This window comes from Verrucosispora sp. WMMA2044 (genome assembly GCF_027497155.1).
GTDB classification, from domain to species: Bacteria; Actinomycetota; Actinomycetes; order Mycobacteriales; family Micromonosporaceae; genus Micromonospora; species Micromonospora palythoicola.
On the sequence record NZ_CP114913.1, the window covers coordinates 3,729,666 to 3,785,730 of the forward strand.

Consider the following 56,065-nt stretch of genomic DNA (forward strand, 5'->3'; position numbering starts at 1 on the left):
CCGAGGTGTTGCCGGAGCAGCCCGCGCAGACCACCGTGCCGGGGCGGGACTTCGGTCGCGCCGGCACGCTGCCGGTCGGGCCGGGACACGACCGGGCGGCGTCCTACGCGGTGCTCTACGGCGACCAGGACGAGCCGGTCGACTGGCTGCGGGCCGGCGAGGCGCTGTCGGCCGCCTGGCTGGCCGCCACCCGACTGGGTGTTTCGATGGTCCCGCTCAGCGGGGTGGTCGAGGTGCCGGCCACCCGGCAGACCCTGCGCCAGTTGCTCGCCGGGCTCGGCCACCCGTACCTCGGCCTGCGCCTGGGGGTGGCCGACCCGGCGCACGCCGGCCCACCGCACACCCCGCGACTGCCGCGCGAGCAGGTGGTGGACACCTCGGCGGTGTCCGGCGACGCCGCCTGACCGCGCGGTCCCGGACACCGCGCCGGCCGCATCGGGCGTTTCCGCGCGGTCGGTCGCCGGTTAGCATCGCCGGGTGACCGTCGGCGCACCCAACCCCCGCAACGAGCCACCATCGCTCGGCCTGAGCCCACTGTCCCGAGTACGCCTGGACGAGCTGCTCCAGGAGATGCTGGATCGCGTCGGCGAGGTCATGACCAGCCGGGAACGCCTACGGGCGCTGCTCGACGCGGTCGTCGGCATCGGCACCGACCTGGATCTGCGCAGCACCCTGCGGCGCATCGTGCAGGCGGCCTGCGACCTGGCCGGGGCCCGCTACGGCGCGCTCGGGGTGATCGGTCCCGACCGGATGCTGCACGACTTCATCACCCACGGCATCTCCCCGGAGCTGCACGCGAAGATCGGTGACCTGCCGCACGGCCGAGGGGTGCTCGGCCTGCTCATCGACGAGCCGAAACCGGTGCGGATGCCGGACATCACCCAGCATCCGAACTCGTACGGCTTTCCGGCGCACCATCCGCCGATGCACACCTTCCTCGGCGTGCCGGTACGCATCCGCGACCAGGTCTTCGGCAACCTCTACCTGGCCGAGAAGCAGGGCGGCGTCGAGTTCACCGACGACGACGAGGAGATCGTCGTCGCGCTCGCCGGTGCCGCCGGCGTGGCGATCGAGAACGCCCGGCTGTACGCGCTGGCCCACCGGCGGGAACGCTGGCTCGCCGCCACCGCCGAGATCACCTCACTGCTGCTCGGCGAGGTACGCCGTACCGACGCACTGACCCTGGTGGCACGGCGCGCCCGCGAGGTCGCCGAGGCCGAACTGGCCCTGGTGCTGCTCTACGACGAGGATGCGGAGCACTTCACCGTCGAGGTCGTCGACGGCGTCGGTGCCCAGGCCGGCGCGCTGGTCGGCACGGTGCTGCCGGCCGCCGACACCAGCTTCGCCGGTCCGGTCGTCGCGGGTCGGCATGATTCGGTGGAGGATCTGGCCCACGCCGCGCCGTGGCCGGCGGTGCTGCACACCGGACCGGCGGTGATCTCTCCGCTGGCCACCGCCGACACCCTGCACGGGGTGCTGGTGATCGCGCACCGCGTCGACCACGGCGGCGCCACCGACGACGACGTGGCCCTGCTGGGCAGCTTCGCCGGTCAGGCGGCGCTGGCCATGGAACGCGCCCGTGGCCAGGAGGAACGCGAGCAACTGGTGGTGCTGGAGGACCGCGAGCGGATCGCCCGGGACCTGCACGACGTGGTGATCCAACGGCTGTTCGCCACCGGCCTGCAACTGCAGAGCGCGGTGCCGTTGACCGCGCGGCCGGAGGTCGCCAAGCGGATCAACGCCGCCGTCGACGACCTGGACACCACCATCAAGGACATCCGCCGCACCATCTTCGAGCTGCGTACCCCGATGAGCGCGGCGCTGCGCACCGAGATCCGCGAGGCGGTGGAGGCCGCCGCCGAGTCACTTGGTTTCCGACCGAGGCTGGAGCTGACCGGGCCGATCGACAGCGCCGTGCCGGACGAGGTCCGCCCCGAACTCGCCGCCGTGCTCCGCGAGGCGCTGTCCAACGCCGTACGCCACGCCGAGGCCACGGCGGTGTCGGTGGTGGTACGCGTCGACGCCGCCCGGGTCGCCGTCACCGTCACCGACAACGGCGTGGGTTGCGACCCGGCCGCCGCCCGGGGCGGACTGGTGAACCTGCGCGAACGCGCCGAACGGCACGGCGGCACCTTCGAGGTACGCGGTGCCGAGCCGCACGGCACCGAGCTGCACTGGTCGGTGCCGTTGGGGGGGTGAGCCGCACTGGTCAGTGCGTCTTGCCCAGCAGGCGGGTGGCCAGCACCGCGGCCTGGGTGCGTCGCTCCAGACCGAGCTTGGCCAGCACGCTGGAGACGTAGTTCTTCACCGTCTTCTCGGCCAGGAACATCTTGCTGGCGATCTCCCGGTTGGTCAGCCCCTCGGCGACGTACTCCAGGATGCGCCGCTCCTGCTCGGTGAGGGACTGCAACTCGCGGGGCTGCTCCACGCCGCTGCGGATGCGATCCAGCACCCGGGTGGTGATCGCCGGGTCGAGCAGCGACTGACCGGCCGCCACCCGGCGTACCGCGTCGACGAGGTCGGTGCCCCGGATCTGCTTGAGCACGTACCCGGAGGCACCAGCCATGATCGCCGCGAACAGCGCCTCGTCGTCCTCGTACGACGTCAGGATCAGCCCCTTGATCGAGGAGTCCACGGCCCGTACGTCCCGGCACACGTCGATGCCGTTGCCGTCGGGCAGCCGGGCGTCGAGGATCGCCACGTCGGGCCGCAGCGCCGGAATCCGGCGGGCCGCCTCCGGTGCGGAACCGGACTCACCGACCACCTCGATGTCCCCACTGGCATGCAGCAGGTCGGCCAGACCACGACGGACGACCTCGTGGTCGTCAAGCAGAAACACCCGGATCATCCCCCCTTTCTACCCCCTCCCGCCCACCCCCACCCGGGCCAAAAGTCCCAACCTCCCCCACCACCTCCACCCGGTTCATCAAGAAGTTTGCGTCTCCGGCGGGCCGGATCCCGACCACAACCTCTTGGTCAACAGGCTCAGGGGAGGCGGGGGGTCCTGGGGGTTCGGGACGTGTGGCCCTGCTGGGTGGGGGTGGGCGGGGCGCACCGTGGGGAGGTACCAGGCGGATGCGAGGGGGCACGACCATGGAGACCGGCTACACCGTCGAACAACTGCGGGCCGCCGCGACCGACGCGGTCCGTGCACCGTCCCTGCACAACGTCCAGCCGTGGCGGTTCCGGTTGCGTGACGGCGGGATCGAGGTGCTCCTCGACCCGACCCGACGGCTGCCCGCCACCGACCCGAGCGGCTGGGGTGCCCGCGTCGCCGGTGGAGCGGCGTTGTTCAACCTGCGCCTGGCCCTGGCGGTGGCCGGCGCACCGGCGACGGTACGACTGCGCCCGTACCCGTCGGAGCCGGACGTGCTGGCCCGGCTGGTGCCGGACCTGCCGCGCCGACCCAGCCCCGCCGAGCAGGGCCTCTACGCGGCCATCCCGCGCCGGTTTAGCAACCGTGCCCCGTTCTGGCCCGACCCGGTCCCGGCCGACTCCCGCTGGCGACTGGGTGAGGCGGCCCGGGCCGAGCACTGCTGGCTGGAACTGCTGATCGGGGTGAGCGCGGTCAACGCCTTCGCCGAGATCGCCCGCAGCGCACACCGGGTCCTCGAACGCGACCCCGCCTACCGGGCGGAGCGCGAGGCGTGGGTACGCGCCGGCACCGAGCCGGACGGCGTCCCGGTGACCGCCAGCGGCCCCCGGGCCGAGCCGCAGGACCTGCTTCCGTCGCGTGGCTTCGGTGGCACCCAGCGGGCACCCGGGCGAGACTTCGAGCCGGAGCCGCTCGTGGCGGTGCTCGGCTCCGCCGGCAACACCGCCGTCGACCAGGTGGTCGCGGGCCAGGCGTTGCAGCGGGTGCTGCTGACCGCCACCGACGCCGGGCTGTCGGTGTCGATGCTGTCCCAACCGATCGAGGTGCCGTCGGCCCGGGAGCAGCTCCGGCTGTCGCTGGGACGGTTCGGTACGCCGCAGATGGTGATGCGGATCGGGTACGGCCAGCCGGGTTGGCCCACCCCCCGCCGCTCGGTGGACGAGGTGCTGGACCTGCCGGTGTCCCTCGCCTAGCGACGTCAGCGGGGTGGCACCGCGGACGGAGGATCGGTGGCCAGGGCCGCGAGCAGGCCGGCCTCCCGGGCCGGGTCCAGACCGACCGGCGGCCGGGCCGGTCGACCGGCGCGGGCCGGCACCGAACCCACCCGGCGCAACCAGGCCCAGGTGTCGACGACGGTCTCGGTCACCGGGCGGCAGCCGAGCCCGCCGGCGTACGCGCGGGTGACGTCCATCTGCTGCATCCACCGGTACTCGTGCCCCGGCGGGATCCAGATCGGCATATCGTTCCACGGTTCCACCCCGGCGGCGAGCAGGCGCCCCGGATCGACCCAGTTCAGCCGGGCGGCAGCGCCGGTGGCCGCCATGCCGGCGGTGAGCAGTTCACCCATGGTGGTGTGGCCGGGCCGGCTCACCACGTTCACCGCTCCAGCCTGGCCGGCGGCCCCGGCATCCAGCAGGAAGGCCGCCAGGTCGCGAACGTCGACGTACTGCACGGGCAGGTCCACCGGGCCGGGCGCGAGCACCTCACCGCCCTGGGCGAGACGGTTCAACCACCACGGCAGCCGGCCGATGTCCTCACCCGGACCGAGGATGAGACCGGCCCGGGCGAGCAGTACCCGGTCGCCGAGCACCGCGCGCAGCGCCCGCTCGGCACCGGCCTTGAGCATCGGGTAGTCACCGTCGACGTCGTCCGGGGCGGCCTCGACGAGCGGAGCCTGCTCGGTCACGCCGGCCGGCACCGGCTGGGCGTACACCGAACCGCTGGAGACGTAGACGTAGTGTCCGACCCGTCCGAGCAGCATCCGCGCCGTCGCCTGGGCGACGCGGGGCGCACCGTCCCAGGTGTCGACGACGAGATCCCACTCCCCCTCGGTCAGCGCGGCCAGCCCGTCGGCGGCGGTGCGGTCACCCACCAGGTGCCGTACGCCAGCCGGAGGCGCCCCGTGCCGCCCCCGGTTGAACGCCGTCACCGCCCAGCCCCGGTGCGTCGCCTCGGCGACCACCGCCCCGCCCACGAATCCCGACCCGCCCAGCATGAGGAGTTTCATGTGAGCCACCCTGCCCCTCGTCGGCGCTGTCCGGGTGGCTCGTTCACCGTCAGCGGATCTGCCAACGGCAGAAGCCGGCGACGGCCCACGTCGGATCGGATGGGAGGTGGGTGCCGTGTCCGGCGGACGGCGTGGGCGTCCGCCGGACACGGCCGGGCGGTGCCGCGGGCACGGCGGGCACCACCAGCCAGTTCCTTGGTGAAAGGACGGCGAGTCCCATCGTCGGCCCCACCGGATGCGGCGTCAACAACTTCCGGAAAAATATCGGTAGCCGGTTAGGCGGGGGCGGCGCTGTCCCGGATGACGAGTTCGGTGGCGAGTTCGACCCGGGGGCTCTCCACCTGCTCGCCCCGGGCCAGCCGCAGCACCGTCCGCGCCGCCAGCATGCCCATCTCGGCCAGCGGCTGCCGCACCGTGGTCAGCGGCGGCGAGCACCACCGCACCTCCGGCAGGTCGTCGAAGCCGACCACGCTGACGTCGTCCGGTACCCGCAGACCCCGCTGCCGGACCGCCTCGTACACACCCAGCGCCATCTGGTCGCTCGACGCGAAGATCGCCGTCGGCGGCTCGGTCAGCCCCAGCAACCGCACCCCGCCGTTGAAGCCGGCCTCGTGGTAGAAGTCGCCCGGGCAGACCAGGTCCTCGTCGAAGGAGAGCCCGGCGGCCTCCAGGGCGGCCCGGTAGCCGTCCATCCGGGCCCGGCTGCACATCAACTGCGGCGGCCCGGCGATAAACCCGATCCGCCGGTGCCCCAGCCCGATCAGATACTCCGTCGCCCGCAGGCCCCCCGCCCAGTTCGTGGCACCGATGGTCGGCGCCTCCCGGGCCGGCAGGCCGTCGGCGTCGACGATCACCACCGGAATGCTCAGCCGACGCAGCTCGGCCTGCAGGGGCGGCTCGACCATCGAGGTCACGAAGATCACGCCTTCGGTGCCCCGGCGGCGCATGCCGTCGAGCCACTGCTCCGCCGAGGAGGTCTGCCGGTGGATGGCCGACACGACCGTGCCCACCCCGACGGCGTGCGCCACATCCTCCACACCCCGGATGATCTCCACCGCCCATGGACTGTCCAGATCGTTGAAGACCAGGTCCACCAACCCCGAACTGGCCCGCATACTCGGCGGCCGACGCCGGTAACCATGCCGCGTCAGCAACTCCTCCACCCGCTCACGGGTCTGCGGAGCCACATCCGAACGACCATTGATCACCCGGGACACCGTCGGCACCGACACGCCCGCCAGGTCCGCTATCGCGGATATTGTGATCTTCCGGGTGTCTCTGGCAACCACGGCACTCCCCACCCAACCGGTACGGCGACAGCCCGCACCATGCCCCGGGGCGGCCAGGACGGGCAACCAGCCGCCCGCCCACACCCTAGTGCCGGAAATTTCACTCGACTATCGGTAGTTGGCGCAGTTCACTCCGCGGGCCCCCGGTCGGCCCGTGGCGCGCACGAACTGTCCCGGATGACGAGTTCGGTGGCCAGTTCGACCCGGGGGCTCTCCACCTTCTCGCCCCGGGCCAGCCGCAGCACCGTCCGCGCCGCCAGCATGCCCATCTCGGCCAGCGGCTGCCGCACGGTGGTCAGCGGCGGCGAGCACCACCGCACCTCCGGCAGGTCGTCGAAGCCGACCACGCTGACGTCGTCCGGCATCCGCAGACCCCGCTGCCGGACCGCCTCGTACACACCCAGCGCCATCTGGTCGCTCGACGCGAAGATCGCCGTCGGCGGCTCGGTCAGCCCCAGCAACCGCGCCCCACCGGAGAACCCGGCCTCGTGGTAGAAGTTGCCCGCCTGGATCAACCGGTCGTCGATCGGGATCCCGGCGGCCTCCAGGGCTGCCCGGTAGCCGTCCATCCGGGCCCGGCTGCACATCAACTGCGGCGGCCCGGCGATGAACCCGATCCGCCGGTGCCCCAGCCCGATCAGATACTCCGTCGCCCGCAGGCTCCCCGCCCAGTTCGTGGCGCCGATGGTCGGCGCGTCCTGGGCGGGGACACCCGCCGGGTCGACGATCACGGCCGGGATGTTCAGCCGGCGCAACTCCGCCTGCTGCGGCGGTTCGAGGGTGGAGGTCACGAAGATGACCCCCTCGGTGGACCGGGTCCGGATGTTGTCCAGCCACTGCTTGGCCGAGGACGAGCGCCGGTGGATGGCCGACACGACGGTGCCCACCCCGACAGCGTGCGCCACATCCTCCACACCCCGGATGATCTCCACCGCCCATGGACTGTCCAGATCGTTGAAGACCAGGTCCACCAACCCCGAACTGGCCCGCATACTCGGCGGCCGACGCCGGTAACCATGCCGCGTCAGCAACTCCTCCACCCGCTCACGGGTCTGCGGAGCCACATCCGAACGACCATTGATCACCCGGGACACCGTCGGCACCGACACCCCCGCCAGGCGGGCGATGGCCGCGATGGTCACTGTCCGGTTGTCGTTGGCAGCCATGCGCCCTTCCCTACTTCGCTCATCCCTCGACGCTGCCGGCGGGAGCGCCGACGAGCTGACGTACGGCGGCGGCGCGGTGCCCGAGCGCCGACGACGCCCGTTACTGCTTCTTCGCCACCCTGGTGATGTCCTTGACGATCTGGTCCGGCCGCTTGGTGCCCGCGATCAGCTGCGCCACGCTCTCGTTGACCTGGGCGCCCACCGCCGGTGGGTACGCCTGGTCGAGGTAGAGCTGGAAGCCGGTCGCGATGCCGAGGTTCGCCGCCACGACCTGGTTGTTCAGATCCTTGATCCCGCCGGCCGCGGCCTGGTTGGTGGGCAGCACCGCACCGGTCTGCGCGGCCCGGCGCTGGTTCCTCGCCTGCAGCAGCGTCCGCAGGAAGTCCACGGTGGCGGGCGGCGCGTCGCGGCCGACCACGAAGCCGTTGCCGCCGCCGAACGCGTCGGTGGCCGAGCCCTTGCCGTCCTCGACGGCCGGGAAGGGGAAGAAGGCGAGCCGGTCACCGAGGCCACGCTTGCTGGTCGAGGAGGACGCCTGCACCGACGGCGCCCACTGGCCCATCAGCTCCATGGCGGCCTCCTCGTTGCCCATCGTCGCGGCCTGCCCGGTCTCGGACCCGTACTCGGCGCGTAGGTAGCCCTTCTGGAACGGCTGCATGTCGACAAGTTCGCGGAGGCGCTCACCGGCGGCGACGAAGACCGGGGTGTCGAAGTTGCGGTCCTCGGCCGCCTGTTGCAGCGCCTCGAGACCGCCGATCCGCATCGCCAGGTACGCCCAGTAGTAGTGCCCGGGCCACTTGTCCTTGCCGCCGAGCGCGATCGGAGCGATGTTGACGGCCTTGAGCTTGGTGACGACCTGCAGCAGTTCGCCCCAGGTCTTCGGCGGCGTCTCGATGCCGGCCTTGGCGAAATGGTCCCGGTTGTACCAGAAGCCGACCATGCCGATGTCGAACGGAATGCCGTAGATCTTGTCGTTCACCGTGTACGGCTGCAACGAGGCGGGCAGCAGTTGCCCGATCCAGCCCTGGACCTCGCTGGTGATGTCCTTGACCAGGCCGGCCTCGACCTGCTGCTGCAGTGCGCCGCCGCCCCACGACTGGAACAGGTCCGGAGGCAGCGCGGCCTCGACGGCTCCGTTCAGCTTGGTCTTGAACGCCTCGACCTCCAGCGGCTGCACGTCGACCGTGACGTGGGTGTGCGTGCTCTCGTACTGCCGGGCCAGATCAGCCCAGACGCTCAGCATCGGCTCGGCGTCCTGGACGTGCCACCATCTGATCTTCTGCGGGCTCGCGGAAGCGCCGCTGTCCCCATCCCCGCAGGCGCCGAGCAGGAGCGCGCCGGCGCCCGCGCCGGCCAGCCCCAGCAGCGACCGGCGGGTGAGGTGCGATGTCATGGTTCATCCCTTCGGGAGGCGTAGTAACGCGGAGGGAACACCACCGCGATCAGCGGCGGCCATGAAAGCGGGATCGCAAGTTTCGCTTCGATACCGATATTTTCGACGTGATGGCCGGCACGTTACGACGGGCTTGCGTCGCCGGTCAAGGGGGTGTCGCGAGCGGACGTCAGCCGATACCGTGAGCGCCATCCTGGCATTTCCGGAGTATTTCCGGTAAGAAACCGGGATCGTGACCTGAAGGAGTCGAACATGTCGACCGAGATCGCGGACGTGGCCATCGCCCGGTCGATCCGCAACCCCGTTCTGACCGGCTTTCATCCGGATCCGTCCATCCTGCGGGTCGACGACGACTACTATCTGGCGACCTCGACCTTCGAGTGGTATCCCGGTGTCCGGGTGCACCATTCGAAAGACCTCGTCCACTGGCGGGAACTCGGCGGCATCATCACCGAACGCCGACTGCTCGACCTTCGCGGCTGCGGCGACTCCAACGGGATCTGGGCGCCCGACCTCACGTACCACGACGGACTGTTCCACCTGGTCTACAGCGACGTCGCCAGCTTCGCCAGCGGCTACTGGGACGCACAGAACTTCCTCACCACCGCGCCGACCATCACGGGACCGTGGTCGGACCCGGTACGGCTGCACTCGCACGGCTTCGACGCCGCGCTGTTCCACGACGACGACGGCACCTCCTGGCTGCTGGCGATGAGTGCTGACTGGCGGCCGGGGCGCGACCGCTTCGGTGGCATCGAGATTCAGCAGTATGACCCGGCCCGACGGCAACTGGTCGGCCGACCCCGGATCATCTTCACCGGCACCGAGGTCGGTCTGACCGAGGGACCGCACCTCTACCGGCACGACGGCTGGTACTGGCTGGTCACCGCCGAGGGCGGCACCAGCTGGGAGCACCAGGTCACGGTGGCCCGGTCGCGGGAGTTGTTCGGACCGTACGAGGTGGACCCGGCCGGGCCGCTGCTCACCTCGGTCGGGCGCCCGGACCTGACGCTGCAGAAGGCCGGCCACGGCAGCCTGGTGCGCACCCAGCGTGGCGAGTGGTACCTGGCCCACCTGGTCGCCCGTCCCTACACGCCACTCGGCAATTGCGTCCTCGGTCGGGAGACCGCGATACAGAAGGTCGACTGGTCGCCGGGCGGCTGGCCGTGCGTGTCCGGCCGGGTGCCGGCCGACGAGATCCCCGCCCCGGACCTGCCGGCCCATCCGTGGCCCGACGAGCCGGCCACCGACCACTTCGACGCCCCGCGCCTGGGTGCCGGCTGGTCGACCCTGCGTCGCCCGGCGACCGACGACTGGATCGACCTGCGCTCCCGCCCGTCGTACCTGCGGGTGCACGGCGGCCAGTCCCCCGTCGGCAAGCAGACGCCGAGCCTGGTGGCGCGGCCGGTGGGCGCGGTGCGTTGTTCACTGGAGACCGTCGTCGAGTTCGACCCCGGCGACCACCGGCATCTGGCGGGCATCACCGGTTACTACAACACCGAGAACTGGCACCACCTCTACCTCACCCGGGCCGACGACGGACGGTCCGTGCTGGAGCTGCTCAGCTGCGACGGTGGCCACCGCACCGCGTATCCGCAGCTGACCGTCGACACCGGCGGCCGGCTGCGGGTGGGCCTGCGGGTCACCTTCGACGGGCCGGTGCTGCGCTTCGCGTACGAGCTGGGCGACGGTTGGCGGCGGCTGCCGGTGGAGTTGGACGCGACCATCCTCTCGGACGAGCACGCGGCCCGGATCGTCGACGGCGAACCGGCGGCCTGGGGCTTCACCGGTGCCCTGCTCGGCCTCTGGGTGCAGGACATCGGCGGCGACGGCCGCTACGCCGACTTCGATCACGCCACCTATCTCGAACACTGATCCGCGTCGACCTACCCGCCCGCCCCGATCGATCCACCGCCGGCGGGCCCCCGGCACCGGGCCGGCTCGCTCCCGTCCACGGAACCCGCGGGAGCGAGCCGGCCCGGCTACTTCCGGGGGCGGCGGGGGCTCAGCCGAGTCGGTAGCCGGAGTTGGATCCGGAAGTTTCCGGTTGTAAACCGGACGTTCCAGCAGTGCACACGGCCGACTTCCGGAAGTCTTCGTGGTTGACTGCGCGCATCGATGGCCCTAACGTTTCGGCCAAGTTACCGATCGAAATTCGGAAAAGTATCGGCGCCCTTTCCGGCACCTGCATGTCCGGCCAGAGCGCCGCCCAGCGCTGCCAACCTGCTCAGCACCGGTCCGACCCGGCACTTCATGATCGACACACGTCGATCGAAGATCGAGAGGAATGCAGATGAAGTTGAGACGGTGGATGGCCGTCGGTGCGGTCGCCGTCGCGACCGCAGCGACATTGAACATGGTGCCGGCCACGGCCGGCCGGCCGTACGACCCGACCGCACAGACCCTGGGTGCCCTCGGCCTACGCCACGGCCTGCAGATCGGCACCGCGGTCAGCGCGGACGCCCTCAACGACACCGCCGACCCGGAATATCGCAAGATCGCCGCGTCCGAGTTCGTCTCGGTCACCGCGGAGAACGCCATGAAGTGGGAGAGCCTCGAACCCACCCGGGGCAGCTACGACTGGGAGGCGGCCGACCAGCTCGTCAACTTCGCCAAGCGCAACCGCCAGAGCGTACGGGGTCACGTGCTCGTCTGGCACAACCAGTTGCCGCAGTGGCTGACCGAAGGCGTCGCCGACGGCTCCATCAGCAAGCAGGAGCTACGCGAGCTGCTGCGCAAGCACATCACCACGGTGGTCAAGCGCTACAAGGGCAAGATCTGGCAGTGGGACGTCGTCAACGAGGCGGTCAGCGACCCCTGGGACACTCCGCCGACCCTGCACTACAAGGGTTTCTGGGCCGAGAACCTCGGGCCCGGCTACATCGCTGACGCGTTCCGGTGGGCCCGCGCCGCCGACCCCAGGGCGCTGTTGTTCTACAACGACTACAACATCGAGGCGTTCGGCTCCGGCAACCCGGCCGACGACAAGACCCAGTTCGTCTACGACATGGTCAAGCGGCTGCGCGCCCAGGGCGTACCGATCGACGGCGTCGGCGCGCAGGGCCACCTCGGCACCCAGTACGGCAACTTCAACACCTTCCAGGTGACCGAGGCGCTGAAGAAGTTCACCTCGCTCGGCGTGGCGACCGCGTTCACCGAGGTCGACGTCCGCAGCCAGATGACCGAGGCGGTCCAGGCCGGCAACTCCGAGGAGATCAACCCCAGGTTGCAGGCGTCGGCGGCCAACCACAGCGTGCTGATGAAGGCCTGCCTGCTCGTCCGCAGCTGCCTCTCGTACACCGTCTGGGGCTTCAGCGACAAGCACTCCTGGGTGCCCGGCTGGTTCGACGACCCGCCGGAGGGCCTGGCCACCATCATGGACGAGAACTACCAGCCCAAGCTGGCCTACCACGAGATCAAGTCTGACCTGATCCTCGCCGGCCCGCCGTTCGTCCTGCCCCGCATCGCACCCAAGCCCCGCCGCTGATCCTCGTCGCGGCGGGCGGACCAGCCATCCACCACCAGCGGGCCGTGTGGGGCGCCGAGCGCCCCACACGGCCCACCAGCGGAAGGTCCGACCGATGTCGTCCACCATGCAGCCCCTGCGTACCCCGCGTGCCGCGCCCGGGTTGGGCGTCGGACCGCCGCCGGTACGGCCCACCGAGGTGATCGGCACCGACCGGGTCATGTGCCTCACCTTCGACGACGGACCGCACCCGGAGCACACCCCGCACCTGCTCGACGTCCTGGCCGCCCACCACGTGCGGGCGGTCTTCTTCCTTCAGGGCGACCGGGTCATCGAGCACCCCGAGCTGGTCCGCCGGATCGTCACGGCCGGGCACGCGCTGGGCAACCACAGCATGCACCACGACGACATGGGGTCCTGGGCCGCCGGCCGGATCGCCTCGGACCTGCTGGAGACCAACGCGGTCATCCGGCACGCGGTCCCCCACGTCCGAGTCCCCTACTTCCGGGCACCGTACGGTGCCTGGGGCCAGACGCCCGGGGTGGCCACGGCACTCGGGATGCGACCGATGGGCTGGCGGCTCGCCGTCACGGACTGGGAACCACCCGGCACGGACGAACTGCTGCGGCGTCTCGTCGAGGGCGTCGCACCGGGCGCCGTGGTGCTGTTGCACGACGGCGGCGGCGACCGCAGCCAGACCGTCGACGCCGTCGACCGCGCCATTCCCGCCCTGCACGCGGATGGTTGGCGCTTCGCCCTGCCCACCAGCGCCGACGGCCGCTGAGGATCGCCGACCCGGCCATCGCCCCGGCCGGCGTGCACCGGAGGCGCTGCGCGAAACGTCGGTCCGGATGACCGTCCGCACCCGACGGCACCCGACCGCCCGGCCTGCGATCAGCGTAGGTGGGACAATTCCGACGCGAGCCCGGCGTCGAGCGGCACGTGCAGCGACAGGTCCGGGGACAGGGCGGAGAGAAAATCCGGCGCGTCGAACATCGCGCCCGCCGAGGCTACGCCGACGGCTCTGGTCCGGCCGGTGAGGATGCGGTCGACGGCCTCCACCGCGAGCGGCGCGCTTATCGCGTAGATGTCCTGACCCGTCGCCGCCAGGCGCCGGTGCGTACCACCGGCCCGGACGAGGACGTCGACCAGGAAGGTCTGCGCGGATCGGCCGCGCTCGTCGACGGCGGTCGGCGCCGGGGCGTCCGGAGCGGACAGGTCCGCCGCCGCCGCGGCGGCCATGTAGGTACACACCCGAGGGACGGCCAGGTGGCTGGGCACGGTGACGACATCGGCCATGGTGAACTCTCCGATGACGGGTCGCGGGCCGAGCGGAGCCGGGAAGGGCCACTCCAGGGTCGGTAGCGCGTCGTCGTGGTACTCCAGTTGCCCGCCTGTGTAGCGGACCCGGCGGTGGCCGCGGCGCCGTGCCGACACCGCGCCAGCGGCGCGCGTTCCGGGGGTGGGCTGCCAACTGCTCAGGCCGTAGGCGATGTGCACCTCGTCCGCCGCCGTCGCGCCGTCCAGGATGGTGGTGACCAGCAGGTCGCCGAGACCGCCGAAGAAGGCCATCGCCGGGACCACCGCGACGCCCGCGGCGTGGGCCGGCGCCGCGAAGTGCCGGAACGTGTCGAGGTTGGCCTCGATCTCCGCCGCCACGTCGACGTACGGGATGCCGGCGCGCAGCGCCGCCGTCACCAGCGCGGCCGCGGTCGAGGCGAACGGCCCGGCACAGTTGATCACAGCGGTCGCGCCGCGCAGCGCGCGGTCGAGGGAGGTCGGATCGTCGATCGACGCCTGCCGCGTCACCAGCCCCGGTCGGGTCCGCGCCAACGCCAGCAGCTTGTCCTGGTCGCGGCCGAGCAGCAGCGGCACGTACCCGCGCTCGCCCAACTCCGCCACCACGAACCGGCCGGTGTGCCCGTACGCGCCGAACACCGCCACCTCTCGCCCCGCTGCCATGCCTGCCTCCTCCTCGACGCAATCTTCTGGGCAGACTCTGGCGGGGTCGACGCGACAGTGCGAGTGTCTGGAACGACACGACCCATACAATTCCCGACATGAGCGTCGCCCCACGCTCCGTCGCGATCGCCGCCACCGACGGGATGCTGCACTTCGAACTGGCGCTGGCCTACGAGGTCTTCGGCGCCGCCCCGGACGCCGTGCCCGTTCCCTGGTACGACGTCCGGGTGTGCGGCACGCATCCCGTCCGCGTCGGCCGGTTCCGGCTGGAGCCGGACCACGGGCTCGACCGGTTGGCAGCCGCCGACACCGTGATCGTGCCCGCCCTGGCCGACGTCGCCGAGGAACCACCCGCCGTCCTGGTCGAGGCGGTGCGTACGGCGTACGAATCGGGTGCGCGGGTGGTCTCCCTCTGCACGGGCGTGTTCGTGCTGGCCGCCGCCGGCCTGCTGGACGGGCGGCGGGCGACCACGCACTGGGCCCACACCCGGGATCTCGCCGCGCGCTATCCGAGGGTGACGGTCGACCCGGACGTGCTCTACGTCGACAACGGCCGGGTGCTCACCTCCGCCGGCAAGGCCGCGGCCATGGACCTGTGCCTGCATCTGGTCCGCCGCGATCACGGCCCGGCGATCGCCAACGTGGTCGCCCGCCGCCTGGTCGTGCCGCCGCACCGGGCCGGTGGTCAGGCCCAGTTCGTCAGCACGCCGGTGCCCGCCCGGGACGGCCACCCCCTGACCGAACTGCTCCCCTGGGTCATGCACCGGCTGGACCAGCCGCTCACCGTCGAGGACCTGGCCCGCCGGGCGAACCTCAGCTCCCGCCAGCTGACCCGCCAGTTCCGCTCGGTGACCGGTACGACCCCGCTGCAGTGGCTGCTGACGCAGCGGATCCGTCGCGCACAGGAACTGCTGGAAAGCACCGACGACAGCATCGACACCATCGCGTCGGCGGCCGGGATGGGCACGGCGACCACGCTGCGCCGGCATTTCCACCGCACCATCGGCGTGCCACCGGACACCTATCGGCGGACCTTCCGAGCCTGAACCGGCTGCCCGCCCAGGACTTCGCCGTCGCGGCTCTGCGGCGCTACGCGAAGGATGGTGGGCGATACTGGGTTTGAACCAGTGACCTCTTCCGTGTCAAGGAAGCGCGCTCCCACTGCGCCAATCGCCCGTGGAGACCGGCGACACCCGCAGGTGTGGCCGGACCGCGAGCGGACGACGGGATTCGAACCCGCGACCCTCACCTTGGCAAGGTGATGCGCTACCAGCTGCGCTACGTCCGCACTGCCTCCGGCTGCGCCGGCGACGGGGCAACTCTACCCGATGACAAGATCGCCGGGGACGCCGCCCCCGACGGCGGGTGATTGCGCCGCTCCTGACCCGGGTACAGACCTCTCCCGACAGCACACCGCACCCCCGGACAAAGGAGGCTGTCATGGGTATCGGCACCAGCATCTTTCTGTTGGCGCTCGGCGCCATCCTCACCTTCGCGGTCAACGCCAGCATCGGCGGGCTCGACATTGACGTGGTCGGCTGGATCCTGATGGCCGCCGGCGTGCTCGGTCTGATCCTGACCACGCTCGTCTGGGGCCGCCGTCGTCAGCCGGCCGCCACTGACGAGCCGGTGGAGTACCGCCGGGTCGAGGAGCGGCGGGACGTCGCGCCGCCGATGTGACCGGCAGGCGGTGGCGGTCACCGTCCGGTGGCCGCCACCGCCACGCGTCGGCGCGGCCCGGCCCTAGGCGCGGCTCGTCGACTCAGGAGCGGCCGGCGGCCAGTTCCGTGGTGACCGGCGCGTCCCAGTCGATCCGGTAGCGCTGCTCCGGGCCGAGCGTCCGCTCCTGGTTGAGGAAGGTACGCAACGCCAGCGGCATCATGATCCGCATCATCCGTTTCGCGACCGGGCCGACCGTCTTCGTGGAGGTCGTCTGCCGGCCCCGCCGGAGCACCTTCTCCACCCGCACCCGGCGCAGCCGCTCGTACGCGTCGAACGCGTCGGGTACCTCGGTATGGTCGCGCAGACAGCGGGCCAGTTGCACGGCGCTCTCCACGGCCAGTGACGCCCCCTGGCCGGAACTGGGCGACGGCGCGTGCACCGCGTCACCCACCAGCACCAGCCGACCGCCGTGCCAACGCGGCACCGACGGCATGCTCTCGATCGATCCGATGGCCACCAGGTCGTCCGGCTCGGTGTGGGCGAGCACCTGCCGGGCCGGCACGTCGTCGGCGAACACCTCGCGGAGCCGGTGCAACCACTGCGGTCGGGGGATCCGGCTCGCCTCGGCGTAGCTGGTCGGTCGGCGGTCCGGCACGTTCGCGAACCAGGCGGTGCGGCCGTCGGGCTGCACCCAGTAGCCGAAGAAGGCCCGAGATCCGAAGACGAAGTACATCGCCTCCGGGTCGGCGTCGGGCACCGCGTACCGGGCCGCGCCGCCGAGGTTCAGCAGTGGCAGCACCTGCGGCCCGGGCGCCTGCGGGTCGATGAGCGTACGCACCCGGGACCGGACGCCATCCGCGCCGACCAGCACGTCGGCGCTGGCCGTGGAGCCGTCGGCGAACCGGGCGAGGACGCCGTCACCGTGCTGCTCGGCGTCGACCAACCGTTTGCCGTACACGATCCGCACGCCCTGCGCCTCGGCGCATTCGCGCAGCACCCGGGCCAGGTCGTCGCGCCACAGCCCGAGCGTGACCGGTTCCACCGCCACGTGCGGGAAGGCACCGATGCGGCCCCCGCGACCGTCGGTGACCACGGTGCGTCGCATGGCCAGGCCGACACGCTGGACGGGTCGCTCGGCATCGACCAGGCGCAGCGCGGCCAGTCCGTTCGGCGCGAGGGTCAGGGTGACCCCGCTCCCCTCGGTCGTCGACGGGTACGCCTCGTGGACGGTGGCCTCGATGCCGGCGCGACGTAGCGCCATCGCGGTCACCGGACCGGCGATCCCGCCGCCGATCACCAGCGCGGTTCGAGCGGCTGTCATGCGCGACCTCCCATGGTCTCCTGCCAGGACTTCGCGTAGTCCGGTTGCTTGAGGGACTCGATCAGATCGGTGACGAACCGGCGCTCCGCCTCCAGCAGCGCGAGCGCGTACTGCTCCTCGACCAGGAAGATCCATCCGACACCGTCGGCGCGCGCCTCGTCGATGGTCGTGCGGGTCTCCTCGATCCGACCGGCGAGCGCCGCCGACCGGCGGCGCAGCACCTCGACCGCCTCGTCGGGCGGAAGCAGGCTGAGCAGCGACAGCGCGACGGCGAAGTGCGGATGCTCCTGGCGGGGCTGGGCCAGCAGGGAACGCAGCCAGTCGTGCACCTCGTGCCGGCCCTCGTCGGTGATCGCGTACACCGTCCGTTCGGGCCGGGCGCTGTCCCGGACCGTCTCCTGCGCGGCGACGAAACCGGCCCGGGCGAGTTGCTCGATGACCATGTAGAGGGAGCTGCGGGTGTACCGGATGAGCTTGTCCTGACCGGTCTGCTTGAGCCGTCGACCCAGCTCGTAGGGGTGCATCGGCTCCCACATCAGCCAGGCCAGCACGGCCAGGGCCAGCGGGTTGGGCACTCTCCGACGTCGCTCCACCAGCACTCCTTAGTCAGGACTGACTATCCAGCACTGACTATTGAACCGTCAAGCCGCCGCCGAGGCGGCATGCCGGAGAGAATGCGAAAAGCCCGCTACCGGATCTCCGGTAGCGGGCTTTCATCTGCTGGTGGGCGATACTGGGTTTGAACCAGTGACCTCTTCCGTGTCAAGGAAGCGCGCTCCCACTGCGCCAATCGCCCTTGCTGTTCACCGAGGTGGGGACGGGATTTGAACCCGCGTACACGGCTTTGCAGGCCGTTGCCTCGCCTCTCGGCCACCCCACCGAGGTTGCCCCCGTCACGCGTGGCGGCAGCTCCGAGCGGACGACGGGATTCGAACCCGCGACCCTCACCTTGGCAAGGTGATGCGCTACCAGCTGCGCTACGTCCGCACGCCCCGGGCGTACCCGGTGACGGATGAGAACTCTAGCCGAGCGGCGGATCGGATGCCAAATCGGGCTCCCGTCCCGGCGAGTCCGGAACTGTCCGGCTTCCGACTGTCGCAAGCCGGATCAACAGGGGTTTGGTGACCGGCCGTATCCGTTTCGATCGGATACGGTGACGGACGTGACGAGACGTGCGGCGGAAATCCGCCTGGATGCCCTGCTCCGCACCGCATGTGACGTGATCGGGCAGCGCGGGTTGGCCAACACCCGCACGGCTGATGTGGCGCAGGCCGCCGGGGTGAGCCAGGCACTTGTCTTCTACCACTTTGCCACCAAGGAGCGGCTGCTCGCCCAGGCCTTCGCGTACGCGGTCGAGCAGGATCTGGCCCGGCTCGACGTGGTCACCCGCTCGAGCGCCCCGCCGCTGACCAAGCTCCGTCGCATCCTGCGCCTCTACACCCCGGCCGGGCGTGCCACCTCCTGGTCCATGTGGATCGACGGCTGGGCGGAGTCGCTGCGTACCCCCGAGTTGGAGAAGGTCTCCCGCAAGCTGGACCTACGGTGGCGGCAGGACCTCGCCACGGTGATCGCCGACGGGGTCCGGGAGGGCAGCTTCGTCTGCGCCGACCCGGCCGGGGCCGCCTGGCGGATCAGCGCCGTGATGGACGGCCTGGCGGTGCAGCTCGCGGTGCACGACCGGGTGATCTCCCGCCGACAGTTCGCCGAATGGGTACGCCTGGTGACCGCCCGCGAACTCGGGCTCGATCCCGAGCAGCTGGAATAGGCAGGCGCGGTCGGCGGCCGGGCAGCCGACGGTTACTCGCGCCACCGAATCCGGCGGGTTACCCGCGCCGCCGACGGGAACAAGGGCGAGATGGAGCTGCTGAAGACATACCGGCGCAGCCTGGCCGAGTTCACCGACCGGGTGGAACAGGTGCACCCCGGCCAATGGTCGGCCGCCACTCCCTGCCCCGGCTGGGACGTCCGCACACTTGTCAACCACGTGGTCAGCGAGGAACGCTGGAGCGTGCCGCTGCTCGCCGGGCGCACCATCGACGAGGTCGGTGACCGCTACGACGGCGACCAGCTCGGCACCGACCCGATCGAGGCCGCCCGCGAGGCCGCGGCGCAGGCCGAGGTCGCCGCCACCAGCCCGGGCGCGCTGGACCGGACCGTGCACCTGTCGGCCGGCGACACCTCCGCCGAGGAGTACCTGCACCAGCTGCTGGCCGAACATCTGGTGCACGGCTGGGACCTCGCGGTGGCGATCGGCGCGGACCCCACGATGGACGCCGACGCGGTGGCCGAGGCGGCCCGCTGGTACTCCCGCCACGTCGCCGACTACCGGCGCGACGGGCTCGTCGAACCCGAGGTCGAGCTGCCCGCCGGAGCCGGCGAACAGGACCGCCTCCTCGCCGCCTTCGGGCGGAACCCGGACTGGGCCCCGTGACGTGACGCCACGGTGGGCCGGTTCGCGACCGTGCCCACCGTGGCCCGGATCAACTCAGGTAACCGTCGTCTCGGGGTACCGTCCGCCACCGGCTCCGCGGGTCCGGCCGTCGTTCCCAGTGCCCGGGCGTCGGACCGCCGACATCGACCGCCGGCTCCGGCTCCCGGGTCAGCTGCCGCAACCGCAGCAGCAGGCCCACCCCGAGGAAGAGCAGCAGACCACCGAGGAGGAAGGCCACCTCGGTCAGACCCAGCCCGCTGCCGGCCTGGTTTCCGGCGGCGTCGGCGTCCGGCGGCTCGGCCGCCCCACCCGCGTACCCCGCGTCGTCGGCGGGAACGCTCTCCTCCTCGGTCGGATCCACCGTCGGCACCTCGGTCGGGTCCTCCGTCGGCACCTGCGACGGGGTGGGTGGCGCGGTCGTGGGACGGGCCTGGCCGCCCCGACCCACCACCTCGCGGGTCGCGGTCTGGCGGGACAGCAACCGCAGATTACGGTCGTACGCCTCGGCGGCGAGGCTCACCTGCCCCCGGTCGACCTCCCGGTCGAACGCGATCCGGTACTGCGCGGTGACCGTACGCCCCGGGCAGAGCGTGCCCGGGTCGAGCTGACGGTCGGTCAGCCGGGCCGCGTCGCCCTCGGCGCGCACCTCCACCGGGAACGAACCGGTCTCCTCGATCCGGTCCACCCGCACCTGGTCCAGTCGCAACCCCTGCACACCCAGCACCAACGACCAGCGCACCTTGATGCAGTCGCCCTGGTCGTCGCGGGACACCACAGCGGAGACCGTCGCCACCCGCCCACCGGCGGTGAACTGGTCCGGCAGGCCGCCGAGTTCGGTGGCGAACGCCGCGTGCGCCGGCGCGGCCATGGCGAAGTCCACCCCGGTGAGACATGCCAGTGCCACCCCGATCCGTAGCGTGTGACGCCACAGCCTCTTCACGATCCGTCCTCCCGTTGGTCGCCTCCATTGGCAACGCTAGGAGCGCGGGAAGCCACCCGGTAGACGGGCGTGTTCGCACGTACCGTGAAGCAAGATGCCCGATTTCACGTACGGTATTGAACCGCCTACGGATCACCCGCGACACGCCGAACACGGCGACGGTGGACAATCACCGGATGTCCGCGCTCTCCGCCGCCTTCGTCCGGCTGCACGCCCGGCTCACGCCCGTCGCCTTCGTACCCGAGGTGCGGTTGCACCAGGCGGACGAGCCGATCGGGTTGTGGGAGCTGACCGAGGGTGAGTTCCGCAGCGACCGGCCGCCGCCGTTCTGGGCCTTCGCCTGGGCCGGCGGCCAGGGCCTGGCGCGCTACGTCACCGACCACCCGGAGACGGTCGCCGGCCGCCGGGTGCTCGACCTGGCCTCCGGCTCCGGCCTGGTGGCCATCGCCGCCGCCCGGGCCGGCGCGGCCGCCGTCCGCGCCGTGGAGATCGACGAACTGGCCGTCGCAGCCGTCGCGCTCAACGCCGAGGCCAACGGGGTACGCGTCGACGCCGAACTCGGTGACATCCTCGACGGCGACGCCCGCGACGCCGAGGTGGTCCTGGCCGGCGACGCCTTCTACAGCGAGGCGATGGCCAACCGGGTGCTGCGGTTCCTGCTGCGGGCCACCCGAGCCGGGGCGTCGGTGCTGGTCGGCGACCCGGGTCGGGCCTTCCTGCCCCGGGAACGCTTCGACGAACTCGCCGTCTACGAGGTGCCGGTCAGCGAGGCCCTGGAGAGCGTACGGGTGAAGCGCACCACGGTGTGGCGGTTGCGCGCCGGGCGCCCGGCGGCGGCCGACTAGCGTGACGCCGTGCTGTTCCGCGGCTGGGAACGGGCCCCGGCCGGTACCGGGGTCGGCCCCGCCCACTGGCCCGACGTGGCCCGGGTGGCCGACCACGTGGGTGTCGAGCATCTGCTGGTGACCCGGCACGCTCTGGTCCGGCAGGTGCTCACCGACCCCACGACGTTCCGACCCGACAACGCACTGGACGCGGTGACCCCGATGCCGGTGGCCGCGCTGCGGGTGCTCGCCGCCCACCGGTTCCGGCTGCCGCCGACGCTGGCCAACAACGGTGGTGCCACCCACCCGGAGATCCGCGCCCTGGTCGCCGAGGCGCTGCATCCGACACGGGTGGCCGCCCAACGGGACTGGCTGGCCACGCTGGTCCGGCAGCGGGTCGCCGGGCTGACCGCCGCCCTGGACACCGGCGCGCCGGTCGACCTGCACGCGGGTCTCGCCGCCGATCTGCCGCTGCTGGTCCTGGCCCGGCTGGTCGACCTGCCCGACGCGCCCGTCGCGGCGGTGAAGGAGTTCGCCCGCGCGGCGCTGGAACTCTTCTGGGCGCCGCTGGACGTCGACCGGCAGCAGGTGCTCGCCGCCGAGGTGGGGCGTTTCCACCGACTGCTGCGGGAGTTCGCCACCACCGGTGACGGCCTGGTCGCGTCCCTGCGCACCGCCGGACACCCGCCCGACGTGGTCGTCGGTGCGCTGTTCTTTCTGCTGGTCGCCGGACAGGAGACCACCTCGCAGTTCCTCACCCTGCTGCTGCACCGACTCACCGGCGAGCCGACGGTGCTCGCCGGGCTGCGCGACGGCTCGGTCGACGTCGCCGACGTGGTCGAGGAGGGGCTGCGGCTGGAACCGCCGATCGTCACCTGGCGGCGGGTCGCCGCCGTGGACACCACGCTGGGCGGGACGGGAGTGCCGGCGGGCACCAGTGTGGTGTTGTGGCTGGCCCGAGCCGGACGGGACCCGGAGGTCGTGCAGTCGCCGGACGAGTTCCGCCCGGGGCAACGCGGGTCGCGCCGGCACCTGGCCTTCGGGGCGGGCGCGCACCGCTGCGTCGGCGACCAACTCGCCCGGATGGAAGCCGCCACACTGGTGCGCGAGGCCGCACCGCTGCTGACCGGGGTGCGCGTGGTACGCCCACCCCACTACCCCGACAACCTCACCTTCCGGATGCCCGACGCCTTCGTCGTCCGCCGCTGACCGGCACCGCTGCTCAGGTGGTTTCGTCGGCCCAGGCGCGCCAGTCGTCGAGGACGCCGTACAGCGCCGGGGTGAGCCAGCCCGGCGCCGAACGCCGAAACACTCCCGGGTCCATCGCTCCGGCGCCGGCCGGCAGTGCGCCGAGCAGACTCGGCAGCAGGTCGCTGAGGTTCGCCCAGTGCACCAGTTCCGGCTCGGCCGGCCAGGCGCCGATCACCACGCCCGCCGGTACGGCCCGCCGTTCGAGGGCCTCCAGGGTGAGCGCGGTGTGGTTGAGGGTGCCCAGGCCGGCCCGGGCCACCACCACCGCCGCGGCGCCGAGCGACACGGCCAGGTCGGCGACCGTCCACGGCTCACCGGAGGGCCGCAGGCCCATCGGTACGAGCAGCCCGCCCGCCCCCTCGACCAGCACCAGATCGTGCTTGTCGGCCTCGTCCCGCACCGCGTCCACCGCGTTGTACAGCTCCAACGGTGGCAGCTCGGCCACCCGGGCGGCGGCCAGCGGCGCGAGCGGGTCCGGGAAGCTGGCGAGCGTACGGCCGGTCATCGGGGCGGCCAGCCGGGTGACCGTCTCGACGTCGGCGGGATCGCCGGTCGCCGTACCGGTCTGGCCTGGTTTGACCACCGCGACCCGTAGCCCGGCCGCCTGCGCCGCGGCCGTGATCGCCGCGGTGACCACCGTCTTGCCGACCTCGGTGTCGGTGCCGGTGATCAGCACCGGTCCGCGCCACTGATCCGTCATGGCGCACATTCCACGATGACCTCCAGGGCGTGTTCGAAGTCCCGCCGTGGCACCCCGGCGCTGATCGTCAGCCGCAGCCTCGACCGGCTGTCGGGGGTGGAGGGCGGGCGGAAACAGCCGACCGCCACCCCCTGGTCCCGGCAGGCGGCGGCCCACGCCGTCGCCGCCTCCGGGCTGGGCGCGGTGACCGAGACGACGGCGGCGTCGGCAGCGGAGACGTCCAGGCCGGCGGCGCGCAGCCGGCCGACCGCGAGGGCGGCCCGCTCGGCCAGCTCGGCGCGCAGGCCGGTGCCGGAGCGCGCCAGCCCGACGGCGGCCCGCACCCCGGCCGCCACCACGGGCGGCAGGGCGGTGTCGTAGATGAAGGTCCGCGCGGTCTCCACCAGGTGCCGGACGAACTCGGCCGGGCCGGCCACCACGCCACCGGCCCCGCCGAGCGCCTTGGACAGCGTCGCGGTGACCACCACGTCGGGTTCGCCGGTCAGTCCGGCCCCGGTCACCGCGCCGGCACCGTCCGGGCCGAGCACGCCCAGCGCGTGCGCGTCGTCGACGAGCAGCAACGCGCCGTGTTCGCGGGCGGTGGCGTGCAGCCGAGCCAGCGGGGCGAGGTCACCGTCGACGGAGAAGACCGACTCGGTGACCACCACCGCCGGCCGGCCCGGGGCGGCGGCGAGGGCGGCGGCGACCGCGGCCACGTCGGCGTGCGGTGTCACCACCGTCTCCGCACCGGAGATCCGGCAGCCGTCGATGAGTGAGGCGTGGTTGTGCGCGTCGGAGATCAGCAGGGTACGGGGGCGCACCAGCGCGCGGATCGCACCGAGGTTGGCCAGGTACCCGGAGGAGAAGACGAGCGACCGGTCGGTGCCGAGCCAGTCGGCGAGCGTTTCCTCAAGCGTGTGGTGCGCATCGGTGGAACCACGGACCAGCCGTGAGCCGGTCGCACCCAGCCCGTACGCGGAAAGGGCCTGCGCGGCGGCGGCAACCACCTCGGGGTGCCGGGCCAGACCCAGGTAGTCGTTGCCAGCCAGGTCGATCACGCCGTCCGCGGCGGCGCGGGGATGCAGTCGGCGGGTCAGCCCCGCCTTCGCCCGCAGCTCGGCGCGGCGGTCCAGTGCCGCCAGCCAGTCCGCCACCGCCACGTCCCTTCCCCGCCGGTTCCCGCCCGTCAGGCGCTTCCGCCGGGCGAAGTTACCACCCGCCGGGCCTGCCCCGGCGTGGCGTGGTGCGGCTCGCCGCACCACGCCGAGACCGCTCCGCGCCCGCCGTCCGCGCTCGTTTACCGCCTGCGAAGGGGCCTTGTAGGGTACGTGCCATGCCAGAGATCCTCGACCAGGCCCGGGACCAGGTGCTGCACAACGGCGTCGGTCTCGACGAGGCCGGTGTCCTCGCCGTGCTGAACCTGCCCGACGAGCACCTGTCCGCCACCCTCCAGCTCGCCCACGACGTGCGGATGCGCTGGTGCGGCCCGGAGGTCGAGGTCGAGGGCATCGTGTCGCTGAAGACCGGCGGCTGCCCGGAGGACTGCCACTTCTGTTCCCAGTCCGGCCTGTTCACCTCGCCGGTGCGGTCGGTGTGGCTGGACATCCCCTCGCTGGTCAAGGCGGCGAAGCAGACCGCCGCGACCGGGGCGACCGAGTTCTGCATCGTGGCCGCCGTGCGCGGTCCGGACGACCGGCTGATGAAGCAGATGCGTGAGGGCGTCGCCGCGATCAGGGCCGAGGTCGACATCCAGGTCGCCGCCTCGCTCGGCATGCTCACCCAGGACCAGGTCGACGAGCTGGTCGACATGGGGGTGCACCGCTACAACCACAACCTGGAGACCTGCCGCTCGTACTTCCCGAACGTGGTCACCACGCACTCCTGGGAGGAGCGGTGGGAGACCCTGCGGATGGTCCGCGAATCCGGCATGGAGGTCTGCTGCGGCGGCATCCTCGGCCTCGGTGAGACCGTCGAGCAACGGGCGGAGTTCGCCGCGCAGCTCGCCGAGCTGGATCCGCACGAGGTGCCGCTGAACTTCCTCAACCCTCGGCCCGGCACGCCGCTGGGCGACCGCCCGGTGGTCGAGGGCAGGGACGCGCTGCGGGCCATCGCCGCGTTCCGGCTGGCCATGCCGCGCACCATCCTGCGGTACGCGGGCGGCCGGGAGATCACCCTGGGTGACCTCGGCACCCGCGACGGACTGCTCGGCGGCATCAACGCCGTGATCGTCGGCAACTACCTGACCACCCTCGGCCGGCCCGCCACCGACGACCTCAAGCTGCTCGACGAGCTGAAGATGCCGGTCAAGGCGCTCTCGGCGACCCTGTGACGGCGGCCGTGGCGGGTCAGACCTGGTGCGACAGGTGCGGCGAAGCGGCGGTGGCTGGCGCACACGAGCAGTGTGCGGCGGCCCGCGCCCTGGAGCCGCCCCGTTACTGCGGCCGGTGCCGCCGCCGGATGAAGGTGCAGGTGCTGCCGGTCGGCTGGTCGGCGATCTGCGTCGAGCACGGTGAAATTCGGAGCTGAGCGGATGCTGCGCGGTACGGCGGTGACCCTACGACCGGCGACGGCCGCCGACGTGCCCGCGCTGGCGCGGATCCGCGCCGAACCCGAGGTGCGCCGCTGGTGGCGCGGCGGCGACGACCTGGTCGCGGCCGTCGAGGCGGATCTCGCCGACGAGAGTGTCTCGGTGTACGCCATCGAGCACGGCGACCGGATCATCGGCGCGATCCAGTGGCACGCCGAGGACGACCCGGACTACCGGCACGCCGGCCTCGACATCTTCCTCGACCCCTCGGTACGCGGCGCCGGGCTCGCCGGGGACGCCATCCGCGTGCTGATCCGGCACCTGATCGACGTGCACGGCCATCACCGTTTCACCATCGACCCGGCGGCGGCGAACACCGCCGCCATCCGCGCGTACGCGAAGGTTGGTTTCCGGACGGTCGGGGTGATGCGCCGCTACGAGCGTGGCGAGGACGGCCGCTGGCACGACGGCCTGCTGATGGACCTGCTCGCCGACGACCTGCGCGACTGACCGGCCCGCCGTTCCCACGTCAGGAACAGGATTCGGCCGTGCCCGTCCCGGACCTGGGACGGGCACGGCCGAGCCGTCGCCGGCTGATCTCAGCCGATGGTGCAGGTGGCGCCGTTGAGCGTGAACGTGGTGGGCTTCGGGTTGCTGCCGGTGTGCGTGCCGTTGAAGCCGATGCCGACCGACGCGCCCGGTGCCAGGTTGCCGTTGTACGACATGTTGGTGGCGGTCACCGCCGCACCGGTCTGGGCGTAGGTGGCCGACCAGCCCTGGCCGACCCGCTGCCCGGCGTTCGGGAAGCTGAACGCCAGTGTCCAGCCGTTGATCGCCGTCGTGCCGGTGTTGGTGATGGTGATGTTCGCGGTGAAGCCGGTGCTCCAGTCGTTGGTGCCGTAGGTGACCCGGCAGGGCGACGTGGGCAGCGGCGCCGAGGTGGTCACCGTCACGGCCCCCGAGGGTGGTGAGGCGTTGCCGGCCGCGTCGATCGCCACCACGTAGAACTGGTACCCGGTCTGCGGGCTCAACCCGGTCAGCGTGTGGGTGGGTGCGGTGACCGTGTCGACCAGGGCGTCCACCAGGTGTACACGATAGATCCGGTAACCGGTCACCCCCACGTTGTCGGTCGACGGAGCCCAGGTCAGCGTCGCACCGGTCGAGGTGACGGCGGAGACCGTGGGCGTGCCCGGCGTGGTCGGTGGGACGGTGTCCCCCGCGTCCACGGCGGGAGTCGTCACGCTCAGCGACGGTGACGAGAAGGACGTGTTGCCGGCCCTGTCCCGGGCCACCACGCTGAACTCGTACGTCCGGGCCGGCAGCACGTCGATCGTCAACGAGTTGGTGCTGGCGTTGCGAAGCGTGATCGCGTCGTTGCCGACCAGCCGGACGCTGACCAGGTACACGTCGACCCCGCTGCCGGTGTCCGTGGACGGTGCCCAGGTCAGGCTCACCGACCCGGAGCTGACCGCGGTGGCCACCGGGGTGCCGGGGGTGGTCGGCCGGGTGGTGTCGGGGGCATCCGGCGCGGGCTCCGAACCCCACACCACCTCGCCTCCGGAGTAGAGCGGCACGTTGCGGTTGGGCCCGGCGGTGGTCTGGTACGACGGGTCGTTGGCCGGGTTCCAGGTGCCGCCCTCGGGCACGCCGACCTTGAACTGCACCTCCATCCGGTGCTGCGACTGGCCGGCCGGCGCGATGGTGTGCCCGGTGCAGTCGACCTCGACGTACCAGAGGTCACCGCTGGCCTGACGGGCGGTGGTCGGTGCCGGACAGCCCTGGGTGTAGCTGGAGGTCACCTGCACCGGGCCGGTGCCGTCGGGCCGGAAGTAGTAGCGGAACTTCGCGTCGGTCAGCGCCCGGGCCGGGAAGGCCGACTTGTTGTAGATGATCGCCTTGATGCCGGTGGCCCGCGTCTCGTTCTGCATGACCGTGGTCTCCACGGTCAGCTCGTCGATGTCCGGCTGCTCGGGAACGGGGAAGTTGGCCAGCGGGGTGCCGCCGTACTCCTGGGACAGCCGGGCCAGCGCGGAGGTGAAGCCGGCGTTGTAGTCGGTGGCGACCTCGTTCATCACGTAGTCCGACCGGTTGTCGGTGTACGCGTCGTTCGGCGAGGACGGCCCGCCGACGAGCGCGCCGTAGAGGGTGTGCCGGGTCTCGGTGGGTACGGTCTGGCTGTCCCACCAGGAACCGTGCGCGGTGCGGTGGTGCGGATTCTTCGGCGGGTTGGTGCCGAAGCCGATCACATAGCTGGAGTTGCGGGGGTTGTCGCCGAGCGCGTAGTTGATCTGCCGGACGGCGAAGTCGTGGTAACGCGCCTTACGGGTCGCGTCGGTGGTCTTGTCGCTGTAGACCAGTGCGGCGAACGCGGTGTTGGCGGCGTACCGCAGGGCACCCCACGAGTCGAGCACCGCCATCCCGCCGGGCGAGTACCGGACCCGTTCGCCGTTGACCCCGACGGTCCAGAAGTCCAGCCACCGGTTGGCGTCGTCGACGTACTTCTGCTTGCCGGTCAGGTTGGCCAGCAGCACGTACGCCCCGAACTGCTTGTTGTCCCAGGCGACGGTCCACTTGTACGAGCGGGTGGTGGTCTGCGGTTCGGTACCGAGCTTGTCGTACTCGCTCTCCGCCTTGGCCAGGTACGCGGCGTCACCGGTGGCCCGGTACAACCAGATCGCGCCCCAGACCAGTTCGTCCTGGTAGCCGCTCCAGGACCGGTAGAAGCTGGTGGCGTCGGTGATGCACTCGTGGTAGTTCTTCCGCACCGTGTCGGCGAAGGTGTAGAGCTGCTTCGCGTGGGTCAGCAGCTTGTCGGCGTACGCGGCGTCGGTGGGCCGGAACACCATGGAGGAGGCGGCCATCGCGGCGGCGGTCTCCCCCGCCAGGTCCGCGCCACCACAGCTCGCGTCGATCTTGTACGCGGGCCGCGCCATCGGCATCACCTCGGCCGGCCCCCACCACTTGTGGTCGTCGTCCCCGTTGCCGACCTGCCCGTAGAGGACGTTCGGCGACGGGTGCGCCTTGACGAAGTAGTCGTTGACGTAGCGCAGGTTGTTCAGCAGGTGGGTGAGCTGGCCGGAGGCGGCGTACCCGGACCGGTACTCGACCGCGCCCCAGGCCAGCATGGTGGCGCTGAACGCCATCGGGAAGCCGAACTTCACGTGGTCACCGGCGTCGTACCAGCCGCCGGTGAGGTCGACTCCGACGTCCGAGCCGTCGCGGAGCGCCGAGTCACCGCGCCACGAGACGCGGTTCCAGTCCGGCAGTTTTCCGGACTGCTGCGCCTCGTAGAACAGCAGGGACTTCTGGAGCGCCTCCGCGTAGTTGAAGGCCGGTGCGGCGGCGGTCGTCGCGGCACCATCGGTCGGCGCGGCGGCGGCACCGGTCGCGGGTACGCCGAGCGCGAGCGTGCAGCCGGCGGCCAGCGCGGTGACGGCGGCCAACATCCGGCGGGGCCAGGGCTGGTCGGGACGATGGTGCGGGGGCAGGTCCGGCACAGGCCGGTCGGCGCGGATGCGGCCCGACCGTGGGGTTAGGTGCATGCGACTACTCCTGTCGATGCGTGCCCGACGGCACCGACCGGACGCGTGCCCGCGTCGGAGTGGACGGCTGCCGGCGGTGGTGGTGGCGGCGAGGTGGCTCCAACAGGACCGGGAGCGCTCCCATGGATAGTTGACAATGTAATCCGGGCACCGACGGTTGGGAAGCCCGCTCGGCGGCGACATCGGGCGTCGGAAAGCCGTGCGGCGTTACACCGACACGCGCGAGGACAACACCGCAGACACCGTCGCGGGCGCATCGCGACCTCAGGTCCGCCCAGGTCAGACCGTTCGCCTGAGATCAGCAACGGCGGCCCGGATGCGAGCATGTGCCGACATCACGCCGAGATCCGGAGGAATTCTCATGCCACAGCGTCGGCATGCGGCGCGCGCGGCCCTTTCTGGCGCCGCTGCCGCGGCCCTCATCTCCCTCGCCACACCGGCCTGGGCGAGCAGCACCGTACCGCTCCACTCGGCCCACCGCGGCTCCGTCGCGGCCGACTTCCAGCAGCAGTGTGCGGACACCAGGTTCGCCGACCGCCCCGCCGACCACGACGGTTGGCACTTCGTCCTACCCGGCGGCCCTTCCGTGGGCGGCTTCGAGAGCCTGACGCTGACCTTCGACAACGGCTCCGGCACGGTGAACGTCACCGTGCCGGACACCACCGATGCCTACCCCGACGCGCTCTACCCCGCCGGTAACAACGGCCGCGTCATCCACGCCTACCTGTTCACCCCGGCCGGGTGGACGCTTGTGGACGGTAGCGCCACGATCAGCGGCCAGGGCGCCCGCTTCAACCTCAGTCACACCTGCGCCGGCCAGCCAACGCCGGAGTCGCCGACCCCCACGCCCACCAGCCCGGAGTCACCCTCTCCGACGCCCACCAGCCCGGAGTCGCCGACTCCCACGCCGACCACTCCGGAGTCACCCTCTCCGACACCCACCGTTCCGGAGTCGCCGACGCCGACGGCCCCGGAGTCGCCGGTTCCGTCGGACGGCACCGGCGGTGGTGGCGGTGACGACGGCGACCTGCCGGTCACCGGTGCGGCGGTGACGACCATGGCCGTGGTCGGCGTCGGTTTGATCGGTGGCGGCGTCGCCCTTGTCACGCTGCGACGCCGTCGTGACAGGATCACCTTCACCAGCTGACACCATCCGAGAACGGCCGCCGGCATCCTTGCGGCGGCCGTTCTCGTGGTAGCGGGTGATACCGCCGAGCGACCGTACCGTACTCGCCAGTAACAAAGCGGGAATCATCACACAATCGAAGAGAGTCGATCAATAGATCGTAAAACCGCAGGTGGAGATGGCCGGCGACAGCGTGACTTCAACCTCCACTGAGGACCGACCACCGTCGGATGTCCTGCGATACGGACCGTACTGTTGCTGTCGCACTGTGCGGCGGGCGACAGTACGCGGCACCTGGCGGCACCCGTCGACGGCCGCTCCCGCCCACCTGAGGAGATCGCGATGGCTCTACGACTCGCCGACGGAACCTCCTGGTCCGACACTCTCGCCCGGGCGGTGGCCGCCGCCGCGGAGGCGTTCGACCGCCCGGCCGACGGCACCATCACCCTGCGGAATCTGGTCGGCGGCGAGTGGCGCACCGGCGGTGCGCCGACGCCGGCGCGTACCCCGGTCGACAACAGTGTGCTGGTCAACCTGGCACGGCTGGACGCGGCGGCCGCCCACGACGCGGTGATCCACGCCGCCACGGCCCACGCCACCTGGGCCGGTACCCCGCTGGCCGAACGCCGGTCGCGGGTCATCGACGCGCTGGACGCGCTCACCGCCCACCGCGACCTGCTGGCCCTGCTGCTGGTCTGGGAGATCGGCAAGCCGTGGCGGCTGGCCTGCGCCGACGTCGACCGCGCACTCGACGGGGTGCGCTGGTACGTCGACGAGATCGACCGGATGCTCGCCGACGGCCGCACCCCGCTGCCCGGCCCGGTCAGCAACATCGCCTCGTGGAACTACCCGATGAGCGTGCTGGTGCACGCCGAACTGGTGCAGATACTCGCCGGCAACGCGGTCATCGCCAAGACGCCGTCGCAGGGCGGCGCGGTCTGTCTGACCGTGGCGCACGCGCTGCTGCACCGCGCCGGGCTGCCCGCCACGCTGCTCTCCGGCAGCGGCGAGGCGCTGTCCGAGGTGCTGGTACGGGCACCCGAGATCGGCGCGGTGGCCTTCGTCGGTGGCCGCTCCAACGGGGGAAAGGTGGCCGCCGCCCTGCTCGACTCGAACAAGCGCCACTTCATCGAGCAGGAGGGCCTCAACGCCTGGGGCGTGTGGAACTTCTCCCAGTGGGACCTGCTCGCCGCGCACCTGAAGAAGGGCTTCGAGTACGGCAAGCAGCGCTGCACCGCGTACCCCCGGTTCGTGGTCCAGCGGGACCTGGTCGACGAGTTCCTCGACATGTACCTGCCGGTGGTCCGCTCGGTCCGGTTCGGGCACCCGCTGGCGGTCGACGAGACCTGGCGGGCCGGCGACCCGCTGCCGGAGCTGGACTTCGGCCCGCTGATCAGCGCCGCCAAGGCCGACGAGTTGCGCCGCAAGGTCGACGAGGCGGTACGCGGCGGCGCCGTCCCGTTGTACCGGGGCAAACTCGACGGTGCGCCGTTCCTGCCCGGTCAGGACACCTCGGCGTACGTCGCACCGTCGGTGCTGCTCGCCCCGCCCGGCCGGTCCCGGCTGATGCACGCCGAGCCGTTCGGCCCGGTCGACACCATCGTCGTGGTGGACACCACCGACGAGTTGCTGGCCCAGATGAACGCCTCCAACGGCGCGCTGGTGGCCTCCCTCGCCTGCGACGACACCGACGAGGCGGCGAAGCTTGCGGTCGACCTGCAGGCCTTCAAGGTGGGCATCAACAAACCCCGCTCGCGGGGCGACCGCCAGGAGCCGTTCGGCGGGCGGGGTGCCTCCTGGAAGGGCGCCTTCGTCGGCGGGGACCTGCTGGTCCAGGCCGTCACCGTGGGCGACGACGACCGCCTCTACGGCAACTTCCAGGACCGCACCGCCCTGCCTCCGAACCTCTGACCGGGGCCCGGCCGGACAGCACGCGGTGGGCAGGACTCCCGCACCGGGAGTCCTGCCCACCTCACCGGCCTCCGCACCGGAGGTCGGTCGTCTGAGCCGTCAGCCGGCGGTGTCCGCCGTCGCCGGCGTCTCGGCGGCCAACGGCACGGTCATGGTCAGCAGGCCGCCGTCCCGCTGGACGGTGGTCGGCCGGGACAACCGGCGCAGCGTACGCAGCATCGGGGCGTTGTCCGCCTGGACGTGCAGCACCATCGCCGCGTAGCCGGCCGACTCGGCCTGCCGGGTCAGCCGGCGCAGCAGCGTCGAGCCGAGCCCACGGCGCTGCCAGTCGTCGCGTACCAGCAACGCCAACTCGGCCTCGTCACCCTCGGCGAGCAGGTTGGCCATCGCGACGACCGACTCCGCCGCCCCGCCGGAGCCGGTCGTCGCGGCGACCAGGGTCAGCCCGCGCGCCGGCTCCAGCAGCCGGCGCAGTCGGGCCGGTGCGGGCACACCCGCACCCCCCAGATAACGGCGCTGCCGGCTCCGCGCCGAGCAGGCCTGATGCAACTCGACCACCGCCGTGAGGTCGTCCGCGACGGCGGGGCGTACGGTCAATTCGGCACCGTCGGGTAGGACCACGGTGACCTGCTCGGTGCTGCGGCGGGCGGCGGTGGCCCCCAGTTCGAGCAGCGCCTGGGCCCGGGCGTACTCGGCCGGGGTGAAGCTCGGCGCGAGCCGGCGCAGGGTGTACGACCCCCCGTTCGGGTCGGCCAGCAGCATCGTGTTGCCGTCGATCCCGGGGCGGGCCAGGGCCGGCGCGGCCGCCAGGTCACCTCGTCGGCACCGAGCAGCGCCCGGAGCACCTCACCTGTCGCGTCGGGGTCGTGCACCAGCCGGGTCGCCAGCCCGAGCACCCGGGTCGGCTGATCGGCCAGGCCACGCGCCTCACTGCGCGCCACCCAGCAGTCCCGCCCCCGGCCCCGTTCGACGGCGGCGAGCAGTCCCGCCTCGTCGAGGGTGTCCGGCGCGTCGACGAGGAAATCGTCGACGGCACCGTGCTCGGTGGTGTGCACCTGCACGGTGAGGATGTTGACTCCACGCAACGCGAGGCTCGCCGTGAGCACCGACAGGTAGCCCGGCCGGTCGTCCACGGTGGCTCGGATCCGCCACAGCGTCATCGTTGCCTCCCTTCGCCTGCCACCCTCGTCCGCGGCTGTTGCCGGTCGGTTGCCTCACCATGTCCAGCCGCGTCCGGCCCTGCGGTCTGCGTCACAGCCGGTCAGGGGTTGGCGCTCACCGACGGGGTGCCCACCAGGTCGAGCCGGTCGCCGAGGATCACCGCGCAGGCGCGGACCAACTGGGCGAGCCGGTCCACCTCGGTCGAGTGGAACGCGGCCGGCGTGAGCGTGTCGCTGTGCTCGCGGGAGACCACCAGGACCAGCCCGGCCCGACCGAACGGCGCGACCGCGAAGTGACCGCCGTCGGGTGCGGTCATCGCCCGGGCGCGCAGCGGGGTCACCTCCGGCAGCTTCGGTGGCACCGGGGTACGCCAACTGGCGTGCCCGACCGTCGCATTGCCACCCCCGGTACGCGACGCCCAGTCGACCGGCACCACCGCGGCGACCGACCAGTCGGCGGCGAGCAGCCCGGGCACCGCGTCGACCAGGGTGGCCAGCCCGTCGGCCGGGTTCGCCGCGACCTGCGCCAGCAGCTCGGCGTCCTGGCCGGTGGTGGTGGGCGCGCCGATCGCCCGCCAGACCCCGTCCACCCGTACGCCGGGGATCGCCGCCAGACCGACCAGCAGCCGTTCCACCCGGGCGGCGCCCGGCCACACCACCGTGAAGTCGTCGACCGCCCGCCCGCCGAGACGTTCCAGCACGACCACCTGGACGATGTCCGCCCCGGACACGCCGAGGGTGCGCGCCACCTGACCGAGCGTTCCCGGACGGTCCGGCAGGGTGACCCGAACGCGCAGCAACATCTCAAACCCCTCCGCTTGGCGGGCCGACACGGTGGCCGGCAGGCTGATGTCAGCCTGGCAGTTGACCATTTCGTCCCTGTTGCGGCGGCATGTCCCGAGGGTCAAACCTGACCTTGACAAGCCGCCGGAGCTGCCATGGACTGTCCGGATGACCGAACCGACCGCCGGCCCGCCCGCCGGTCTGGATCTGGACCGGCTCGGCGGCTACCTGGCGGCGCACCGTCCCGATCTGGCCGCCGGCCCGCTACGGGCCGAGCTGATCGCCGGTGGCCGGTCGAACCTGACCTATCTGGTCCACGCCGGCGATCGGGACGTGGTGCTGCGCCGTCCACCGCTCGGGCACGTGCTGGCCACCGCGCACGACATGGCCCGGGAGTTCCGGGTCATCGCGGCGCTCGCCCCGACCGACGTCCCGGTGCCCGGCGCCCTGCTGCTCTGCACCGAGCCGGACGTGCTGGGGGCACCCTTCTACCTAATGGAACGGGTGCCGGGTGAGGTGTTCCGCAGCCGCGCCCGCACCGACCAGCTCACCGGCGGGCAGCGACACGGGCTGGCCATGACGATGATGGACACCCTGGCGGCGCTGCACACGGTCGAGCCGGCAGCGGTCGGCCTGGCTGACTTCGGCCGCCCGGAGGGGTTCCTGGCCCGGCAGGTCCGCCGCTGGTCGGGGCAGCTCGACCGGTCCCGCAGCCGACCGCTGCCCGGCATCGACGAGCTGCGCGACCGGCTCGCCGACACCGCGCCCGAGGGGGCCAACGCCGGTCGGATCGTGCACGGGGACTTCCGGCTGGACAACCTGCTCGCCACCGTCGACCCGGTGACGGTGACGGCGGTGCTGGACTGGGAGATGGCCACCCTCGGCGACCCGCTGGCCGATCTCGGGCTGTTGCTGACCTACTGGGACGTGCTTGGCGGCGACGCTCTCTCCGACGGCAATCCGGTCGCCGACGGCCTCGGGCCGCGTGCCGGCTTCCCCAGCGGCGCCGAGCTGATCGACCGGTACGCGGGCCGCAGCGACGTCGACGTAGGTCCCCTGCACTGGCACGTCGCGCTGGGCTGCTTCAAACTGGCCGTCATCTGCGAGGGCATCCACTACCGGCACACCCTCGGCCAGACCCTCGGCGAGGGCTTCGACACCATCGGGGGCCTCGTCGCCCCGCTTGTCGCACACGGACTGACCGCGGTGAGGGAGACCTGATGGACTTCGCGTACGACGCCCGGACCGAGCAGCTGCGCACCGAGCTGACCGACTTCCTCGAGCAGCACGTGTACCCGGCCGAACCGGTGCACGCCGCCCAGGTCGCCGCGGCTGGTGACCCGTGGGCCCGCCCGCCGGTGCTGGCCGAGCTGAAGGCCGAGGCACGCCGGCGCAACCTGTGGAACCTCTTCCTGCCCGATCCGCGCCACGGTGCCGGGCTGACCAACCTCCAGTACGCCCCGCTGGCCGAGCTGACCGGGCGCAGCCCGCACCTCGCGCCGGAGGCGCTCAACTGCGCCGCGCCCGACACCGGCAACATGGAACTACTCGCCGAGTTCGGCTCCCCCGCGCAACAGGAACGCTGGCTCACTCCGCTGCTGGCCGGCGAGATCCGCTCCGCGTTCTGCATGACCGAGCCCGACGTGGCCTCCTCCGACGCGACGAACATCGCCACGTCGATCCGTCGCGACGGTGACCACTACGTCGTCGACGGCCGCAAGTGGTGGTCGTCCGGCGCGATGGACCCGGCCTGCGAGATCCTCATCGTGATGGGCAAGACCGACCCGGGCGCCGAGCGGCACCGGCAGCAGAGCATGATCCTGGTTCCCCGGGACACCCCGGGGGTCACCATCCGCCGGGGCATGCGGGTCTTCGGCTACAGCGACGCCTCGCATGGCGGACACGCCGAGATCGACTTCGACGGTGTGCGGGTGCCGGCGGAGAACCTGGTCGGTGCCGAGGGAACCGGCTTCGCCATCGCGCAGGCCCGACTCGGTCCGGGCCGGATCCACCACTGCATGCGTTTGATCGGCATAGCCGAGCGAGCGCTGGAGCTGCTCTGCCGCCGGACCGTCGAGCGGACAGCCTTCGGCCGCCCGCTCGCCGAACAGGGCGTGGTACGCGAGTGGATCGCCGAGGCCCGAGTCCGCATCGAGCAGGCCCGGCTGCTGGTCCTCAAGACCGCCTGGCTGATGGACACCGTCGGCAACAAGGGCGCGCACACCGAGATCCAGGCCATCAAGATCGCCACCCCGGCGATGGCCGAGTGGGTCATCGACAAGGCCATCCAGGCGTACGGCGCGGCCGGGGTCAGCCAGGACACGCCGCTGGCCGCACTCTGGTCCCAGGCTCGCACGCTGCGCCTCGCCGACGGCCCCGACGAGGTACACCGCAACAGCCTCGCCAAGCGCGAACTGCGCCGCTGGACCGCCCCCGCCTGAGCGCAGCCGCCCCGTGCCGCGCGAAGCACTACCGCTGGTGCCGGCACCGGTAAGCGCCAGACCTACATCCGGCGTTTGCCCCGAACATCACTCCCTGTGCACATCAGGCCGCCCCCCGATGTACCAGGTCGCAGCCTTTGCTCTGCTTCAACCGACGCAACGCTCACGGTCCGCATCCGCGTGCGGCCGACAGTCAGAACCGGCCGTCACGTTACCACTGCTCAGACATCAGTGCGTCCGTTGAAGCAGAGCAAAGCGTGCAAGGTGGCAGGTGGGTGGGACGGCCGTTAGTCACGCAGTGTCAGAAACACGGAGAGTCAGCGAGGCAGGGAGGAGGCGGTGCGGCGGCAGGGAGGAGGGGTACGCAGATCAGGCGGACGCGCGCTCGACGAACTGGGTGTCCAGGACGACGTGTGGGGTGAGCATCTCGTCGCCGCGGATGCGGTCGACGAGCAGCCGTGCCATCTGCCGGCCCATCTCCTCCACCGGCTGGAACACCGAGGTCAGTGGCGGGTTGGCCTGCCGGGCGATGGGCTCGTCGCCGAAGCCGACCACCGCCACGTCCTGCGGCACCCGGCGGCCGGCCTCCCGCAGCGTCCGCATGGCACCGAAGGCCATCAGGTCGGCGGCCACGAACACGGCGTCCAGGTCAGGGCAGCGCTCCAGCAGCCCTCGCATGGCCGTCGCCCCGCTCTCCTCGCTGAAGTCGCCGTACGCGATCAGGTCGGGATTGACGCCGAACCCGGCGGTGCGGACCGCGTCCCGGTAGCCGGACAACCGGGCCAGGCCGGCGCCCATGTCCTGCGGGCCGGCGATGGTGGCGATCCGCCGTCGTCCGCGACTGGCGAGATACTCGACGGCCTGCCGCGCCCCGCCGGCGTTGTTGACGTCGACGAACGACACGGGCTGCGCCTCGGGGTGCAGCATCCGCGCGGGCCGCCCGCCGAGCACGGTGGGCAGGCCACGCTCCTCCAGCAGGGTGGGCAGCGGATCGTCGTCGTGCAGCGACAACAGCAGTACGCCGTCGACGTGCTGGTTGGTCAGGTGGTGCTCGACCCGCTCCCGCTCCAGCGGCGACTGGGCCATGGCCAGCCAGAGTTGCAACGGCGTCTCCAGCAGGGCGGAGCTGATCCCCCGGACGATGCCGGCGAAGAACGGCTCGGCGAAGATCCGCTCACCGGACTCGCTGACCACCAGGGCCACCGAGTCGGTCCGCTGGGTGACGAGCGCCCGAGCGGCGCGGTTGGGTACGTACCCCAGCTCGGCAATGGCCTGCTGCACGGCGGCCCGGGCCTCCGGACTCACCTGCGGGGAGCCGTTGACCACGCGGGAGACCGTGCCACGGCCAACTCCGGCACGGGCGGCGACCGCGTCGAGCGTCGGTCGCCCGAGCGACCGGGTGCGCTGCGTTGTCATCGTCTGCTCCTCCGACGTCAGGCGGCCCCGGCACCTTCACCAGCGTCGGTGCCGGGCCGCCCGTTACTGGCTGGCCATCGCCCTATTGTGCGGCCAGACCGTTGCGTCGGATCACCTCCGCGTACCACCTGGCACTGGACTTGGGGATGCGGGTCTGCTTGTCGTAGTCGACGTAGATCATGCCGAACCGCTTCGTGTAACCCCACGCCCACTCGAAATTATCCAACAGCGACCAGGCGAAGTATCCCCGCAGGGGGACGCCCGCGCTGATCGCCTCGTGCGAGGCGCGCAGGTGAGCGTCGAAATAGGCGAGCCGGTCGACGTCGTCGACCCGCCCGTCGACCACCTCGTCGACGAAGGCCGAGCCGTTCTCGGTCACGTAGAGCGGAAGGTCCGTGTACTCCTCGTGCACCCGGCGCAGGGTCTCCACCAGACCAGGAGCGTCGATCTCCCAGTCCATGTCGGTGACCGGCACCCCCCGGGTGACGAACCGGACGTCCTCGCTGCCCGGCCAGCACGACTGAGCCCGCCAGTACGGTTCCGGCTGCTCGCCCGAGACCGGTGCGGCCACCACGTGCCGGCTGTAGTAGTTGACGCCCACCACGTCCAGCGGCGTGGAGATGGTGGCCAGGTCACCGTCGTGGACGTGGCCGAAGTCGGTCACCTTCGCCAGGTCGGCCACCAGGTCGTCGGGGTACGCGCCGCGCAGGATCGGGTCGAGGAAGAACCGGTTGGCCAGGGCGTCGATCCGCCGGGCCGCGTCGACGTCACCCGGCGAGTCGCTGGCCGGGGTGACCGGGTACAGGTTGACGGTCACCCCGAGCTGCGCCTGCGGCACCGCCGTGCGCAGCGCCTGCACCGCGAGCCCGTGCCCGAGCATCAGGTGGTGTCCGGCGCGGACCGCGTCGGCCCCGTCGGAGCGGCCCGGGGCGTGCACCCCGGAGCCGTACCCGAGGAAGGCCGAGCACCACGGCTCGTTGAGCGTCGTCCAGTACTTCACCCGGTCGCCCAGGGCGTCGGCCACCAACAGGGAGTAGTCGGCGAACCGGGCAGCGGTGTCCCGGGCGGGCCAGCCCCCGGCGTCCTCCAACTCCTGCGGCAGATCCCAGTGGTAGAGGGTCAGCCAGGGCTCGATCCCGTTGGCCAGCAGCTCGTCGACCAGCCGCTGGTAGAAGTCGAGCCCTTCGGCGTTCGCCGGACCCGACCCGCCCGGCTGCACCCGCGGCCAGGACACCGAGAACCGGTACGACTTCAACCCCAGCTCGGCCATCAGCCGGACGTCGTCGCTGAGCCGGTGGTAGTGGTCGCAGGCGACGTCGCCGGTGTGCCCGGCGACCGTCCGGCCCTCGGTGTGGCTGAAGGTGTCCCAGATCGACGCGGTCCGACCGCCCTCGTTCGCCGCGCCCTCGATCTGGTACGCGGCGGTCGCCGCGCCCCAGAGGAAGCCGGGCGGGAAGGTGAGCGGCGGACGCTCGTCGAGGACGCCGACGGCGGGCGGGGTGGCGGGGTTGCTCACGACTTGACTGCACCTTCCATGATCCCGCCGATGATCTGGCGGCCGAAGAGGAGAAAGACGAGCACCAGCGGGATGGTGCCGACCGCCGTGGCGGCGAAGACCTGGGAGTAGTCCGTGTAGTAGGCGTACGAGAGGAAGGAGAGCGAGACCTGCAGGGTCGGGTTCTCCGGGGTGAGGATCGCGTACGGCCAGAGGAAGGAGTTCCAGGTCTCCATGAACGTGAGCAGACCGAGCACGCCGGCCGCCGGACGCAGCGCGGGCAGCACGATGTTCCAGTAGATCCGGAACGTGCTGGCACCGTCGACCCGACCGGCCTCGATCAGCTCGTCGGAGATCGCCTGGCTGGCGTACTGGCGCATCATGAACACGCCGAAGGCGCTCACCAGGAACGGCACGGTCACCGCGTAGAGGGTGTCGTACCACCCCAGCGACTGCATCATGCTCCAGAGCGGGATGAGACCCATCTGGGTCGGGATCATCATGGTGACGATGATCGCCAGCAGCAGCACGTTGCGACCGCGGAAGCGCAGCTTCGCGAAGGCGAAGCCGGCCAGGGAGCCGGTCAGCACCACCGACACGGTGACCACCGAGGAGACGATGATCGAGTTCATCAGGCCCTTGAGGAAGTTGGCCGCGTCGTTGTCGAGCACCCGGCCGAAGTTGTCACCGAACGCGCCGGCCGGGGTCATCGGCGGTGGCACGTCGTTGATGGACTCCAGGCTGCGGGTGCCGATCACGATCATGTAGTAGAAGGGGTAGATCGACAGCAGCGCCGCCAGGACGAGCGCCATGTAGGTGAGTGGACTGGTGCGCCACAGGCGCTTTGAAGCCGAGATCATCGATCTCTCCTCACTTGGCCGCGCGGCGGACGAGTACGAAGTTGATCAGCGACACGAAGACGATGATCATGAAGATGGCCCAGGCCACCGCGGCACCGTAACCTGCGGTACTCAGGTTGTAGATGCCCTTCTCGTACATGTACATGGCCAGCGTCTGGAACTCCCGCTGGTTGCCGCCGATGATGCTGCCGTTGGCGAAGAGCAGCGGCTCGGTGAACAGCTGCATGCCGCCGATCGTGGAGAGGATGACCACGAAGATGAAGGTGGGCTTGAGCATCGGCAGGGTGATCTGCCAGAACTGCCGCCACGGGCTGGCCCCGTCGATCGCGGCCGCCTCGTACAGGTCCTTCGGGATGGCCTGCATGCCGGCGAGCAGGATCAGGGTGTTGTAGCCGGTCCACCGCCAGTTGACCATCGTGGCGATCGCGGTCCAGGAACTCCACTCCTGGGCGCGCCAGTCGATCTGGTCCACCCCGACGAGGCCGAGCAGCCAGTTGAACAGGCCGAAGTCACGCTGGAACAGCATGCCGAAGACGATCGCGACGGCGGCCACCGACACCACGTTCGGCACGAAGATGGCCATCCGGAAGAAGGTCTTGGCGCGCAGCAGGGTCTGGTTGAGCAGGTTCGCCAGGAACAGCGCCATCAGCAGCTGCGGGATGGTCGACAGGGCGAAGATGCCGAACGTGTTGACCAGCGCGTTCCAGAAGTACTCGTCGGAGACCAACGCGCTGTAGTTGTCGAGCCCGATGAAGGTGTGCTCGCCGACCATGTCCCAGTCGTGCAGGGACATCCAGGCGGTGCGCAGCATCGGGTACAGCCCGAAGGCTCCGAAGATCAGGAAGAACGGCGCGATGTAGAGGTACGGGGAGTACTTGAGATCCAGGCGGTTGAAGAGATAGCCCCGCCGGCGCCGGGCGGGGACGTCGGGGGGTGGTGCTGCTGGCGACGGCGGCGCCGTCGTGGCCGACACGCTCATGACGCCACTCCGCTGCGCTCCGTGCCGTCACGAGGCACCACAGCACTGACGTGATGATTCGCTCGCTTACGCTCGCTCATTCGAGTTTCCTTTTCCAGCAAGGCCCGAGGGCCCTCGCGCAGAGTGCTGCGCGGTGGGGACCGACCGGTGGCGTCCGGGTAGTCCCGAACGCCACCGGAAGGGAATCACTCAGAAGACGCCCTGGGTCTGCGCGTCCTTGGTGAACTGCTCCCAGGCCGCATCCTTACTGGCCTGCCCGTTCTCGAACGCCCGCATCGCCGGCTCGAACGCGTTCTCCTTGACCGCCTGGTGCTTCGGGCCCAGGTGGATCGGCTCGATCTGGGCGACGCTCTCACCGAAGATCTTGCCGGTCGGCGCGTTGCTGAAGTACTCGTTGGTGTAGTTGAGGAAGGCCTCGTTCTTCAGCGCCTCCAGGTTGGTGGGCAGCGGGCCCTTGGCCTTGAAGGCCTCCACCTGGCTGGTGGCGTTGGTCAGGAACTGGGCGAGCTTCGCCGCCTCCTCCGGGTACTTGCTCTGCTCCGGCACGGCCAGCCACGAGCCGCCCCAGTTACCGCCGCCACCCGGCACGGCCGCCACGTCCCACTTGCCCTTGTTGGCCTCGCCGGAGTTGTCCGCGACGATGCCGAGCATCCAGGACGGGCAGAAGGTGGCCGCGAAGGTGCCCTGCTTGAAGCCGCCGGACCACTCGGGCGACCAGGTGGACGCCTTGGCGGAGATGTCCACCATCGAGGTGGCGGTGTCCCAGGCAGCCTTCACCGCGGGGCTGGAGTCCGCGATGATGTTGTTCTCCTTGTCGTAGAACAGGTCGCTGCCCTGCTGGAACAGCACGCCGTTGGAGACGGCGGTGATCGAGTCGATGAACGCCTTGCCGGTGGCCTGCTTGTACTTCTGGCCAGCCTGGTGGAAGCCGTTCCAGTCCGGCCAGAGCGCCGAGACCGCGTCCCGCTCGGTGGGCAGGCCGGCGGCCTCGAACAGGTCCTTGCGGTAGCAGACCGCGAGGCTGCCGACGTCGGTCGGCAGGCCGATCAGCCGACCGTCCGGCGCCTTGCCCAGCTCCCACTTCCAGGGCAGGTAGTCGTCGGAGATCTCGGACGGCACCAGCGGAGTCAGGTCGGCCCAGTTGCGCGGGTTGGCCTTGAACTCGTTGAGGATGCCCTCCTCCAGGGCGGTCACGTCGGCCGCGCCCTTGCCGGTGGCGAGGTAACGGACCAGCTTCGGCCGGTACTCACCGAGCTGCGCGGTCTTGCGCAGCTCGACCTTGATGCCGGTCTCCTGCTCGTACTGCTTGACGAGCTCGTCGTAACCCATTTCGCCGAAGGTGTCGACGACCAGCTTCGCGGGCTTCTCGCCCTCGGCCGGCGTGTCGTCGTCGTTGCCACAGGCCGCGAGCCCGCCGATAGCGGTGATCGCGGCCAGGGTGGCTGCCGCCATGCGGGAACGCCGCGTGGTGAGGCTCATCCTGACCCCTCTTTCGATGGTGAGGCTGCTTATGTCTGTGGTGGGGGGTGCCGCAGCGCCTGCCGACACCGACTCGGTCAGCCGGCGTCGGCGACCAAGGGCGCGCCATGTGATCCACGCCTCTTGGGAACGCTCCCATGAGATTGCCGGCAGGTGTCGGGAGTGTCAATAGTCCAGTTGGAGCGATCCCAGATCGTTACCACGCAGCTCGTTCGCCCAGGCAAACAATCGGGAATGGCTGACAGGTTGCGCACCGACAACGGTCGATGGGGTCGGCCGCAGTCAGCAGAGACGACGCAACAGGGTGTCGACGCGACGGGCGTCGAAGAACGCCGGATCGAAGGCGGCACCGACCCAGTCCCGCATCGTCCGATGCTCCGGATGACCCGGCTCGGCCAGCGCGGCGAGCAGCAGCCGATAGCCCTGCGGGCCGCCGACGTCCTCCGGTGGGCCGGCCCGCTCCCCGCCGAGGCAGCTCGGGTAGCGTTCCTCCGCCTCGGCACCGAAGACGTCCTCCACCAGCAGGTCGTGCTCCCACCAGTCGCCGAAGTCGTAGGTGTAGTGGAACCGGCTGCCCTTGCCGACCACCGCGTCCAACCGCACGTCCAACTCGTCGTGCAGGGCCAGCTCGCCGTCGGGGTCGGGCTCGCCGTACTGCACGCCGTCGATCTCGAACGAGTGCAGGTGGCAGTCCCGCCAGCCCATCGCGTGCTGCACCACCCGGTGCAGCCGGTCGAGGGTGTAGCCGCCGGGTACCAGCACCCGACGCCAGATCGCCGGACGAACCCCGGACAGGGACATCCTCAGCTGGAAGATCTGACGCGGCATGGGTGTCCCATCCTCCCTCGGCATAGGCTGCGAGCATGATCTGCCGAGCGTGCCGGGCGCGGCGGCACGACGACTGCCCGGGCCGGAACTGGTGCGACTGCCAGCACCGTACCCCCCGACCGACCCCTCCCGTCACCGGTCCGGCCGGCGAATGAGCGACAGAGCGCCGATTTCCGTCCTCTGGCCGGACCCGTCCCCGGAGCCGGTGGACGACGACACGCTCATCGCCCGGTACGGTCGCGCCGACCGGCCACGCCTGCGGATGAACTTCGTGACCAGCGTCGACGGCGCGGTCAGTGTCGACGGTTACTCGGCCGGGCTGTCCGGCACACCCGACAAGCGGGTCTTCGGGCTGCTCCGGATGCTCTGCGACGCGCTGCTGGTGGCTGCCGGCACGCTGCGCCACGAGGGCTACCGGGCGATCCGGCTCGACGAGCGACGCCGGGCCTGGCGACGCGCGCACGGGCTGACCGAGTATCCGACCCTGGTCGTGGTCTCCGGCACCCTCGACCTCGATCCGGCCCAGGCCGCCTTCGCCGACGCACCGGTACGCCCCGTGGTGCTCACCCACCGCAACGCGGCGGCACCGCCCGGCCTCACCGACGTGGCCGAGCTGGTGCGCCACGGCGACGACCGGGTCGACCTGGTCGCCGGGCTGGCCGAACTGCGCCGACGCGGACTCTCTCAACTGCTCTGCGAGGGCGGGCCACACCTGTTCGGCGCCCTCACCGCCGCCGACCTGGTCGACGAGGTGTGCCTCTCGATCGCGCCCCTGCTCGCCGGGGCCGGGCCCGGCCGGATCACCGCCGGCACCCCGAGTCCCGCCCGGAGCCTGCCGCTGCGGCACGTGCTCCGCGCCGACGACGGCACCCTGCTGCTCCGCCACGCCCGGCACTGACGGGCGACGTGCTGTCCCAGGCAGCCCGGACACCCGCCGTCAGAGTCCCGTCGCCGTACGCGATCGGCACGGTGTCGTTACGTGGCCTGCGCCGCGTCGCGTGGCGGCCTGTCGTACTCCTCCGGCAGGATGCAGGGCGTGTGTGCCGACCGCGACGACCGACCGAGCGGAGTAGCCCGATGATCGACCAGGGGTTCGACGGCCCGGGCGAGGGGGTGGGCCGGGTGCTGGGCACCGCCGACGCCACTCCCCTGCAGTTCTGGACGGCGGTCTCCCCGGGCAGCTATCTCCAGCTCGACGACGTGGTGGTGACCCGGCGGGAGTTGCCCGACCGGGAGCCGGTGACCATCGCCGGAGTGGTCACCCAGGTCCGGGCGCGGCACGAGGGCGCACAGTTCGACTCCGACGTCTTCGCCATCGCCGACGGCACGCTGCCGGCGCAGGTGCAGGAGGCCGCCGAGATCACCACCACCCGGGTCGATCCCGAGTTCTACGTGCCGCCGCAGCCGGGTGCCGTGGTGCACCGGGCCGAGGGCGACGCCCGCGCCCGGGCCCTGCACTTCGACCGGATGGAACGGCGGATCCCGATGGGCACCGGCCGCGACGGTGTGCCGGTCTACCTCAACGCCGACTTCCTCGACGGCAGTCGGGGCGCGCACGTGTCGATCTCCGGCATCTCCGGGGTGGCCACCAAGACCAGCTTCGCCACCTTTCTTCTCTACTCGGTGTTCCGCTCCGGCCAACTCGGCGGTGACGCGGTGAACGCCAAGGCGTTGATCTTCAACGTGAAGGGTGAGGATCTGCTCTTCCTCGACCACCCGAACGCCCGGCTCGACGATCCGACCCGGGCCGCGTACGCCCGGCTCGGCCTGGCCGCGGACGCCTTCCCCGACGTGCGGGTCTACGCGCCGCCCCGGGTCGGTGACTCGTCCGGCACACCGGACGTGAGCAGTCGGCTCACCGGGGTCGACAGCTTCTACTGGACACTCACCGAGTTCTGCGCGGACCGCCTGCTGCCGTACGTCTTCGCCGACGCCGACGACGAACGTCAGCAGTACACGATGGTGGTCCACTCCGTCGCCGCCCACCTGGCCCGGTACGCCCAGCCCGCCGACGGCGGCGTCAGCATCGACGGTGTCCGGCTGGGCAGCTACGGCGACCTGGTCGATCACGTCGTCGAGCAGCTCAGCGACGACGAGACGCGCGGTGACTGGGCGGGCAGCGCGGTCGGGCTGGGCACGGTGAACGCGTTCGCCCGTCGGCTGATCGGCAGCAAGAAGGACCTGTCCCGGCTGATCCGCGGCGATCTGGCCACCCGCCGTCCGCACAGCATCAACACCTCGGAGTCGGCTCAGGTCACCGTCGTCGACCTGCACAACCTGCCGGACCGGGCGCAACGTTTCGTGGTCGGCGTGACGCTCAAGACCGAGTTCGAGCGCAAGGAGAAGGCCGGCACCGCCAAACCGCTGCTGTTCGTGGTGCTCGACGAGCTGAACAAGTACGCCCCCAGGGAGGGGTCCTCCCCGATCAAGGAGGTGCTGCTCGACATCGCCGAGCGGGGCCGCTCGCTCGGGGTGATCCTGATCGGCGCGCAGCAGACCGCGAGCGAGGTGGAGCGGCGCATCGTCACCAACTCGGCCATCCGGGTGGTGGGCCGGCTGGATCCGGCCGAGGCGTCCCGTCCGGAGTACGGTTTCCTCCCGCCCGCCCAGCGGCAGCGCGCGCTGCTGGCCAAGCCGGGCACGATGTTCGTCAACCAGCCGGACATCCCGGTACCGCTCTGTCTGGAGTTCCCGTTCCCCGCCTGGGCGACCCGGGTCTCCGAGGCGGGAGCCGCGCCGTCGCAGACCCTGCGGTCGATCACCCAGTCCGCCGACCCGTTCGCGGTCGTCGGCTCCGGCGGCGGCACCGACGACGACATCCCGTTCTAGCCCGGGGGTAACAGCATGAAGATCCTGCACACCTCCGACTGGCACGTGGGCAAGGTCCTCAAGGGACAGTCGCGGGCCGAGGAACACAAGCAGGTGCTGGCCGGAGTCATCGAGATCGCCCGGCGGGAACGGCCCGACCTGGTCGTCATCGCCGGTGACCTCTATGACACGGCGGCACCGACCCCGGAGGCGACCCGCCTGGTCACCCGGGCGTTGACCGCGCTGCGCCGCACCGGCGCGGACGTGGTGGCGATCGGCGGCAACCACGACAACGGTCCGGCCCTGGACGCGCTGCGCCCGTGGGCCGAGGCCGCCGGCATCACCCTGCGCGGCGGCGTACGCGAGGATCCGGCCGAACACGTCATCGACGGCACCACCGCCGACGGGGAACGCTGGCGGTTGGCCGCGCTGCCGTTCCTGTCCCAGCGGTACGCGGTCCGGGCGGTGGAGATGTACGAGCTGACCGCCGCCGAGTCCACCCAGACGTACGCCGACCACCTGGGCCGCATCCTGGCCCGGTTGACCGAGGGTTTCGACGAGCCGGACCGGGTGCACCTGGTCACCGCCCACCTCACGGTGGTCGGCGCGGCCACCGGCGGCGGCGAACGCGACGCGCACACCATCATGGGTTACGCGGTGCCCGCCTCGGTCTTTCCCGGCACCGCGCACTACGTGGCGCTCGGGCACCTGCACCGCGCCCAGCGGGTGCAGGGGCCGTGCCCGATCCGCTACAGCGGCGCCCCGCTCGCGGTGGACTTCGGCGAGCAGGAGAACGTCCCGGCGGTGACGCTGGTCGAGGTCACCGCGACCACGGCGGCGCGGATCCGCGAGGAGCCGGTGACCGCGGCGACCGCGCTGCGCACCGTGCGCGGCACCCTCGCCCAACTCGCCGAGATCACCCCACCGGAGGGCTGGCTGCGGGTGTACGTGCGCGAACAGCCCCGCGCCGGCCTACGGGAAGAGGTGCAGCAACTGCTTCCGCGGGCCCTGGAGATCCGTATCGACCCGGAGCTGGTGCCGGCGCCCGGCAGCGGCACCCGGGTGGCGCAGCGGTCCGGTCGCTCGCCCCGGCAGTTGTTCGCCGACTATCTGGACAGCCGGGGGCATGCCGACGAGGGCGTTCGGGAACTCTTCGACGAGCTGCTCGAGGAGGTCGATCACTGATGCGGCCGATGCGGCTGGACCTGGCCGGCTTCACCGTCTTCCGCGACGCCACCACGATCGATTTCACCGACGCGGACTTCTTCGCCCTGGTCGGGCCGACCGGTTCGGGCAAGTCGACGGTGCTCGACGCGATCTGCTTCGCGCTGTACGGCACGGTGCCCCGCTGGGGCGGCACCCGCGGGCTGGGCAACGCGCTCGCGCCGTCGGCCACCGAGGCGCGGGTCCGGCTGGTCTTCGAGTCCGGCGGCGCGCGCTACGTAGCCACCCGGGTGGTGCGTCGGGACAGCCGGGGCAACGTCAAGACCGCCGGCGCCGGGTTGCAGCTCATGCCGGAGGGGTTCGACGTCACCAAACTGGACACCGGGCTCAGTCCGGAGGATCTCGGCGAGGTGGTCGCCGGCACCCCGGCGGAGATGGACGCGGCCGTGCTGGCGGCCGTCGGCCTGCCGTACGAGCAGTTCACCAGCTGTGTGGTGCTGCCGCAGGGCCAGTTCGCCGACTTCCTGCACGCCCGTCCGGCCACCCGGCAGCAGATCCTGGTCAACCTGCTCGGTCTCGGCGTGTACGAGCAGGTGCAGCAGCGGGCCACCACTCGGGCCGGTCAGGCGGAGGCGAAGCTGGAGGCGGTCGACCAGTTGCTCGCCGGGCTGTCCGACGTCGACGACGCCGCACTGGAGCAGGCCACCGGTCAGGTCGACCGGATGCGGGAGCTGGCCGGGTCGGTGACCGCCGCCGTACCGGAGCTGGAAGCGGCGCGGACGACGGTGCGGGAGGCCAACGCGGCGCTGGCCACGCTCGACGCCGAACTGGCCGCGTTGGACGAGGTTCGGGCACCGGACGGGGTGGCCGAGGTGGCCCGGGCGGTGACGGCGACCCGGGCCGAGTCCGACGCGGCGGCGACCGCGGTGTCGCTGGCCGAGGAGCGCGAGGAGAAGCTGCGCGGCGAGCTGACCGCCGCCGGCGACGAGAGCGCCCTGCGGATGCTGCTGCGGGCGTACGCCGACCGGGAGCAGTTGTCCGCCCAGGCGGAGCAGGTCCGGGCCGGGATGGAGGCGGCCGGCGTCGAGCACGACGCGGCGGTGCGGGCACTGACCGGGGCGCAGGCGGCGGCCGAACGCGCCGAGGCGGAGTTGGCGGCGGCGTTCCAGGCGCACGAGGACGCGAAGACCGCCGACCAGGCGACGGCGTTGCGGGCCCACCTGACCGACGGCGACGCCTGCCCGGTCTGCGAGCAGCCGGTGGCCCGGGTGCCGGCGGTTCCGACCGGCTCGGCGGTGGCGCGGGCGGTGGCGGCCGGCAAGGCGGCCCGGGCCGCCAGCGAGACGGCCAGGAAACTCGTCACCGAGCGCGACGCTGCCGCACGTGACCTGGAACGGGTGCTGCTGCGCGCCCGTGCCGAACATGACGGCCTGCGGGCCCGACTCGCCGAGCTGGACGAGCGGCTGACCGGTGCGGCCACCGCCGAGGCGCTGCGGGCGCGGCTGGCGGAGTTGGCCCGGCTGCGGCAGGGGCTGGACGAGGCGACCACGGCGCTCCGCGCCGGCCGGGACGCCGCCCGGCAGGCCCGGGCAGCGGTCGAGGCGGCGCAGGATCGGCTGCGGACGGCATGGCGGCGCTTCGACGGTGCGCGTGACGCGGTCGCCCGGTTCGGACCGCCGGCCACCGACCGCGACGATGTCGCCGCCGCCTGGGCCACGTTAACCGAGTGGGCACGGGACCAGGCGCGGCACCGCCGGTCGGAGCGGGACGGGCTGGCCGGTGCGGTGGTCGAGGCGGAGACGGCGGCCGGCGCGGCGGCGGACCGCATCGCGGGCATCTTCGTCGACGCCGGGCTGCCCGCCCCGGACGATCCGGTCCGCGCCGCCGCCGTCGCCGTGGAGCGGGCCGAGGCCGAGCTGCGCCGGTTGACCGAACGACGCGAGCAGGCCGGGGCGCTGCGCGAGCAGCGGGCCGGGCACGAACGCGAGGCGCAGGTGGCCCGGGCGCTGGCGGGGCACCTGCGGGCCAACAATTTCGAGCGGTGGCTGCTGGCCGAGGCGCTGGATCTGCTCGTCGACGGCGCGTCGGGGATCCTGCGGGAACTCTCCGGCGGCCAGTACGACCTGATCCACGACAAGGGCGAGTTCTTCGTGGTCGACCACCACGACGCCGGGCTGCGGCGCGGGGTGCGGACACTGTCCGGCGGCGAGACGTTCCAGGCGTCACTGGCCCTGGCACTGGCGTTGTCCGAGCAGTTGGCCGGGATGTCCACCACCGCGGCCAGCCTGGAGTCGATCGTGCTGGACGAGGGCTTCGGCACCCTCGACGCGGCCACCCTCGACACGGTGGCCGCCACCCTGGAAAATCTCGCCGCCCGGGGCGACCGGATGGTAGGCGTGGTCACCCACGTGCCGGCGCTGGCCGAGCGGATCCCGGTCCGCTTCGAGGTGCACAAGGACGCCCGCTCGGCCCGGGTGGAACGGACCGGCCGGTGATGCGGACGTGAACCGCTTCTTCGTCGATGCCTGGGATCCCGGCTACGGGGCGTCGTTCGAGGCCGCGCCGGCCGGCCCGGCCGCGCCGAGCAGCGCCCAGGTCGAGGCGGAACACGAGCTGCCGGCGGTGGACTGGCGGGCGATCGGCCCCCGCCCGGAGGTCCGGGCACCGGACGTGGTGCTGCTTGTCGACGGGGTACGCCGGATCGACGCCAGTATCTGGACGGCCGAGGAGGACGGCGGCTCGTTTCCCGGGCTGGCCGCCTCGTACGCGGCCGGGGTGGTGCGCTGCGACCTCGACCGCGGTGCCGCGCAACTGGCCGGCGCCACGGTGGAGCGGGGCCTGTTCACCGCCAGCCCGTCGGCGACCGACGTGGTGGCCGGCAACGTCCGCTACCCGGTGCACCGGGTCGGCGGCAGCGGTGAGCTGGCCAAGCTGCCGGCCGCGGTGCAGGGTCCGCTCACCGCCCTGGAGGTGCAGGTGTCGGCGGCGGCGCGTACCGACGACGACCTGCTGGTGGTGGACGGGCCGTTGCGTAACCGGCGGCAGCTGCCGCGCACCCTCGGCTACATCAAGACCCAGCACAGCCAGTACCTGGACGCCCGGCTCACCGCCGTGGTCACCGGTCTGCCACCGGGTCACCGTTCGCCGGTGTTCCGGCTCGGCACCGCCTGGGGCGGCTGGTCGTGGTATCTGCGGCTGCCGGTGACCGCGGGCGCGCCCTGGGCCGGCATCGTGCGGCTGGAGTGCTCCGCCGACCTGGAGATCGCCGAGGCGGTGTGGCTGGCCGACCTGTCGCTTGTCACCCTGCCCCGGTTCGCCTCCAGCCCGTACAAGGATCCCCGGGCCCCGCAGAACCTGGTGCCGATCGCCGGGCTGGAACGGTTGCTGCGCTCCCGCCTGGGCGACGCCCGGCTGCTGCATCGCGCGCTCACCGTCGCCGCCCGCACCGCCGCCGCCCGGGCCGGCCGCTGATGGGACGGCGGCGCGACGCGGACCGGATCTCCGAGCCGGTCGACACGGGGCTCGCCGAACTGGTGCCGGATCCGGACCGGTCCGGCTCGTGGACGCTGCTGCTCGACGGCGTACCACAGTCGCATGTGGACCTGACCGACCCGACGCACCTGGAGTTCGAGTACGTCCGTCGGCTGGCTGCCGCGATCGACCTGGTGGCACCGGCGGGCGCCCCGCTGCGGGTGCTGCATCTGGGCGGCGGTGCGCTGACCCTGCCGAGGTACGTCGCCGCCACCCGCCCCGGCTCGACGCAGCGGGTGGTCGAGGTGGACGGGGCACTCGTCGATCTGGTCCGACGGACGTTGCCGTGGCGGGCCGATCCGCGCCTGAAGGTACGGGTGGGTGACGCGCGGACGGTGCTAGCCTCCGGTCGGGAGGCCAGTTACGACCTGGTGGTCGCCGACGTGTTCGCGGGCGCCCGGACACCGGCCCGGCTCACCTCCGTCGAGTACGCCGCCGAGGCTGCCCGGGTGCTGCACCCGGCGGGCTGGTACCTGGCCAACGTCGCCGACGGCCCGCCGCTGCGCCACGCCCGGGCACAGGTGGCCACCGTGCGGGCGGTGCTGCCCCGGGCGTGTCTGGTCGCCGACGCCGCCGTGCTGCGCGGCCGGCGCTACGGCAATCTGGTGCTCGTCGCCGGCCGGCAGGATCCGCCGGTGGCCGCGTTGGCCCGCCGTGCCGCCGGTGGCTGGTTTCCCGGCCGGGTGCTGGCCGAGGCGGAACTCGACCGCTTTACCGGTGGTGCCGCAGTGGTGCACGATGCCGACGCCGTCGACTCGACGCCACCTCCGCCGGGGATTTTTTCCGTCCGACGTTGATCCGTTCGGTGCCGCCTTCCGTACCAGTCAGCAGCCATGCCCGTGGGGGGACAGCTTTCTGTCCAGGGACGTCGGAGGTCTGCATGCACGCACTGGCGGTCGGTTGGCAGGGCGACCGGGTGCGGGTGGACTGGATGTCCGCCCGGTCCCAGTCGCGGCCGACCACGTCCACCCGTGGGGTCGACTCTCGTCCGGCGGCTCGCCAGAATAGCCCGGTGACGCCGCGACCCACCCCTGGCCGCCACCAGGCTTCCACCACCGAAGCCGCCCACTCCGACCAGTTGGTCCGCACGCTCTACGCGGAACACGCCGGGCCGCTGCTGATGTTCGTGATGCGGCTGACCGGCGGAGACCGGCAACGGGCCGAGGACATCGTCCAGGAGACGCTGCTGCGGGCCTGGCGCAACGCGCACCGGTTGGGCGCGCAGGGACAGGGGTCGCTACGGCCGTGGCTGGTCACGGTGGCGCGACGGATCGCCATCGACGAGCACCGCAGCGAGCAGGCCCGCCCGGCTGAGACGTACGACCGGGACCTGACCGCGTTCGCCGAGGCCGACAGCACCGACCGGGTGCTGCGGTCGATGACGGTGACGGACGCGCTGCGAACGTTGAGTCAGTCGCACCGGGAGATCCTGGTGGCGACGTACTTCCGGGGCCGGACGGTGCCGGAGGCGGCCGAGGAGCTCGGTCTGCCGTTGGGCACCGCGAAGTCGCGGGTCTACTACGCGCTGCGCGCGCTGCGCACAGCTCTGCAGGAGAGGGGGGTGACGGAATGAGCCGGGTTGACCACATGGACGTCGCCGCGTACGCGCTCGGCGTGCTTGACGAACAGGACATGGAGCGGTTCGAGGAACACCTCGCGACCTGCTGGGCCTGTGCCGCCGAGCTGGAGACGATGGTGCCGGTGGTCGGGCTGCTCTCCGACATCGACGAGGAGTCGATCACGGCACTGGAGCAGACCCACTCGGATCCGGTCCTGCTGGACCGGACGCTCGTGGCGCTGCGTACGCACCGTCGGCGGGCCCGGTTCCGGCAGGTCCTGGCGACCGCGGCGGCCGTGGTGGTCTTCGGTGGGCTGACCGGTGTCGTGTTCAGCAATCTCACCGACAGCAGCACGGCACCGCCGATCGCCGGGCCGACCACGGCTCCGGTGGGCCCACCGACCGACCGCACCGGCAACCCCAGCGGCCCTAGCGTGGGTGGCAACGAGCAGGAGGGTGAGCAGGTCGATGTCACCGACCCGGCCACCGGTGTCGAGGCGACGTTCTGGCTGACCTCGAAGGACTTCGGCACGAAGATGGACTTCAGCCTGGGCAAGCTGCCGGGGCCGCGCACCTGCCGCCTGGTGGTGGTACGCGACGACGGCTCCACCGAGGTCGTCTCCACCTGGTCGGTGCCGGACGGCGGGTACGGCACGAACGCCAACACGCAGTTGCTCACCCTGTCGGCGGCCACGTCGACGAAGCGGGACGACATCAAGCAGTTCGAGGTGCAGGAGATCGATTCGCGGGGTGCCACGGACACTCTGGTGACCGTCCCAGCGGCCTGATCCACGTACCCGGAAGGCCCGCCTCGACCCCGAGGCGGGCCTTCGGTCTTTCCCGGCGTCAGGCGACTCAGCCACCTGGGGATACGGACTCACACGGACAGAAAACCCAGACGGTTCAATGGATTCTTGTGAACTTGCCCACCCTTTCGGATTCAACCTTGACAGCGCTCGACCCGTACTTCCCGGTGAACTGCCAAGTATGAGGAGGGCACGTGGCACAGATGAAGCGGACCGTCATCGCCGTGGGCGCCATGTTCGCACTTACGGCCTGCGCACCCGCAGGCTACAACGGGGCGGACGCGGGCGCGGCCGAGCCGGTCGCCGTCGCCGCGGCCGAGCCCAGCGTGACCGCCGACCCCGAGGCCAGCGCGGAGCCGGGCGCCTCGGCGTCACCGGGCGCGGAGGAAGAGACCGACGCTCCCCTGCCCGAGGGTGTCGAACTGACCGACAGCCTGACCGGCAAGAAGTTCCCCCGGATGGGTAGCGCCGTGGTCAACCAGGACGGCTACATCCTGTACCGCTTCGACCGCGACACCAACGACCCGCCGTCGTCCAACTGTGACGGCCAGTGCGCGGAGGTGTGGCCGCCGGCGCTGACCGACGGCGCTCCGGAACTCAAGGGTGTCTCCGACGACGACGTCGGCACCATCACCCGCGAGGACGGCACCCGCCAGATCACCCTCGACGGCTGGCCGCTCTACACCTACATCGGTGACAAGAAGCCGGGCGCCTGGAAGGGCCAGGGCGTCGGCGGCACCTGGTTCGTGGTCAACCCGGACGGCAGCAAGAACCTGGAGTGCCTGCCCAAGGGCACCCCGAAGGCGGTCGCCCCGCCGTCGAAGACCGAGTCGAACGAGTCGGACTCCGACTACGACTACTGATCCAGCAGGCACCTCGGTGGCCGGTCGCAGCCAGCAGTGGCGCGGCCGGCCACCGGCGTTCCTGACGCTGACCAGAGGGTGCGCCTCGTTGACCTGGGTGGCTCGCGTGGCAGAGTGAGCCGGTGAATTGGACGGCACCAACCACGAAGCGGGTCCTGCGAACACCAGCCGGCTACCGTTTCGCCGCTTCGGTACGTCCGCTCACCTTCAGTCCGTACGACCCGTGCGCGCGGATGATCGCGGGCGTGTTCTGGTGGGCGGCGCGCACGCCCGACGGACCGGCCACCCTCGCCCTGCGACCCGAGGGCGGCGATCTGACCGCCGCGGGTCACGGTCCGGGCGCCGGCTGGATGGTCGAGCACGCCGACGCGGTGGCCGGGCTCCGCGACGACCTAACCGGTTTCGCGGAGTTGGCCGCGAGCCACCCCGTGGTTGCCAGGCTGGCCGCACAGCAGGCGGGGCTACGGATGCCGGCCAGCGGGTTGATCTTTCCCCGGGTGCTGCGGGCCGTGTTGGAGCAGAAGGTCACCGGCAAGGAGGCCTACCGGGGGTACGCGGCGACCGTGCGCCATTTCGCCGAGCCGGCCCCGGGTCCGGTACGGCTGCTGCTGCCACCCGACCCGGCGGCTGTCGCGGCCGCGCCGTACTGGGTATTCCATCCGTTCGGGGTGGAGCAGCGGCGGGCCGAGACATTGACGCGGGCCGCGCGGATGGCCGACCGGCTGCAACGATGCACCGACTCGACCGAGGCCACCCGGTTGTTGCGGTCGATCCCGGGCGTCGGGCCCTGGACCGCCGCCGAGGTGGTCCGGGTCGCGTACGGCGACGCGGACGCGGTGAGCGTCGGCGACTATCACGTACCCAACACGGTTGCCTGGGCCCTGGCCGGCGAGCCGCGCGGCGACGACGCCCGGATGCTGGAGCTGCTGGAGCCGTTCCGGGGCCACCGGGGCCGGGTCTGCTGGCTGCTGGAGGCCGCCGCCGTGCAGGCGCCGAAGTTCGGCCCCCGCGCCCCGATCCGCTCCTTCGCCCACTACTGACCCGACGACCAATCAGCAACGGTGACGGCCAGCCGTCGCAGTACGGGTTGGTGCCGACCGCCGAGCAGCGGTCGACGCCAAGCCATCGCTGGGCTCACGGAACGAGAGCTTTGGGCTCCTCGGAAAGATCCGGCTCGTCTTCGATCGTGGGCAACTCCTGCGGCTGCGAGTCATCCGCGACACTGCGCAGTTCCTGAAGCTGTTCTGCCGGCACGACCGGCACCGCCCCGGTCGCTGGTGCGGCTGGAACCGGTTCGTTGAG

At 71.7% G+C, this 56,065-nt stretch carries 51 protein-coding genes and 5 tRNA genes (2 of these 56 only partly in view); 29 read left to right on the forward strand and 27 right to left on the reverse strand.

The annotated features are described in order from the left end of the window. Together O3597_RS16900 and O3597_RS16905 are read left to right on the forward strand one after the other, a co-directional pair. Nucleotides 1–404, forward strand: the end of a protein-coding gene (locus O3597_RS16900) for a nitroreductase family protein (RefSeq protein WP_281601726.1). 604 nt of this gene lie to the left of the window's left edge; the window shows 404 of its 1,008 coding nt (coding positions 605–1,008); its start codon lies beyond the left edge, outside the window; it ends in the stop codon at nucleotides 402–404. A 121-nt stretch (nucleotides 405–525) separates the two neighbouring features. Beyond that, the gene (locus O3597_RS16905; protein WP_164445965.1) at nucleotides 526–2,199 is read left to right on the forward strand and encodes a GAF domain-containing sensor histidine kinase; all 1,674 of its coding nucleotides are present in this window, start codon (nucleotides 526–528) and stop codon (nucleotides 2,197–2,199) included. Nucleotides 2,200–2,209: 10 nt separating this feature from the next. Here O3597_RS16905 and O3597_RS16910 read toward each other — a convergent pair whose 3' ends face one another. Beyond that, complete coding sequence (locus tag O3597_RS16910; RefSeq protein ID WP_099846899.1) at nucleotides 2,210–2,848, reverse strand: response regulator transcription factor; 639 nt, start codon at nucleotides 2,846–2,848, stop codon at nucleotides 2,210–2,212. Between the two features lie 245 nt (nucleotides 2,849–3,093). Between O3597_RS16910 and O3597_RS16915 the strand changes: the two genes are divergently transcribed. After that, nucleotides 3,094–4,068, forward strand: coding sequence for a nitroreductase (locus O3597_RS16915; RefSeq protein WP_164445966.1), 975 nt, complete (start codon nucleotides 3,094–3,096; stop codon nucleotides 4,066–4,068). Between the two features lie 5 nt (nucleotides 4,069–4,073). On the opposite strand, the gene O3597_RS16920 is transcribed toward O3597_RS16915, so the two are convergent. The 4 genes from O3597_RS16920 to O3597_RS16935 all read right to left on the reverse strand — a co-directional run bounded on the left by O3597_RS16920 (nucleotide 4,074) and on the right by O3597_RS16935 (nucleotide 8,950). After that, complete coding sequence (locus tag O3597_RS16920; RefSeq protein ID WP_281601727.1) at nucleotides 4,074–5,102, reverse strand: NAD-dependent epimerase/dehydratase family protein; 1,029 nt, start codon at nucleotides 5,100–5,102, stop codon at nucleotides 4,074–4,076. Between the two features lie 275 nt (nucleotides 5,103–5,377). After that, nucleotides 5,378–6,391 carry a LacI family DNA-binding transcriptional regulator gene (locus O3597_RS16925; RefSeq protein ID WP_164445484.1) on the reverse strand — a complete coding sequence of 338 codons (1,014 nt, stop codon included), beginning with the start codon at nucleotides 6,389–6,391 and terminating at the stop codon, nucleotides 5,378–5,380. A gap of 128 nt (nucleotides 6,392–6,519) precedes the next feature. Continuing rightward, nucleotides 6,520–7,557, reverse strand: coding sequence for a LacI family DNA-binding transcriptional regulator (locus tag O3597_RS16930; RefSeq protein WP_164445485.1), 1,038 nt, complete (start codon nucleotides 7,555–7,557; stop codon nucleotides 6,520–6,522). A gap of 100 nt (nucleotides 7,558–7,657) precedes the next feature. Then, nucleotides 7,658–8,950, reverse strand: a complete 1,293-nt coding sequence (locus O3597_RS16935; RefSeq protein WP_164445486.1) for an extracellular solute-binding protein — start codon at nucleotides 8,948–8,950, stop codon at nucleotides 7,658–7,660. 252 nt (nucleotides 8,951–9,202) lie between these two features. Here O3597_RS16935 and O3597_RS16940 point away from each other — a divergent pair, with 252 nt between their 5' ends. The 3 genes from O3597_RS16940 to O3597_RS16950 all read left to right on the forward strand — a co-directional run bounded on the left by O3597_RS16940 (nucleotide 9,203) and on the right by O3597_RS16950 (nucleotide 13,200). Continuing rightward, nucleotides 9,203–10,825: a glycoside hydrolase family 43 protein gene (locus O3597_RS16940; RefSeq protein ID WP_164445487.1), complete on the forward strand. Its 1,623-nt coding sequence runs from the start codon at nucleotides 9,203–9,205 to the stop codon at nucleotides 10,823–10,825. A gap of 418 nt (nucleotides 10,826–11,243) precedes the next feature. After that, entirely contained in the window at nucleotides 11,244–12,437 is a 1,194-nt protein-coding gene (locus O3597_RS16945; protein ID WP_164445488.1) for an endo-1,4-beta-xylanase, read from the forward strand. A gap of 94 nt (nucleotides 12,438–12,531) precedes the next feature. Next, nucleotides 12,532–13,200 (forward strand): polysaccharide deacetylase family protein, encoded by a 669-nt coding sequence (locus O3597_RS16950; protein WP_235944359.1) that lies wholly within the window; start codon nucleotides 12,532–12,534, stop codon nucleotides 13,198–13,200. A 110-nt stretch (nucleotides 13,201–13,310) separates the two neighbouring features. Here O3597_RS16950 and O3597_RS16955 read toward each other — a convergent pair whose 3' ends face one another. Beyond that, a complete protein-coding gene (locus O3597_RS16955; protein ID WP_281601728.1) occupies nucleotides 13,311–14,378 on the reverse strand; it encodes a saccharopine dehydrogenase NADP-binding domain-containing protein in 1,068 nt (355 codons plus the stop codon). A gap of 98 nt (nucleotides 14,379–14,476) precedes the next feature. On the opposite strand from O3597_RS16955, the gene O3597_RS16960 reads away from it, so the two are divergent. Then, nucleotides 14,477–15,424: a helix-turn-helix domain-containing protein gene (locus O3597_RS16960; protein WP_281601729.1), complete on the forward strand. Its 948-nt coding sequence runs from the start codon at nucleotides 14,477–14,479 to the stop codon at nucleotides 15,422–15,424. Nucleotides 15,425–15,479: 55 nt separating this feature from the next. Here the strand turns inward: O3597_RS16960 and O3597_RS16965 are convergent. Both O3597_RS16965 and O3597_RS16970 read right to left on the reverse strand, forming a co-directional pair. Further along, nucleotides 15,480–15,554 (reverse strand) — tRNA-Val (locus O3597_RS16965). A 39-nt stretch (nucleotides 15,555–15,593) separates the two neighbouring features. Continuing rightward, nucleotides 15,594–15,666 (reverse strand) — tRNA-Gly (locus tag O3597_RS16970). 152 nt (nucleotides 15,667–15,818) lie between these two features. Here O3597_RS16970 and O3597_RS16975 point away from each other — a divergent pair. Continuing rightward, nucleotides 15,819–16,058, forward strand: coding sequence for a DUF6458 family protein (locus O3597_RS16975; RefSeq protein ID WP_281601730.1), 240 nt, complete (start codon nucleotides 15,819–15,821; stop codon nucleotides 16,056–16,058). 82 nt (nucleotides 16,059–16,140) lie between these two features. Here O3597_RS16975 and O3597_RS16980 read toward each other — a convergent pair whose 3' ends face one another. From O3597_RS16980 to O3597_RS17000, 5 genes are all read right to left on the reverse strand, one after another. Next, nucleotides 16,141–17,361, reverse strand: a complete 1,221-nt coding sequence (locus O3597_RS16980) for an FAD-dependent monooxygenase (protein WP_281601731.1) — start codon at nucleotides 17,359–17,361, stop codon at nucleotides 16,141–16,143. Beyond that, a complete protein-coding gene (locus O3597_RS16985; RefSeq protein WP_164445493.1) occupies nucleotides 17,358–17,954 on the reverse strand; it encodes a PadR family transcriptional regulator in 597 nt (198 codons plus the stop codon). The genes O3597_RS16980 and O3597_RS16985 overlap by 4 nt, the downstream gene beginning before the upstream one ends. A gap of 128 nt (nucleotides 17,955–18,082) precedes the next feature. Next, nucleotides 18,083–18,157, reverse strand: a tRNA-Val gene (locus tag O3597_RS16990). A 13-nt stretch (nucleotides 18,158–18,170) separates the two neighbouring features. After that, nucleotides 18,171–18,241, reverse strand: a tRNA-Cys gene (locus tag O3597_RS16995). Between the two features lie 34 nt (nucleotides 18,242–18,275). Further along, nucleotides 18,276–18,348, reverse strand: a tRNA-Gly gene (locus O3597_RS17000). A 175-nt stretch (nucleotides 18,349–18,523) separates the two neighbouring features. On the opposite strand from O3597_RS17000, the gene O3597_RS17005 reads away from it, so the two are divergent. Together O3597_RS17005 and O3597_RS17010 are read left to right on the forward strand one after the other, a co-directional pair. Then, nucleotides 18,524–19,126 (forward strand): TetR/AcrR family transcriptional regulator, encoded by a 603-nt coding sequence (locus tag O3597_RS17005; RefSeq protein WP_281601732.1) that lies wholly within the window; start codon nucleotides 18,524–18,526, stop codon nucleotides 19,124–19,126. A 90-nt stretch (nucleotides 19,127–19,216) separates the two neighbouring features. Further along, nucleotides 19,217–19,792, forward strand: a complete 576-nt coding sequence (locus tag O3597_RS17010) for a TIGR03086 family metal-binding protein (RefSeq protein ID WP_164445495.1) — start codon at nucleotides 19,217–19,219, stop codon at nucleotides 19,790–19,792. A gap of 49 nt (nucleotides 19,793–19,841) precedes the next feature. Here the strand turns inward: O3597_RS17010 and O3597_RS17015 are convergent, their stop codons facing one another. Beyond that, nucleotides 19,842–20,732 carry a hypothetical protein gene (locus tag O3597_RS17015; RefSeq protein WP_281601733.1) on the reverse strand — a complete coding sequence of 297 codons (891 nt, stop codon included), beginning with the start codon at nucleotides 20,730–20,732 and terminating at the stop codon, nucleotides 19,842–19,844. 176 nt (nucleotides 20,733–20,908) lie between these two features. Here O3597_RS17015 and O3597_RS17020 point away from each other — a divergent pair, with 176 nt between their 5' ends. Continuing rightward, on the forward strand, nucleotides 20,909–21,577 hold the full coding sequence (locus tag O3597_RS17020; protein WP_281601734.1) for a 50S ribosomal protein L11 methyltransferase: 669 nt from the start codon (nucleotides 20,909–20,911) through the stop codon (nucleotides 21,575–21,577). Between the two features lie 9 nt (nucleotides 21,578–21,586). Then, nucleotides 21,587–22,765, forward strand: coding sequence for a cytochrome P450 (locus O3597_RS17025; RefSeq protein WP_281601735.1), 1,179 nt, complete (start codon nucleotides 21,587–21,589; stop codon nucleotides 22,763–22,765). A 13-nt stretch (nucleotides 22,766–22,778) separates the two neighbouring features. Here O3597_RS17025 and bioD read toward each other — a convergent pair whose 3' ends face one another. Then, nucleotides 22,779–23,516 (reverse strand): dethiobiotin synthase, encoded by a 738-nt coding sequence (gene bioD / locus O3597_RS17030; protein WP_281601736.1) that lies wholly within the window; start codon nucleotides 23,514–23,516, stop codon nucleotides 22,779–22,781. Next, on the reverse strand, nucleotides 23,504–24,640 hold the full coding sequence (locus O3597_RS17035) for an 8-amino-7-oxononanoate synthase (protein ID WP_281601737.1): 1,137 nt from the start codon (nucleotides 24,638–24,640) through the stop codon (nucleotides 23,504–23,506). Before O3597_RS17035 ends, bioD begins: the two co-directional genes overlap by 13 nt. 179 nt (nucleotides 24,641–24,819) lie before the next feature. Between O3597_RS17035 and bioB the strand changes: the two genes are divergently transcribed. From bioB to O3597_RS17050, 3 genes are read left to right on the forward strand one after another with little or no spacing between them, the layout of a single operon-like run. After that, nucleotides 24,820–25,815 carry a biotin synthase BioB gene (gene bioB / locus O3597_RS17040; RefSeq protein ID WP_164445505.1) on the forward strand — a complete coding sequence of 332 codons (996 nt, stop codon included), beginning with the start codon at nucleotides 24,820–24,822 and terminating at the stop codon, nucleotides 25,813–25,815. Beyond that, on the forward strand, nucleotides 25,812–26,012 hold the full coding sequence (locus tag O3597_RS17045; protein ID WP_164445506.1) for a hypothetical protein: 201 nt from the start codon (nucleotides 25,812–25,814) through the stop codon (nucleotides 26,010–26,012). Before bioB ends, O3597_RS17045 begins: the two co-directional genes overlap by 4 nt. A gap of 4 nt (nucleotides 26,013–26,016) precedes the next feature. Then, entirely contained in the window at nucleotides 26,017–26,523 is a 507-nt protein-coding gene (locus O3597_RS17050) for a GNAT family protein (RefSeq protein ID WP_281601738.1), read from the forward strand. 89 nt (nucleotides 26,524–26,612) lie between these two features. On the opposite strand, the gene O3597_RS17055 is transcribed toward O3597_RS17050, so the two are convergent. Next, complete coding sequence (locus O3597_RS17055; RefSeq protein WP_281604566.1) at nucleotides 26,613–29,459, reverse strand: glycoside hydrolase family 9 protein; 2,847 nt, start codon at nucleotides 29,457–29,459, stop codon at nucleotides 26,613–26,615. Nucleotides 29,460–29,916: 457 nt separating this feature from the next. Between O3597_RS17055 and O3597_RS17060 the strand changes: the two genes are divergently transcribed. Beyond that, nucleotides 29,917–30,702, forward strand: coding sequence for an LPXTG cell wall anchor domain-containing protein (locus O3597_RS17060; RefSeq protein WP_281601739.1), 786 nt, complete (start codon nucleotides 29,917–29,919; stop codon nucleotides 30,700–30,702). A gap of 321 nt (nucleotides 30,703–31,023) precedes the next feature. Next, nucleotides 31,024–32,592 carry an aldehyde dehydrogenase family protein gene (locus tag O3597_RS17065; RefSeq protein WP_281601740.1) on the forward strand — a complete coding sequence of 523 codons (1,569 nt, stop codon included), beginning with the start codon at nucleotides 31,024–31,026 and terminating at the stop codon, nucleotides 32,590–32,592. A gap of 99 nt (nucleotides 32,593–32,691) precedes the next feature. Here O3597_RS17065 and O3597_RS28565 read toward each other — a convergent pair whose 3' ends face one another. The 3 genes from O3597_RS28565 to O3597_RS17075 form a co-directional block, all read right to left on the reverse strand. Continuing rightward, entirely contained in the window at nucleotides 32,692–33,213 is a 522-nt protein-coding gene (locus tag O3597_RS28565; RefSeq protein WP_348650364.1) for a GNAT family N-acetyltransferase, read from the reverse strand. Further along, nucleotides 33,186–33,752 (reverse strand): ACT domain-containing protein, encoded by a 567-nt coding sequence (locus O3597_RS28570; RefSeq protein WP_348650289.1) that lies wholly within the window; start codon nucleotides 33,750–33,752, stop codon nucleotides 33,186–33,188. The genes O3597_RS28565 and O3597_RS28570 overlap by 28 nt, the downstream gene beginning before the upstream one ends. A 101-nt stretch (nucleotides 33,753–33,853) precedes the next feature. Next, the gene (locus tag O3597_RS17075; RefSeq protein WP_281601741.1) at nucleotides 33,854–34,555 is read right to left on the reverse strand and encodes an amino acid-binding protein; all 702 of its coding nucleotides are present in this window, start codon (nucleotides 34,553–34,555) and stop codon (nucleotides 33,854–33,856) included. Nucleotides 34,556–34,703: 148 nt separating this feature from the next. On the opposite strand from O3597_RS17075, the gene O3597_RS17080 reads away from it, so the two are divergent. Beyond that, the gene (locus O3597_RS17080) at nucleotides 34,704–35,756 is read left to right on the forward strand and encodes a phosphotransferase family protein (RefSeq protein WP_281601742.1); all 1,053 of its coding nucleotides are present in this window, start codon (nucleotides 34,704–34,706) and stop codon (nucleotides 35,754–35,756) included. Continuing rightward, the gene (locus O3597_RS17085) at nucleotides 35,756–36,976 is read left to right on the forward strand and encodes an acyl-CoA dehydrogenase family protein (RefSeq protein WP_281601743.1); all 1,221 of its coding nucleotides are present in this window, start codon (nucleotides 35,756–35,758) and stop codon (nucleotides 36,974–36,976) included. The genes O3597_RS17080 and O3597_RS17085 overlap by 1 nt, the downstream gene beginning before the upstream one ends. 369 nt (nucleotides 36,977–37,345) lie before the next feature. Here the strand turns inward: O3597_RS17085 and O3597_RS17090 are convergent, their stop codons facing one another. The 6 genes from O3597_RS17090 to O3597_RS17115 form a co-directional block, all read right to left on the reverse strand. Then, complete coding sequence (locus O3597_RS17090) at nucleotides 37,346–38,392, reverse strand: LacI family DNA-binding transcriptional regulator (protein ID WP_164445513.1); 1,047 nt, start codon at nucleotides 38,390–38,392, stop codon at nucleotides 37,346–37,348. A gap of 82 nt (nucleotides 38,393–38,474) precedes the next feature. Then, entirely contained in the window at nucleotides 38,475–39,908 is a 1,434-nt protein-coding gene (locus O3597_RS17095; RefSeq protein ID WP_164445514.1) for a GH1 family beta-glucosidase, read from the reverse strand. Beyond that, nucleotides 39,905–40,747: a carbohydrate ABC transporter permease gene (locus tag O3597_RS17100; RefSeq protein ID WP_093402872.1), complete on the reverse strand. Its 843-nt coding sequence runs from the start codon at nucleotides 40,745–40,747 to the stop codon at nucleotides 39,905–39,907. The genes O3597_RS17095 and O3597_RS17100 overlap by 4 nt, the downstream gene beginning before the upstream one ends. A gap of 10 nt (nucleotides 40,748–40,757) precedes the next feature. Further along, nucleotides 40,758–41,726, reverse strand: a complete 969-nt coding sequence (locus O3597_RS17105; protein ID WP_281601744.1) for a sugar ABC transporter permease — start codon at nucleotides 41,724–41,726, stop codon at nucleotides 40,758–40,760. A gap of 189 nt (nucleotides 41,727–41,915) precedes the next feature. Next, nucleotides 41,916–43,205, reverse strand: coding sequence for an extracellular solute-binding protein (locus O3597_RS17110; RefSeq protein WP_164445516.1), 1,290 nt, complete (start codon nucleotides 43,203–43,205; stop codon nucleotides 41,916–41,918). A gap of 282 nt (nucleotides 43,206–43,487) precedes the next feature. Next, nucleotides 43,488–44,033, reverse strand: coding sequence for a plasmid pRiA4b ORF-3 family protein (locus tag O3597_RS17115; protein ID WP_164445517.1), 546 nt, complete (start codon nucleotides 44,031–44,033; stop codon nucleotides 43,488–43,490). A 151-nt stretch (nucleotides 44,034–44,184) separates the two neighbouring features. Here O3597_RS17115 and O3597_RS17120 point away from each other — a divergent pair, with 151 nt between their 5' ends. The 10 genes from O3597_RS17120 (at nucleotide 44,185) to O3597_RS17165 (ending at nucleotide 55,803) form a co-directional block, all read left to right on the forward strand. After that, nucleotides 44,185–44,931 carry a pyrimidine reductase family protein gene (locus O3597_RS17120; RefSeq protein ID WP_281601745.1) on the forward strand — a complete coding sequence of 249 codons (747 nt, stop codon included), beginning with the start codon at nucleotides 44,185–44,187 and terminating at the stop codon, nucleotides 44,929–44,931. Between the two features lie 179 nt (nucleotides 44,932–45,110). Next, the gene (locus O3597_RS17125; RefSeq protein ID WP_164445519.1) at nucleotides 45,111–46,862 is read left to right on the forward strand and encodes an ATP-binding protein; all 1,752 of its coding nucleotides are present in this window, start codon (nucleotides 45,111–45,113) and stop codon (nucleotides 46,860–46,862) included. Nucleotides 46,863–46,877: 15 nt separating this feature from the next. Beyond that, entirely contained in the window at nucleotides 46,878–48,026 is a 1,149-nt protein-coding gene (locus O3597_RS17130; RefSeq protein WP_164445520.1) for an exonuclease SbcCD subunit D, read from the forward strand. Next, nucleotides 48,026–50,500: an SMC family ATPase gene (locus O3597_RS17135; RefSeq protein WP_281601746.1), complete on the forward strand. Its 2,475-nt coding sequence runs from the start codon at nucleotides 48,026–48,028 to the stop codon at nucleotides 50,498–50,500. Before O3597_RS17130 ends, O3597_RS17135 begins: the two co-directional genes overlap by 1 nt. 7 nt (nucleotides 50,501–50,507) lie before the next feature. Next, complete coding sequence (locus tag O3597_RS17140) at nucleotides 50,508–51,476, forward strand: hypothetical protein (RefSeq protein WP_281601747.1); 969 nt, start codon at nucleotides 50,508–50,510, stop codon at nucleotides 51,474–51,476. Then, the gene (locus O3597_RS17145) at nucleotides 51,476–52,333 is read left to right on the forward strand and encodes a fused MFS/spermidine synthase (protein WP_281601748.1); all 858 of its coding nucleotides are present in this window, start codon (nucleotides 51,476–51,478) and stop codon (nucleotides 52,331–52,333) included. The genes O3597_RS17140 and O3597_RS17145 overlap by 1 nt, the downstream gene beginning before the upstream one ends. A gap of 83 nt (nucleotides 52,334–52,416) precedes the next feature. Further along, nucleotides 52,417–53,109: a sigma-70 family RNA polymerase sigma factor gene (locus O3597_RS17150; RefSeq protein ID WP_281601749.1), complete on the forward strand. Its 693-nt coding sequence runs from the start codon at nucleotides 52,417–52,419 to the stop codon at nucleotides 53,107–53,109. Further along, complete coding sequence (locus O3597_RS17155; protein WP_281601750.1) at nucleotides 53,106–53,882, forward strand: zf-HC2 domain-containing protein; 777 nt, start codon at nucleotides 53,106–53,108, stop codon at nucleotides 53,880–53,882. Before O3597_RS17150 ends, O3597_RS17155 begins: the two co-directional genes overlap by 4 nt. 221 nt (nucleotides 53,883–54,103) lie before the next feature. Continuing rightward, complete coding sequence (locus tag O3597_RS17160) at nucleotides 54,104–54,763, forward strand: hypothetical protein (protein WP_166458025.1); 660 nt, start codon at nucleotides 54,104–54,106, stop codon at nucleotides 54,761–54,763. Nucleotides 54,764–54,885: 122 nt separating this feature from the next. Further along, nucleotides 54,886–55,803, forward strand: coding sequence for a DNA-3-methyladenine glycosylase 2 family protein (locus tag O3597_RS17165; RefSeq protein WP_281601751.1), 918 nt, complete (start codon nucleotides 54,886–54,888; stop codon nucleotides 55,801–55,803). Nucleotides 55,804–55,897: 94 nt separating this feature from the next. On the opposite strand, the gene O3597_RS17170 is transcribed toward O3597_RS17165, so the two are convergent. Then, nucleotides 55,898–56,065: the 3' end of a CDP-glycerol glycerophosphotransferase family protein gene (locus O3597_RS17170; protein ID WP_281604567.1), read on the reverse strand. The gene runs 1,005 nt beyond the window's last position; the window shows 168 of its 1,173 coding nt (coding positions 1,006–1,173); the start codon falls outside the window, past its right edge; it ends in the stop codon at nucleotides 55,898–55,900.

Coding starts and splice junctions, on each gene's coding strand:
- O3597_RS16910 (WP_099846899.1), bottom strand. CDS start 2,848: ATGATCCGGGTGTTTCTGCTTGACGACCACGAGGTCGTCCGTCGTGGT.
- O3597_RS16915 (WP_164445966.1), top strand. CDS start 3,094: ATGGAGACCGGCTACACCGTCGAACAACTGCGGGCCGCCGCGACCGAC.
- O3597_RS16920 (WP_281601727.1), bottom strand. CDS start 5,102: ATGAAACTCCTCATGCTGGGCGGGTCGGGATTCGTGGGCGGGGCGGTG.
- O3597_RS16930 (WP_164445485.1), bottom strand. CDS start 7,557: ATGGCTGCCAACGACAACCGGACAGTGACCATCGCGGCCATCGCCCGC.
- O3597_RS16935 (WP_164445486.1), bottom strand. CDS start 8,950: ATGACATCGCACCTCACCCGCCGGTCGCTGCTGGGGCTGGCCGGCGCG.
- O3597_RS16940 (WP_164445487.1), top strand. CDS start 9,203: ATGTCGACCGAGATCGCGGACGTGGCCATCGCCCGGTCGATCCGCAAC.
- O3597_RS16945 (WP_164445488.1), top strand. CDS start 11,244: ATGAAGTTGAGACGGTGGATGGCCGTCGGTGCGGTCGCCGTCGCGACC.
- O3597_RS16950 (WP_235944359.1), top strand. CDS start 12,532: ATGTCGTCCACCATGCAGCCCCTGCGTACCCCGCGTGCCGCGCCCGGG.
- O3597_RS16955 (WP_281601728.1), bottom strand. CDS start 14,378: ATGGCAGCGGGGCGAGAGGTGGCGGTGTTCGGCGCGTACGGGCACACC.
- O3597_RS16960 (WP_281601729.1), top strand. CDS start 14,477: ATGAGCGTCGCCCCACGCTCCGTCGCGATCGCCGCCACCGACGGGATG.
- O3597_RS16975 (WP_281601730.1), top strand. CDS start 15,819: ATGGGTATCGGCACCAGCATCTTTCTGTTGGCGCTCGGCGCCATCCTC.
- O3597_RS16980 (WP_281601731.1), bottom strand. CDS start 17,361: ATGACAGCCGCTCGAACCGCGCTGGTGATCGGCGGCGGGATCGCCGGT.
- O3597_RS17010 (WP_164445495.1), top strand. CDS start 19,217: ATGGAGCTGCTGAAGACATACCGGCGCAGCCTGGCCGAGTTCACCGAC.
- O3597_RS17020 (WP_281601734.1), top strand. CDS start 20,909: ATGTCCGCGCTCTCCGCCGCCTTCGTCCGGCTGCACGCCCGGCTCACG.
- bioD (WP_281601736.1), bottom strand. CDS start 23,516: ATGTGCGCCATGACGGATCAGTGGCGCGGACCGGTGCTGATCACCGGC.
- bioB (WP_164445505.1), top strand. CDS start 24,820: ATGCCAGAGATCCTCGACCAGGCCCGGGACCAGGTGCTGCACAACGGC.
- O3597_RS17050 (WP_281601738.1), top strand. CDS start 26,017: ATGCTGCGCGGTACGGCGGTGACCCTACGACCGGCGACGGCCGCCGAC.
- O3597_RS17055 (WP_281604566.1), bottom strand. CDS start 29,459: ATGTTGGCCGCCGTCACCGCGCTGGCCGCCGGCTGCACGCTCGCGCTC.
- O3597_RS17060 (WP_281601739.1), top strand. CDS start 29,917: ATGCCACAGCGTCGGCATGCGGCGCGCGCGGCCCTTTCTGGCGCCGCT.
- O3597_RS17065 (WP_281601740.1), top strand. CDS start 31,024: ATGGCTCTACGACTCGCCGACGGAACCTCCTGGTCCGACACTCTCGCC.
- O3597_RS28570 (WP_348650289.1), bottom strand. CDS start 33,752: ATGACGCTGTGGCGGATCCGAGCCACCGTGGACGACCGGCCGGGCTAC.
- O3597_RS17075 (WP_281601741.1), bottom strand. CDS start 34,555: ATGTTGCTGCGCGTTCGGGTCACCCTGCCGGACCGTCCGGGAACGCTC.
- O3597_RS17080 (WP_281601742.1), top strand. CDS start 34,704: ATGACCGAACCGACCGCCGGCCCGCCCGCCGGTCTGGATCTGGACCGG.
- O3597_RS17085 (WP_281601743.1), top strand. CDS start 35,756: ATGGACTTCGCGTACGACGCCCGGACCGAGCAGCTGCGCACCGAGCTG.
- O3597_RS17090 (WP_164445513.1), bottom strand. CDS start 38,392: ATGACAACGCAGCGCACCCGGTCGCTCGGGCGACCGACGCTCGACGCG.
- O3597_RS17100 (WP_093402872.1), bottom strand. CDS start 40,747: ATGATCTCGGCTTCAAAGCGCCTGTGGCGCACCAGTCCACTCACCTAC.
- O3597_RS17105 (WP_281601744.1), bottom strand. CDS start 41,726: ATGAGCGTGTCGGCCACGACGGCGCCGCCGTCGCCAGCAGCACCACCC.
- O3597_RS17110 (WP_164445516.1), bottom strand. CDS start 43,205: ATGAGCCTCACCACGCGGCGTTCCCGCATGGCGGCAGCCACCCTGGCC.
- O3597_RS17115 (WP_164445517.1), bottom strand. CDS start 44,033: ATGCCGCGTCAGATCTTCCAGCTGAGGATGTCCCTGTCCGGGGTTCGT.
- O3597_RS17120 (WP_281601745.1), top strand. CDS start 44,185: ATGAGCGACAGAGCGCCGATTTCCGTCCTCTGGCCGGACCCGTCCCCG.
- O3597_RS17125 (WP_164445519.1), top strand. CDS start 45,111: ATGATCGACCAGGGGTTCGACGGCCCGGGCGAGGGGGTGGGCCGGGTG.
- O3597_RS17130 (WP_164445520.1), top strand. CDS start 46,878: ATGAAGATCCTGCACACCTCCGACTGGCACGTGGGCAAGGTCCTCAAG.
- O3597_RS17135 (WP_281601746.1), top strand. CDS start 48,026: ATGCGGCCGATGCGGCTGGACCTGGCCGGCTTCACCGTCTTCCGCGAC.
- O3597_RS17145 (WP_281601748.1), top strand. CDS start 51,476: ATGGGACGGCGGCGCGACGCGGACCGGATCTCCGAGCCGGTCGACACG.
- O3597_RS17150 (WP_281601749.1), top strand. CDS start 52,417: ATGCACGCACTGGCGGTCGGTTGGCAGGGCGACCGGGTGCGGGTGGAC.
- O3597_RS17155 (WP_281601750.1), top strand. CDS start 53,106: ATGAGCCGGGTTGACCACATGGACGTCGCCGCGTACGCGCTCGGCGTG.
- O3597_RS17160 (WP_166458025.1), top strand. CDS start 54,104: ATGAAGCGGACCGTCATCGCCGTGGGCGCCATGTTCGCACTTACGGCC.